The sequence below is a fragment of the Leptospira abararensis genome (genome assembly GCF_016918735.1).
Classification (GTDB): Bacteria; Spirochaetota; Leptospiria; order Leptospirales; family Leptospiraceae; genus Leptospira_A; species Leptospira_A abararensis.
In genome coordinates this window covers 1-57671 of record NZ_JAFFPR010000027.1, presented here as the reverse complement: position 1 = coordinate 57671, position 57671 = coordinate 1, and the positions used below count along the sequence as shown (strand labels likewise).

General features: G+C 36.7%; 53 protein-coding genes and 2 tRNA genes (1 of these 55 running past the window's edge). 6 read left to right on the top strand and 49 right to left on the bottom strand.

Annotated features, from left to right (window positions below; all coding sequences use genetic code 11):
• From rpoC to JWG40_RS08405, 10 genes are all read right to left on the bottom strand, one after another.
• On the bottom strand, positions 1–1788 hold the beginning of the coding sequence (rpoC, locus tag JWG40_RS08450; protein WP_205285392.1) for a DNA-directed RNA polymerase subunit beta'. The gene continues 2511 nt to the left of window position 1, outside the view; the window shows 1788 of its 4299 coding nt (coding positions 1–1788); its start codon is at positions 1786–1788; its stop codon lies beyond the left edge, outside the window.
• 14 nt (positions 1789–1802) lie between these two features.
• On the bottom strand, positions 1803–5489 hold the full coding sequence (rpoB, locus tag JWG40_RS08445; RefSeq protein ID WP_205285391.1) for a DNA-directed RNA polymerase subunit beta: 3687 nt from the start codon (positions 5487–5489) through the stop codon (positions 1803–1805).
• Between the two features lie 125 nt (positions 5490–5614).
• Complete coding sequence (gene rplL / locus JWG40_RS08440) at positions 5615–5995, bottom strand: 50S ribosomal protein L7/L12 (RefSeq protein WP_135580122.1); 381 nt, start codon at positions 5993–5995, stop codon at positions 5615–5617.
• A gap of 35 nt (positions 5996–6030) precedes the next feature.
• Positions 6031–6564, bottom strand: a complete 534-nt coding sequence (gene rplJ, locus JWG40_RS08435; RefSeq protein ID WP_015679895.1) for a 50S ribosomal protein L10 — start codon at positions 6562–6564, stop codon at positions 6031–6033.
• Positions 6565–6576: 12 nt separating this feature from the next.
• Complete coding sequence (rplA, locus tag JWG40_RS08430; protein ID WP_002974044.1) at positions 6577–7269, bottom strand: 50S ribosomal protein L1; 693 nt, start codon at positions 7267–7269, stop codon at positions 6577–6579.
• A 24-nt stretch (positions 7270–7293) separates the two neighbouring features.
• Positions 7294–7719: a 50S ribosomal protein L11 gene (gene rplK / locus JWG40_RS08425; protein WP_002983315.1), complete on the bottom strand. Its 426-nt coding sequence runs from the start codon at positions 7717–7719 to the stop codon at positions 7294–7296.
• 39 nt (positions 7720–7758) lie between these two features.
• Positions 7759–8313 carry a transcription termination/antitermination protein NusG gene (gene nusG, locus JWG40_RS08420; protein ID WP_002973653.1) on the bottom strand — a complete coding sequence of 185 codons (555 nt, stop codon included), beginning with the start codon at positions 8311–8313 and terminating at the stop codon, positions 7759–7761.
• 8 nt (positions 8314–8321) lie between these two features.
• Positions 8322–8510 carry a preprotein translocase subunit SecE gene (secE, locus tag JWG40_RS08415; protein ID WP_002973751.1) on the bottom strand — a complete coding sequence of 63 codons (189 nt, stop codon included), beginning with the start codon at positions 8508–8510 and terminating at the stop codon, positions 8322–8324.
• Between the two features lie 43 nt (positions 8511–8553).
• Positions 8554–8627, bottom strand: a tRNA-Trp gene (locus JWG40_RS08410).
• Positions 8628–8632: 5 nt separating this feature from the next.
• Positions 8633–8704 (bottom strand) — tRNA-Thr (locus JWG40_RS08405).
• A gap of 214 nt (positions 8705–8918) precedes the next feature.
• Between JWG40_RS08405 and JWG40_RS08400 the strand changes: the two genes are divergently transcribed.
• The 3 genes from JWG40_RS08400 (at position 8919) to JWG40_RS08390 (ending at position 10881) form a co-directional block, all read left to right on the top strand.
• Entirely contained in the window at positions 8919–9611 is a 693-nt protein-coding gene (locus tag JWG40_RS08400; RefSeq protein ID WP_205285390.1) for a histidine kinase, read from the top strand.
• 58 nt (positions 9612–9669) lie between these two features.
• Positions 9670–10437 carry an SDR family NAD(P)-dependent oxidoreductase gene (locus JWG40_RS08395; RefSeq protein WP_205285389.1) on the top strand — a complete coding sequence of 256 codons (768 nt, stop codon included), beginning with the start codon at positions 9670–9672 and terminating at the stop codon, positions 10435–10437.
• Between the two features lie 144 nt (positions 10438–10581).
• Positions 10582–10881, top strand: coding sequence for an ArsR/SmtB family transcription factor (locus JWG40_RS08390; RefSeq protein WP_135569095.1), 300 nt, complete (start codon positions 10582–10584; stop codon positions 10879–10881).
• Positions 10882–10884: 3 nt separating this feature from the next.
• Here the strand turns inward: JWG40_RS08390 and rfaD are convergent, their stop codons facing one another.
• Both rfaD and JWG40_RS08380 read right to left on the bottom strand, forming a co-directional pair.
• Positions 10885–11856, bottom strand: a complete 972-nt coding sequence (gene rfaD / locus JWG40_RS08385; protein ID WP_205285388.1) for an ADP-glyceromanno-heptose 6-epimerase — start codon at positions 11854–11856, stop codon at positions 10885–10887.
• 111 nt (positions 11857–11967) lie between these two features.
• On the bottom strand, positions 11968–13740 hold the full coding sequence (locus tag JWG40_RS08380; protein WP_205285387.1) for a UbiD family decarboxylase: 1773 nt from the start codon (positions 13738–13740) through the stop codon (positions 11968–11970).
• A 53-nt stretch (positions 13741–13793) separates the two neighbouring features.
• On the opposite strand from JWG40_RS08380, the gene JWG40_RS08375 reads away from it, so the two are divergent.
• Positions 13794–15335, top strand: coding sequence for a phosphatase domain-containing protein (locus tag JWG40_RS08375; RefSeq protein ID WP_205285386.1), 1542 nt, complete (start codon positions 13794–13796; stop codon positions 15333–15335).
• A gap of 34 nt (positions 15336–15369) precedes the next feature.
• Here the strand turns inward: JWG40_RS08375 and JWG40_RS08370 are convergent, their stop codons facing one another.
• A complete protein-coding gene (locus JWG40_RS08370) occupies positions 15370–16839 on the bottom strand; it encodes an acyltransferase family protein (protein ID WP_205285385.1) in 1470 nt (489 codons plus the stop codon).
• Positions 16840–16950: 111 nt separating this feature from the next.
• On the opposite strand from JWG40_RS08370, the gene JWG40_RS08365 reads away from it, so the two are divergent.
• Both JWG40_RS08365 and JWG40_RS08360 read left to right on the top strand, forming a co-directional pair.
• Positions 16951–18528 (top strand): LA_3751/LA_3752 family putative glycosyltransferase, encoded by a 1578-nt coding sequence (locus tag JWG40_RS08365; protein ID WP_205285384.1) that lies wholly within the window; start codon positions 16951–16953, stop codon positions 18526–18528.
• Between the two features lie 11 nt (positions 18529–18539).
• The gene (locus JWG40_RS08360; protein WP_205285383.1) at positions 18540–20039 is read left to right on the top strand and encodes an LA_3751/LA_3752 family putative glycosyltransferase; all 1500 of its coding nucleotides are present in this window, start codon (positions 18540–18542) and stop codon (positions 20037–20039) included.
• On the opposite strand, the gene JWG40_RS08355 is transcribed toward JWG40_RS08360, so the two are convergent.
• The 36 genes from JWG40_RS08355 to JWG40_RS08180 all read right to left on the bottom strand — a co-directional run.
• Entirely contained in the window at positions 20036–21049 is a 1014-nt protein-coding gene (locus JWG40_RS08355) for a glycosyltransferase family 2 protein (RefSeq protein ID WP_205285382.1), read from the bottom strand. The genes JWG40_RS08360 and JWG40_RS08355 overlap by 4 nt on opposite strands.
• A 112-nt stretch (positions 21050–21161) precedes the next feature.
• Entirely contained in the window at positions 21162–22361 is a 1200-nt protein-coding gene (locus JWG40_RS08350; protein ID WP_205285381.1) for an acyltransferase family protein, read from the bottom strand.
• Positions 22358–23764 (bottom strand): glycosyltransferase family 39 protein, encoded by a 1407-nt coding sequence (locus tag JWG40_RS08345; protein WP_332470436.1) that lies wholly within the window; start codon positions 23762–23764, stop codon positions 22358–22360. Before JWG40_RS08345 ends, JWG40_RS08350 begins: the two co-directional genes overlap by 4 nt.
• Positions 23761–25377, bottom strand: coding sequence for an LA_3751/LA_3752 family putative glycosyltransferase (locus JWG40_RS08340; protein ID WP_232369268.1), 1617 nt, complete (start codon positions 25375–25377; stop codon positions 23761–23763). The genes JWG40_RS08345 and JWG40_RS08340 overlap by 4 nt, the downstream gene beginning before the upstream one ends.
• A complete protein-coding gene (locus tag JWG40_RS08335; protein ID WP_205285379.1) occupies positions 25374–26906 on the bottom strand; it encodes an LA_3751/LA_3752 family putative glycosyltransferase in 1533 nt (510 codons plus the stop codon). The genes JWG40_RS08340 and JWG40_RS08335 overlap by 4 nt, the downstream gene beginning before the upstream one ends.
• Before the next feature lies 1 nt (position 26907).
• Positions 26908–28047, bottom strand: a complete 1140-nt coding sequence (locus JWG40_RS08330; protein WP_205285378.1) for a glycosyltransferase family 2 protein — start codon at positions 28045–28047, stop codon at positions 26908–26910.
• Positions 28044–29978 carry an O-antigen ligase family protein gene (locus JWG40_RS08325; RefSeq protein ID WP_205285377.1) on the bottom strand — a complete coding sequence of 645 codons (1935 nt, stop codon included), beginning with the start codon at positions 29976–29978 and terminating at the stop codon, positions 28044–28046. Before JWG40_RS08325 ends, JWG40_RS08330 begins: the two co-directional genes overlap by 4 nt.
• 4 nt (positions 29979–29982) lie before the next feature.
• The gene (locus JWG40_RS08320; protein ID WP_205285376.1) at positions 29983–30777 is read right to left on the bottom strand and encodes a glycosyltransferase family 2 protein; all 795 of its coding nucleotides are present in this window, start codon (positions 30775–30777) and stop codon (positions 29983–29985) included.
• A 74-nt stretch (positions 30778–30851) separates the two neighbouring features.
• On the bottom strand, positions 30852–31613 hold the full coding sequence (locus tag JWG40_RS08315) for a glycosyltransferase family 2 protein (RefSeq protein WP_205285375.1): 762 nt from the start codon (positions 31611–31613) through the stop codon (positions 30852–30854).
• 55 nt (positions 31614–31668) lie between these two features.
• A complete protein-coding gene (glf, locus tag JWG40_RS08310) occupies positions 31669–32793 on the bottom strand; it encodes a UDP-galactopyranose mutase (protein ID WP_205285374.1) in 1125 nt (374 codons plus the stop codon).
• The gene (locus JWG40_RS08305) at positions 32790–33719 is read right to left on the bottom strand and encodes a glycosyltransferase family 2 protein (protein WP_205285373.1); all 930 of its coding nucleotides are present in this window, start codon (positions 33717–33719) and stop codon (positions 32790–32792) included. The genes glf and JWG40_RS08305 overlap by 4 nt, the downstream gene beginning before the upstream one ends.
• Positions 33716–34918 carry a glycosyltransferase family 4 protein gene (locus JWG40_RS08300; protein ID WP_205285372.1) on the bottom strand — a complete coding sequence of 401 codons (1203 nt, stop codon included), beginning with the start codon at positions 34916–34918 and terminating at the stop codon, positions 33716–33718. The genes JWG40_RS08305 and JWG40_RS08300 overlap by 4 nt, the downstream gene beginning before the upstream one ends.
• Positions 34919–34922: 4 nt before the next feature.
• Positions 34923–36251, bottom strand: coding sequence for a glycosyltransferase family 4 protein (locus JWG40_RS08295; protein WP_332470431.1), 1329 nt, complete (start codon positions 36249–36251; stop codon positions 34923–34925).
• A 174-nt stretch (positions 36252–36425) separates the two neighbouring features.
• Positions 36426–37340, bottom strand: coding sequence for a glycosyltransferase family 2 protein (locus JWG40_RS08290; RefSeq protein WP_205285371.1), 915 nt, complete (start codon positions 37338–37340; stop codon positions 36426–36428).
• 12 nt (positions 37341–37352) lie between these two features.
• Positions 37353–38573 (bottom strand): hypothetical protein, encoded by a 1221-nt coding sequence (locus JWG40_RS08285; protein ID WP_232369267.1) that lies wholly within the window; start codon positions 38571–38573, stop codon positions 37353–37355.
• A gap of 159 nt (positions 38574–38732) precedes the next feature.
• The gene (locus tag JWG40_RS08280) at positions 38733–39773 is read right to left on the bottom strand and encodes an alginate O-acetyltransferase AlgX-related protein (protein WP_205285369.1); all 1041 of its coding nucleotides are present in this window, start codon (positions 39771–39773) and stop codon (positions 38733–38735) included.
• A complete protein-coding gene (locus JWG40_RS08275) occupies positions 39773–41128 on the bottom strand; it encodes an MBOAT family O-acyltransferase (RefSeq protein WP_205285368.1) in 1356 nt (451 codons plus the stop codon). Before JWG40_RS08275 ends, JWG40_RS08280 begins: the two co-directional genes overlap by 1 nt.
• Before the next feature lie 17 nt (positions 41129–41145).
• Entirely contained in the window at positions 41146–42618 is a 1473-nt protein-coding gene (locus JWG40_RS08270) for a glycosyltransferase (RefSeq protein ID WP_205285367.1), read from the bottom strand.
• A 12-nt stretch (positions 42619–42630) separates the two neighbouring features.
• A complete protein-coding gene (locus JWG40_RS08265; RefSeq protein WP_205285366.1) occupies positions 42631–42858 on the bottom strand; it encodes a hypothetical protein in 228 nt (75 codons plus the stop codon).
• 57 nt (positions 42859–42915) lie between these two features.
• A complete protein-coding gene (locus tag JWG40_RS08260) occupies positions 42916–43458 on the bottom strand; it encodes a class I SAM-dependent methyltransferase (protein ID WP_205285365.1) in 543 nt (180 codons plus the stop codon).
• 21 nt (positions 43459–43479) lie between these two features.
• The gene (locus JWG40_RS08255) at positions 43480–44232 is read right to left on the bottom strand and encodes a glycosyltransferase family protein (RefSeq protein ID WP_205285364.1); all 753 of its coding nucleotides are present in this window, start codon (positions 44230–44232) and stop codon (positions 43480–43482) included.
• Positions 44233–44599: 367 nt separating this feature from the next.
• The gene (locus JWG40_RS08250; RefSeq protein ID WP_205285363.1) at positions 44600–45358 is read right to left on the bottom strand and encodes a class I SAM-dependent DNA methyltransferase; all 759 of its coding nucleotides are present in this window, start codon (positions 45356–45358) and stop codon (positions 44600–44602) included.
• Complete coding sequence (locus JWG40_RS08245; protein WP_205285362.1) at positions 45355–46485, bottom strand: DegT/DnrJ/EryC1/StrS family aminotransferase; 1131 nt, start codon at positions 46483–46485, stop codon at positions 45355–45357. Before JWG40_RS08245 ends, JWG40_RS08250 begins: the two co-directional genes overlap by 4 nt.
• The gene (locus JWG40_RS08240) at positions 46485–46910 is read right to left on the bottom strand and encodes a cupin domain-containing protein (protein ID WP_205285361.1); all 426 of its coding nucleotides are present in this window, start codon (positions 46908–46910) and stop codon (positions 46485–46487) included. The genes JWG40_RS08245 and JWG40_RS08240 overlap by 1 nt, the downstream gene beginning before the upstream one ends.
• A 4-nt stretch (positions 46911–46914) precedes the next feature.
• Positions 46915–47949, bottom strand: a complete 1035-nt coding sequence (locus tag JWG40_RS08235; RefSeq protein ID WP_205285360.1) for a glycosyltransferase family 2 protein — start codon at positions 47947–47949, stop codon at positions 46915–46917.
• A 2-nt stretch (positions 47950–47951) separates the two neighbouring features.
• Positions 47952–48818 carry an SDR family oxidoreductase gene (locus JWG40_RS08230; protein WP_205285359.1) on the bottom strand — a complete coding sequence of 289 codons (867 nt, stop codon included), beginning with the start codon at positions 48816–48818 and terminating at the stop codon, positions 47952–47954.
• A 47-nt stretch (positions 48819–48865) separates the two neighbouring features.
• On the bottom strand, positions 48866–50740 hold the full coding sequence (locus JWG40_RS08225) for a hypothetical protein (protein ID WP_205285358.1): 1875 nt from the start codon (positions 50738–50740) through the stop codon (positions 48866–48868).
• A 55-nt stretch (positions 50741–50795) separates the two neighbouring features.
• Positions 50796–51635, bottom strand: a complete 840-nt coding sequence (locus JWG40_RS08220) for a 6-hydroxymethylpterin diphosphokinase MptE-like protein (RefSeq protein ID WP_205285357.1) — start codon at positions 51633–51635, stop codon at positions 50796–50798.
• Positions 51632–52396 carry an HpcH/HpaI aldolase family protein gene (locus JWG40_RS08215; RefSeq protein ID WP_205285356.1) on the bottom strand — a complete coding sequence of 255 codons (765 nt, stop codon included), beginning with the start codon at positions 52394–52396 and terminating at the stop codon, positions 51632–51634. Before JWG40_RS08215 ends, JWG40_RS08220 begins: the two co-directional genes overlap by 4 nt.
• Before the next feature lies 1 nt (position 52397).
• Positions 52398–53162: a 3-deoxy-manno-octulosonate cytidylyltransferase gene (locus tag JWG40_RS08210; RefSeq protein ID WP_205285355.1), complete on the bottom strand. Its 765-nt coding sequence runs from the start codon at positions 53160–53162 to the stop codon at positions 52398–52400.
• Between the two features lie 6 nt (positions 53163–53168).
• Entirely contained in the window at positions 53169–53984 is an 816-nt protein-coding gene (locus JWG40_RS08205; RefSeq protein ID WP_205285354.1) for a hypothetical protein, read from the bottom strand.
• A gap of 4 nt (positions 53985–53988) precedes the next feature.
• Positions 53989–54747 (bottom strand): HAD family hydrolase, encoded by a 759-nt coding sequence (locus JWG40_RS08200; protein ID WP_205285353.1) that lies wholly within the window; start codon positions 54745–54747, stop codon positions 53989–53991.
• Positions 54737–55507: a fumarylacetoacetate hydrolase family protein gene (locus JWG40_RS08195; RefSeq protein ID WP_205285352.1), complete on the bottom strand. Its 771-nt coding sequence runs from the start codon at positions 55505–55507 to the stop codon at positions 54737–54739. Before JWG40_RS08195 ends, JWG40_RS08200 begins: the two co-directional genes overlap by 11 nt.
• Positions 55507–56379 carry an NAD-dependent epimerase/dehydratase family protein gene (locus JWG40_RS08190; RefSeq protein WP_205285351.1) on the bottom strand — a complete coding sequence of 291 codons (873 nt, stop codon included), beginning with the start codon at positions 56377–56379 and terminating at the stop codon, positions 55507–55509. The genes JWG40_RS08195 and JWG40_RS08190 overlap by 1 nt, the downstream gene beginning before the upstream one ends.
• A gap of 1 nt (position 56380) precedes the next feature.
• Complete coding sequence (pgl, locus tag JWG40_RS08185; RefSeq protein WP_205285350.1) at positions 56381–57091, bottom strand: 6-phosphogluconolactonase; 711 nt, start codon at positions 57089–57091, stop codon at positions 56381–56383.
• Between the two features lie 33 nt (positions 57092–57124).
• Positions 57125–57671, bottom strand: a 547-nt coding sequence (locus tag JWG40_RS08180) for an SDR family oxidoreductase (RefSeq protein ID WP_205285349.1), incomplete at its 5' end; no start/stop codon positions are given.

The following is a 57671-nucleotide window of genomic DNA, read 5'->3' as shown; positions in this document are numbered from 1 at the left end:
ATCAAGCATCACAACTGTGATTCCTGGCCCAAACTTCTCGTATACGTCGGCAATGATTTTGTTTGTTTCTTTGTCACCGAGGGTTCTGTTGATATACACATACCCTTTTGGCATCACTTGGTTGAAAATTAATCTTCCTGGTGTGGTTTCGATGATCTTTCCTTCATGGAGAACAGAGATTTTGGAGCGAATTTCAACGGTTTTCGTTTCAATTGCATACATCACTTCTTCGAGTCCGGTAAAGAATTTTCCTTCACCCTTTCCGTCTTTCACTTCAGATGTGAGGTAATAAATACCAAGAACGATATCTTGTGTTGGTCCGCAGATCGGTTGTCCATTGGCAGGGTTCAAAATGTTATGTGGTGATAACATGAGCATCCAAGTTTCCAACTGTGCTTTTGGAGCTAGTGGAACGTGGATTGCCATTTGGTCCCCGTCGAAGTCGGCGTTAAACGCATGACATACGAGTGGGTGGAGTTTGATTGCTTTTCCTTCTACAAGGACTGGTAAAAATGCTTGGATTCCGAGTCTGTGAAGAGTCGGAGCTCGGTTGAGTAGTACAGGGTGTTCTTTAACAACTGTTTCCAATACATCAAAAACTTCTTTGTCTTCCGCTTCGATTTTTTTCTTCGCCGATTTGATGTTTGGTGCTAGTTCCAAATCCACAAGGCGTTTCATAATAAATGGTTTGAATAGTTCCAAAGCCATTTTTTTAGGAAGACCCATTTGGTGGTATTTGAGTTCAGGACCGACTACAATTACGGAACGACCAGAATAATCCACCCGTTTACCGAGTAGGTTTTGGCGGAACCGGCCTTGTTTTCCTTTGAGCATATCGGAAATCGATTTTAGTGGTCTATTTCCTTTTCCTTTTACAGTTCGTTTGCGACGGCTGTTATCGAAAAGTGCATCTACTGCTTCCTGTAACATACGTTTTTCGTTACGTACGATAATCTCAGGAGCTTTTAATGCAAGAAGGCGTTTTAATCGATTGTTTCTGTTGATCACACGACGATACAAATCGTTCAGGTCGGAAGTGGCAAAACGTCCCCCCTCGAGTTGGACCATCGGACGTAGTTCTGGTGGAATCACAGGAACTACATCAAGCACCATCCATTCTGGACGGTTTCCGGAATCCCGGAACGCTTCCAAAACTTCTAGGCGTTTAAAAATACGTTTGTCGGAGATTTTATTTTTATCTTGGATTTTTTGGCGAATCACCCGAGCTTCTGCATCTACATCAATGCGTGCGAGAAGTTCTTTGATGGCGTCCCCACCGATCCCTGCGATAAACTTATCCCCATATTCATCTAAATAATTATGGTATTCATCTTCATCGATAAGCTCCCCTCTGTTCCTTCCGGAATCAGCAGGATCAATGATCACATACTTCTCAAAGTAAAGAACACTTTTGAGTTGGTTGATGGTCATATCCAAAAGAAGTCCCATACGTGACGGAACCGAACGGTAGTACCAAATGTGAGATACTGGGGCCGCAAGTTCAATATGGCCCATTCTTTCCCGACGCACTTTGGAGTGAGTTACCTCAACCCCACATTTGTCGCAAACCACTCCCTTATAACGGATGGATTTGAATTTACCGCAGTAACATTCCCAATCCTTAGTGGTTCCGAAGATTTTTTCGCAGAAAAGACCATCTCGTTCCGGCTTTAGGGTACGGTAGTTGATCGTTTCCGGTTTTTTAACTTCCCCAAAAGACCACTCTTTGATCCGTTCGGGTGATGCCAAACGGATCGTAATCGATTCAAAACTATTGTAATTTCTCATACTTTTTCCCTTCCCTAAACGTTTTCAATGGTCTCGAACTTGATTTTCTTTTTGTTCTTCGAGAATTCATCTTCGTAATCAGAGATATCCACTTCCAATCCTTCGGAGTCTTTGATGATGATGTCGAGCGCGAGTCCACGGAGTTCTTGCACAAGAACGTTGAAGGATTCTGGAATTCCCGGTTTGATCGAGTGGATTCCTTTGACAATCGCTTCGTAAATTCTTGCTCGTCCGAGCATGTCGTCTGACTTAATGGTAAGTAACTCTTGTAAGGTGTGTGAGGCACCATATGCTTCCAGAGCCCAAACTTCCATCTCACCGAGCCTTTGTCCCCCGAACTGCGCTTTACCACCAAGTGGTTGTTGCGTCACGAGTGAGTAAGGTCCGGTAGACCTTGCGTGGATTTTGTCATCCACTAAGTGAGCCAGTTTCAACATGTAGATATAACCGCAGAATACTTGGTTGATGAATTTTTCGCCCGTTCTTCCGTCGTATAACTGAAATTTGCTGTTAGCCGGTAATCCCGCTTTTTTACAGAAATCATTTACGTCACCTTCGGTCGCTCCGTCGAAAACTGGTGTTTCAAAGTTGATTCCCAGTTTTTTTGCAGCGAAACCAAGTTGGGTTTCAAAGATCTGACCGAGGTTCATCCGTGAAGGAACGCCCAAAGGGTTAAGTACGATATCTACAGGGGAGCCGTCTTCCATGTATGGCATATCTTCTTGTGCCATCACTCGAGCCACTACCCCTTTGTTTCCATGTCGTCCCGCCATCTTATCACCCACGAGGAGTTTACGTTTACGAGCCACATAGACTTTCACCATTTCTTCCACGCCAGCAGCGAGTTCGTCGCCAGTTTCACGGGAATAACGTTTGATATCGATAACAGTTCCTTCGAAACCGTTTGGCATACGAAGTGAGGAATCCCTAACTTCTTTCGCCTTCTCTCCAAAAATGGAGTGTAATAGTTTGTATTCGGGAGTGAGGTCGGTTTCACCTTTCGGTGTTACCATTCCCACAAGGATATCTCCTGGTTTTACTTCCGCACCCACACGGATCACACCGGACTCATCCAAATCACGGAACGCTTTGTCCGAAAGATTGGGAATGTCGCGAGTGATTTGTTCTTGACCTAGTTTGGTTTCCCGAGCCTGGATTTCGAACTCTTCAATGTGGATCGAAGAAAAAACATCGTCCTTGATGATTCGTTCGGAGATAAGAATCGCATCCTCAAAGTTGTAACCTTCCCAAGGCATAAAGGCAACGAGTACGTTTCGACCGAGAGCCAAATAACCTGCGTCAGTGGATGGACCATTCGCAAGGACCGTTCCTTTTTGCAAGATCTGACCAAAGTCACCGTATTTTTCCCCTTTGATGATTTGTCCGGCAACGGGAGCTCCAATTCCTAAGTCTTGGCCTTCTTTCACAACGGCCACGAACTGAACTTCTTCCGAATGGAAAAGTTCATGGATTTCTTTTTCTCCGTTGGGAGAAGTGAGTTCCACTCGTTCCTTGGATACTTTACTTACCTTTCCACCTGTGGTTGTATGCAACATAGCCACGTTTGGTTTTTGGTTAAAACAAGTTCCTTGGTTGGTTTTTTTGAATTTAATGAGTGGGTAATGAACAATCTCTTTGGATTGGTCTTCTTTGATCCAAACACCTGTAGCATCTACTTTAGAAACCACACCGTCTTTTTTGGCTACGATACAAACTCCTGCGTCATACGCCGCACGAGCTTCCATTCCAGTTCCGACAAATGGAGCTTCTTCCGTAAGGAGTGGCACTGCTTGGCGTTGCATGTTAGAACCCATAAGGGCGCGGTTCGCATCATCATGTTCTAAGAACGGAATGAGTGCTGTGGATACGGACACAACTTGGAGTGGAGCCAAATCCATATATTGGATCTCAGCCGGGCTACGGAAAGGAAAATCCCCTCTATGGCGAGTGGAGATGAGTTTGGAAGTGAATTCTCCCTTCTCATCCACAGTCGAATTGGACTGCGCCATATAGTGATATTCTTCTTTATCTGCAGTGAGATACTCGACTTGTTTTTGAACTTTTCCGTTTTTTACCAAACGGTAAGGAGTTTCAATAAACCCATAATCGTTCACACGTGCGAAACTAGACATGGAAAGAATGAGACCAATGTTTGGACCTTCCGGTGTTTCAATCGGGCACATACGACCATAGTGAGAATAATGAACGTCACGAACCTCAAATCCGGCTCTGTCACGTGAAAGTCCCCCAGGCCCAAGTGCATTTAACCTACGTTTGTGGGTAAGTTCTGCGAGTGGGTTTGTTTGGTCCATAAACTGAGAAAGTTGTGAGGAACCAAAAAACTCATTGATGACTGCCGTGATAGGCTTGATAGAAATGAGAAGCTGCGGAGTTTGTTGTTCCGGCTCTTGTACTGTCATTCTTTCTTTGATCACTCGTTCCACGCGAGAGAATCCGAGTTTCAATTGGTTTGCAATTAGCTCACCAACAGAACGAATCCTTCTGTTTCCTAAGTGGTCAATATCATCCGGATAGTAGTTTTCCGCTTCTGACATGAGCATGACGAGGTAACGTACAGTTTCAATGATATCGTGTTTTCGAAGGACACGATCTTCCGCTTTTGAAAAGTCTTTTGGATTATTGAATTCGAATTTACTATTGATTTTATAACGACCTACAATTCCTAAATCAAAAGTTTTAGGAGAGAAAAAGAGGCGTTTGAGTTCCCCTTCTGCGTTTTCAATCGTAGACGGTTCGCCCGGTCTCATAATGGTGTGGAATTTTTTAACTGCGTCTTCGTAATCGTTGACACCGTCTTTTTCCAAACAATTGATAAGAACTGGGTTATCTTTTCCTTTCGGAAATTCAATGACATCCACATCTTTTACCTTCATTTCCCGAAGGATGGAGATATTATCTTCATTGATTTTGGAACCAGCATCGAGCATGACTTCTCCGGTTTCCATGTTGATGATATCAGCAATGGTACGGCGGCCAATCAAACGTTTGAGGTCTTTGGGATTGGCACCTGCAATCTTCATTTTAGAAGATCCATAGAACAAACGAAGTACTTCTTCGTTTGTTCCCATACCCATAGCTTTTACAAGAAGAGTTGCTGGAAATTTTTTCTTACGGTCGATTTTGGCAACAAGAATCCCTTTGTTGTCCATCTCGAATTCCAACCAAGAACCTCGGTAGGGAATCACTCGAGCGGAGAAAGTATCGCGTGCTTGGTCATAAGAAAAGAAAATACCAGGAGATCTGTGAAGTTGGCTCACCACCACTCTTTCCGCACCATTGATGATGAAAGTTCCGTGGTCTGTCATTACAGGAAGGTCTCCCATATAGACAACTTGTTCCCGAATCTCTCCGGTGTCTTTGATGATAAGACGGATGACTGCTTTGAGTGGAACAGCAAAAGATGAATCGGTGTCTTTGCACTCTTGTGGATCGCGTTTCGGCTCTCCCAAGACATAATGGCCATATTCCATGACCATATCGTTGTTTGGCGATTCGATAGGGAAGGATTCGCGGAAAACCGCTTCCAACCCTTGGTTCAAACGTTTCGTCGGATCTTTCACTTCCGACTGGAGAAACCAATCAAAGGATTTTTTCTGTACGTAGATAAGATTAGGAAGTAAATTGAGGTCGGTAATTTTACCGAAATTTACCCGGTTTCTAATTTGCATTCGGGTATGCATGGAATACTCTCCCTAGAGACGTCAAAATAATAGATGGTATGATAAACGAAAAAATAGAGGTGGGGACGCCTACGGCCTCCCTGCCTCTAAGTTTTTGAAGACTGGGTTTAAAAATTGGCAACCGATTAACCGGCAGCAGCAACTTCTACTTGAGCCCCAACACCTTCGAGTTTTTTCTTAATATCAGCAGCTTCGTCTTTAGAAACGCCTTCTTTCACTGATTTTCCACCAGCTTCTACAAGCGTTTTCGCATCTGCCAATCCAAGACCAGTGATTTCGCGAACGAGTTTAATAACGTCGATCTTTTTGTCACCGTGTGCTTTCAAGATGATATTGAAAGTAGCAGGCTCTTCAGCAGCAGCTGGACCACCTGCACCCGCAACCGCCGCTACCGCAACTGGTGCAGCAGCAGAAATCCCGAATTTGTCCTCCATCTTTTTCACTAGATCAGCTGCCTGAACCAGTGTAAGACTTCCAATTTGTTCTAATAGCGCGTCAACAGACATCTATATTCTCCTTATCCTACTAATCACTATGATTACTAATTGCCGTTTTTCTCGGCTACAGCATTGATGGCGCGTGCCAATGATGCCATGATTTGATTGATTCCAGAAGCAATTTGTGTTGCAGGAGCGTTGACCCCGCGAGCAATTTGCGCAAGAAGTTCTTGTTTGGACGGAAGTCCAGCAATCGCCTCTACTCCGGATTTACCCAAAACTTCCCCGTCCATATAGCCGGTTCGAATTTCGAGTTCCTTCTTATCTTTTGCAAAGTCCTTACAAACCTTCGCTACTGCTGGAAGTGCATCCAGAGAGAAAATAGCTGCAAGAGGGCCTTTGTAAACATCCCCAAAATCAATGGAGTTGTTTTTATGTTCAGAAGACTCTTTTAAAGCACGGAGAAAAAGGTTGTTTTTGATTACCTTCATTTCCGATCCTTCTTTGCGAAGTTTCGCACGAAGGTTAGACATATCTTCAACAGTTAAACCGCTGTAAGACGCTAAAATAAAGTTTGGTCGTTTTTCTAAACGACTCTTAAGTTCAGATACTGCTTCAATTTTAGATGGATTTGCCATTTTTCTTACTCGTTATATGTTCGCGTTTACTAGTTCTTTCACATCGACTTTCACGCCGATTCCCATAGTTGCCGCAACTGAGAAAGACTTCAAATAATCTCCCTTCGCATCAGAAGGTTTGTCTTTCATAAGTGCTGCCACTACTGCATTGATGTTATCAGAAAGTTTGTCGTCAGAGAAGGAACATTTTCCCACACCTAAGTGAACCACTCCCCCTTTGTCAGGGCGGTATTCAATTCGGCCGGCTTTTAGTTCTTTTACTGCTTTGGAAACATCAGTGGTCACTGTTCCTGCTTTTGGTTTCGGCATAAGGCCTTTACGACCTAAAACCGGACCAAGTTTTCCTACTTCCTTCATCATATCAGGAGTAGCAACGCAAGCGTCAAAATCAGTCCAACCACCAGCCACTTTTTCAATGAGATCCATATCTCCCACAAAGTCAGCTCCCGCTTCTTTTGCTTCGTTTTGTTTGTCTCCTTTGCAGAAAACCAAAACTTTGATTGTTTTACCAGTTCCGTGGGGAAGAGAGATTGTCCCTCTTACGTTTTGGAGAGATTTATAATTGATTTTAGTCGAAATCTCTAATGTTCCATCAAATTTGGAAAAACTAGTAGCTTTTGCCAAACCGACTGCATCGCCAAGGGTATAAGCCTTTGTGCGATCGACTTTCTCTTTGAGTTGGATATACTTTTTGCCGCGTTTCATGACTTCAGTTCCCGTTTCCTATGATTACTCGACGTTTACACCCATGGAACGACAAGTCCCAGCAATAATGTTGATTGCTGCATCCATATCGTTCGCATTGAGATCTTCCATCTTCGTTTTTGCAATTTCTTCTAGTTGAGCTCGTTTGATTGTTCCCACTTTTACAGTGTGTGGTGTGGCAGATCCACCCTGAAGTCCTAGCGCCTTCATTACAAGAAGGGCCGCTGGAGGAGATTTAGTGACGAATGTAAAACTTCTGTCGGAATAAACAGTGATGACCACTGGAAGTTTGAGTCCCATTTGAGTTTTTGATCTCTCATTGAACTGTTTACAAAATTCCATGATATTGAGTCCGGCTTGACCAAGAGCGGGACCTACTGGAGGAGCCGGGTTTGCTTTCCCTGCTTCCACTTGGAGTTTAATTTGTTTTACTACTTTCTTTGCAGCCATCTCGTTTCAAGTTCCTTACTAAAAGTCAATCTATCAGTTCTATTGTTCCGATTTTACTTGGAGGTAATCCAACTCTACAGGAGTGGATCTTCCGAAAATTTCTACACGAACGCGGAGCCTTCCCTTATCAGGGAAAATTTCATCCACAAGTCCTGTGAAATTAGCAAACGGACCATCTATAATTTTCAATGTTTCACCCACTTTAAATAGGAAACGTGGTCTCGAAACTTCTTCCGATTCCACACTTCCCACATCGCTGAAGAGGTTTTTAATCTCATCCAGGGATAGTGGCTCCGGACCTTTTCCTTTTCCGCCTACAAATGTAGACACAGAAGGCAAGTTCTGGATTTTAAATCGAAGGTCATCGGTCATATTCATCTCAACGAGAACATAACCCGGCATGAGTTTTTTCTTTGTGACCTTCTTCTTGCCGTTTTTCATTTCGGCAACTTCCATTGAAGGAATTTTTACCGCAAAAATTTGGTCTTCCAGCTTTTGTTGTTGGACCATCTTTTCAATGTTTGTCTTCACCTTATTCTCGTGACCGGAATAAGTCTGAAGCACATACCATTTTTTATCTAAAGAATCGCCCACGTCCCTACCTATGTTCCTAATGCCCAGAACCACTTTAAAAGCTTAAGGAAAACAAAATCCGAAGCTGATAAAAATAGGGAAAAAATAAATACTGTAACTAGGACGACAACGGTAGAACTCACTACCTCTTGGCGCGTAGGCCAATGTACTTTTTCAAGTTCTGCTTTACATTCCTGAATGAAACTCGTAGCTTTCATTGATCCTTGTCCTGTTCTCTAATTCTATATATTCTGCAGTATCTGGCAGGGCTGGAGAGAATCGAACTCCCACCAAGGACTTTGGAGATCCTAGTTCTACCATTAAACTACAGCCCTAAACAAGCCCTCTACCAGGCTTGAACTGGTGACCCCTTCCTTACCATGGAAGTGCTCTACCACTGAGCTAAGAGGGCAAACGTTTCCCACCCAAGCGCGGGTTTCCAAGCGAGGCTAGGTTTTTTACACTATTTTAAATGAGGCTCTTTGGTCAATGGAAAATGAGTTTATTTCATAGAAATGGTGAAAAAACAAGAAAAACCATGAATTTCCCTTGAGATTTTAGTTGTGGATTTCCCCGCTCGATAATAGAACCATGTGGGAAGAAGTCCCCGCTTTAAGGAATGATTCGTGGCGAAACCCTTTTTAGAATTAGAAACACAAATCCCCGATTTGGTAAAGGCAAAATCCAAAATTGTAGTACGTTCGTCGAGGATGAATCGCCAATTGGAACAGTATGTCTTAGGTCTCATCACCCACATCCTCGCTGAAGTGAACCAAACCCACTTTGTGGAAATGTTGTATACCATCGCAAAGGAACTCACCATCAACGGAATCAAAGCCAACCAAAAACGAGTTTTCTTTGAAGACGAGGGTCTTGATATCACCGATGAAAACGACTACTTCCAGGGAATCAAAGATTACTCCAAAAAGTTTTCAGAGAAGATGGCGGACGAATATGGAAAACGATGTCTCGCTCGCGGTGTCTATGTCCAAATCAAATTCCACTACTGCTTGGATGGTCTTCTTGTAGAAGTCACAAACAACACCCCCGTGATCAAAACCGAAGAAGCACGGATGCGGGAAAAAATGAAAAAGTCCATGAACTATAACGACATCGCCGAGTTCTATATGGACAATATGGACAACACGGAAGGGGCTGGTCTTGGGATTGCCCTCATTATGATTTTACTCAAAAATGAAGGGGTTGACCCTAACCTATTCCGCATCATCACACATGCAGATAGAACGGTAGCTAGAGTAGAAATTCCATTTAACGACAATTATGTGTCGTTTCGCAGTGCGGAACTTGCAGAAATCTAAGAAAATCAACCTTCTATTTGGATAGACCTCATGTTCGCCATTTTCGAAACTGGCGGACATGGAATTAAAAGGTGCAAACATTCTCGTCACCGGATCTGCCGGTGGACTCGGAAAGGCAATGGCCTACCGCTTAGGTAAGTCTGGAGCCAATATCATTCTCTCTGACATTCAAAAAGACAAATTGGACGAAACCGTCGCCCTCTTCCAAAAAGAAGGAATCAAAACCATCGGGGTTGTTGCCAATGTCGCCAAAGAAGAAGACAGCATTCGTCTTATGGACGAAGCGGCCGCTTTCCAAGGAAGTCTCGATGTTGCCATTTTGAATGCGGGAATTTTACGAGACGGCTTACTCATTCGTGTGGACAAAGAAACCGGAAAAGTAAAAGGAAAGATGGGAATTGACCAATGGCAATCAGTCATTGATGTCAATTTGACAGGAGTGTTTTTAACTGCGAGAGAAGCGGCTACGAAGATGGTAGAACAAAAAAAAGGGGTCATCATCCCCATTGCCTCCATCGCCATGCACGGAAACTCAGGCCAAACCAATTACAGTGCTGCCAAAGCTGGTGTTGCGGCCATGACTGTAACTTGGTCCAAAGAACTTGCGAAATTTGGAATCAGAGTGGCAGGGATTGCTCCCGGCTTTATAGGAACGGAAATGGTTCTAAAGGATATGAACCCAGAAGCTTTAGAAAAATGGAAGTCCATCATACCTGTGGGAAGACTTGGAGAACCAGATGAAATTGCATCCACTGCTGAGTTTATCATCTCCAATGATTTAGTCACCGGTGTTGTTTTAGAAATTTCTGGTGGGGTCCGAATCTAACTTTGATTAACGATCGTCCTCGGTTCGCACCGAGGGCATTCACAATTTATTTCAATTCCATTGTCATTTTTTTTACAAAGGAAAAAAATTTCGTAGGTAAATTCAGTATACATTCGTCATAAGGATATAACGGAATCCTTACCGATGAAAATAAAAACAGAACTATCTAAACAACAATTGGAACAAGCCATTAAAGGGATACAAGGTATCGCGCACCCTATTCGTTTATTGATTTTATACACCCTAGCAAAAGAAGAAAAAACTGTCGGCCAACTCGTAGAATTACTTGGTACTAGCCAATCAGCAGCTTCCCAACACTTAAGTAAGATGAAAAACAATGGAATCTTAGAATCACGTAAGTCTTCGAACCAAGTATTTTACAGTTTGAAAGACCCAAAGTTTAAAGAACTCATCCAAACTATCGTCAAAGTGTATAAAAAGTAAACACTAGTTCTCTTCTTCTAATAAGAAACGAACATACTCTGCAACAGCGTCCCGGAGGTTAGAATAACCAAAGGGATAACCCGTTTGGTTTATCTTATCCATCTCTGCACAAGTGTAGTATTGGTATTTCCCTTTTAACGATTCCGGCATCTCAACATATTCGATATTGACCGTTTTGTTCATCGCCATGAACAAAGCGTTCGCAAGTTCATTCCAAGTTTCAGCAACTCCCCTGCCCACATTGTACAATCCGTATTTTCGTTCACTGCAAAGATAAATACTGATTTTACTGGCATCCTTTACGTAGAGAAAATCTCTTTTTTGTTCTCCATCTTTGTATTCAGGTTTATAGGATTTGAATAATTTTAATTTCCCTGTGTCACGAATTTGTTCATACCCTTTTAGGACAAGGCTACGCATCTCTCCCTTATGCGCTTCCCCATAACCAAAGACATTGAAGTATTTAAGTCCGATGAGTTTATCTGCGATCCCCATTCTTTTTGCATACAAATCAAAAAGTTGTTTGGAATATCCATACATATTGAGTGGTTTTAGATTTTCGATAGGAGATTTGTCATTGTATCCAAATTCTCCTTCCCCGTATGTCGCAGCACTGGAGGCATAAAGAAAGGGAATATTTTTTGACACAGCAAACTCAGCTAGTTTTTTCGTATAATGAAAGTTATTCTGCATCAGATAGGTGGCATCTTTTTCGGTTGTGGCAGAACAAGCACCCAAATGGTAAATTTCAGAAATTTCATTTAAGACGGAATTTCCTGAATCCAATATGGATTCAAATTGGTCTTTCTCGTAATAATCTTGGAAAAAGTTTCGTTGCAAATTTTTCCATTTTTCCGTGGTTCCTAGATGATCCACGACCAAGATATCGGTATTTCCATTATGATTGAGGTCTTCTATGATTTGCGAACCAATGAGGCCTGCTCCGCCAGTGACTAAAGTAAGTTTTTTTGCCATGTATTCGTTTTAGTTTTTTCTATCTAAGGTTTCTTTCTATAAACTTTTTCTACAAAGAAAAAAATCTGACCTGAACTCTCTGAGATTCGGCCTTGATTCATTCAAGGCAAATCAAATTAAGTCGATCATCTTTCCGAAATTTTCATCCACTTGTTTTACCGTTTCGGGAAGTGGAACAAGAACTTCCGGAATCCAAGGTTTCATCCGGCAATCAAACACAATCGGAACTTCGTAGGAGATATGGTTGTGTTTTGTTTCTGTTCTTGCATAAACATCGGAAGCCGGTTCCATCCGTGTAAACATAGTCCAAATAAAATCAGAATCAGTTCTAACGGCATCTTCTGCGTCATCCACAAGAAATACATAATGGAAACGTCCGAGATTTTCCTTAAGTAATCGTTCGGCAAGCCCATCGTCTTTGGCATAGGCCGATCCTTTCACCACAAGGACTCCCGGCAAAAACACTTTCGGATTTTGGAACCGATTGTCTTTAAAATTTTCAGAAAATTCCTTTGGCAGGTTTGGATATTTCAATGGTGCATTGGATTCTGTAATTCCCATCCATAACATCTTACTTCCTTTGTTCACCGTGCCACTGGTATAATCCAAAGTATCTTGGCTAATATGACTAAAGATAAAAAAATCAGTTCTTGGATCACATCTTTCGGTAATGACTCGGAAAGTTTCCGAAAAGTTTTTGAGATTCACCGTTTCATTTGTCACAAGTAAACACTTGGTTAGAGACAACTGCCCTTCTCCGAGAATGCGAAGGGCACCCATAAAGGCTTCACGGAAATACCGTTCTTTTACGATAGCGGCTGCCAGAGAATGGACACCTGATTCTTCATAGGCCCATACACCAAGAACCTGTGGCATCACGAGCGGAAACATAGGAGATAATAAATCTTGTAAAAACTCAGCGATATAGTGGTCTTCTTGGGGAGGCCTTCCCACTACAGTCGCCGCCCAAATCGCATCCTTTCTGTGTCGGATATGGGTTAAATCCAAATAAGGATAGTCGTGTAACAAGGAATAGTATCCGTAATGGTCTCCAAAAGGACCTTCTGGTTTTCTTGAGTAAGGAGGAATGGTTCCGATGAGAGCAAAGTCAGCATCGGCCACGATGGGGTATGGCGAAACAGCTTTGTCTTTTGTCATCCGAAGTTTTTCTCCCATTAAAAAGGAGGCAAATACAAGTTCGGGAATTTCTTCTGGAAGAGGAGCAACCGCAGCAATGGTGAGAGCGGGAGGGCCACCGATGTAAACATGAGCTGGAAGTGCCTGGCCTTTTTTTTCCGCCTCATAATAATGGAATCCTCCTCCTCTATGGATTTGGATGTGCATGCCTACGGTTTTGTCGCCAAAAAGTTGCACCCGGTACATTCCTAGATTTCCATTACCCGATTCGAGATGTTGGGTATAAACTAAAGGAAGAGTCACAAAGGCTCCTCCATCTTTCGGCCAAGAAACCACCTGCGGTAAGTCATTTGTAGATAAAACACTACCAGAGAGAACAGGAGCCCTTCTCACCTGTTTTAAACCCACTTGGAAGGGCAAAAGTCCAAGGGAACGTTCCTTCCAAAGTTTGGAAAACCTTGGAGGGAAAATTTCCTTAGCTAGTTTGGCAAGACGCTGGATGGTCGCCATGGGTTTTGGTCCGAAAGCTAGATGGATTCTTTTTTCAGATCCATAAAGATTCGTGGCCACCGGAAACTTGGTTCCTTTGACATTGGTAAACAAAAGGGCCGGGCCTTTTTTAGCAACCACACGCCTTTGGATCTCTGCCAGTTCCAAATACGGATCCACAGGTTCGGAAACTACATGCAGTTCCCCTTCCTTTTGCAAAAGTCGGACAAAATCATTGGTGGATCGTAGTGAAACCATAAAAAGGAATAGACGGCTCCTTGTTTTCTTAGACGCTATAGGGCATAAAATCTATGTCCCAAGAACCAAATACCACACAACCAATCATTACCGATATAAAAAGAATTGCAGTCTGCGGAGGATCTTTAGGGAGAGAAAGGCGCTCTTATGTCCGAGGACAAGTAGTAGATGTGGGAATTACAGACCTGATGAAGGCAGAAGGTTTATGGGATTTAGTGACAGGACTTTTTATTGGGGAAGAAACAAAAATCACTCCCTTTCTCGATTTTTCTCTGGCTCCGGTTAGAAAGCCTGTTCTGAAATTGGAAGTGTATGATGCCAGTGGAAATAAAATCTACACTTCAGGAAAAATCAAAGCTGATGAAGATGGATTTTTTTCCTGCGAAATTCGCGACAAACTACCCGTTGGATCCCATGATTTCCAAGTGATCTTAGAAGGATTGGATAGTTTTCGCCAATATTCCAAAGACTTGGCACATTTGAATACCACAGAAGATTCGATTTTAGGAAAAACAACTATTGTAGGTAAGGGAAAACTTAGAATCCTTGCAGAAGATTACAAAGGAATGGTTGTCACCTCCGACATTGACCAAACCTATTTGGCTACAGACATTCATTCGGGAAAAGGAAAGTTCACTGCAGTCTTCGAAACACCTAACCAAAAACAGGCGCTTCCAGGGATGCCTGAATTATACCGGGAACTTAGGACTTCTTTATCCAATGCACCCTTAGCTTTTATTTCCGCAAGTCCCCACTTCTTTCGCCGCACCATGCTTGCCACGATTGCGAAGGACAATATCCAAATTGAATCCTTACATTTAAAGTATTTAGAAGGTACGATTAAAGGAGTCTTCGATAAAGTCATCGGAACTATTTTTAACCCTATCGAATTTTTACAGAATGGATTCAAACCGGCTTGGTCGCGGACAAAAAAATTCCTAGGAGCCTCTTACCAAAGTCTTTTTGATCAAATGTCTTATAAACTTTCGATTCTTCTCTATGATAGAGTGTATCTTCCCACAGAATCCAAAGAAATCCTTCTTGGTGACAATACGGAATCAGATTATATGATTTTTACTCTCTACCAAATTATCTGTATGGGAAAACTCACTGGGGACGAGTTAGAAGAGTATTTATACAAATTGAATTTTCTTGGTCGAGATGCGATTACAAGGGATTCTGCCAAAAAAATCCGACTCCTTGGGGAAGAAATTCATAGAATTCACGGAACCGTAAATCCAGTAACACTCAGCATCATCAATAGAACTGGCCACGGACCAAGTGAATTGGATATGCGAGAAAAAGTAAAAGATGCGTTACCGGCTGGGATGTATGATTCTCTATTTGCAACCAAACAGGCATTTTATGGAACGGAAGGTGCGATGGGTATGGCTTTGCTTTTAGAAGCGGAAGGATATTTTACGATCGAGCAGACTTTAGCGGTAGTGGCGGGAATGATCGGGAAGGTCTTAGAGGGGAAATTGGTAGATGAAGTTTTTTTATTAAAACTGATTGATGACCTAACCCTGCCAAAATCGGCAGAATTAGGTAGGCAAAAATTAAAAGAAGGACTTGCCGCTGCCTTTGGGTCGTAAATCCGATCTATCGAAAGAATGATCTTTCCAATATTTACTCTTGGAAGCGACTTAAATAGTAATAGAAGAATAGTTTTCTATTGATAAATAAACTGACTGCATTGATTAAAATAGGGAGTGCCAAACAAATCCAAACAACAAGGGTAGCTACGTTACCCTCTGGGATAAAATCTACAACTATCATTTGTTTAATAATTATATACGGAAAAAAAGAAACAATTGTTAAAAGCAGAGAGACCAAAACCCTCTCGCCTGCATTACCTTTTACATAATAAAAAGTATTTGTGGAAATATCAAACCGAGCTTGCGACCATTCTCGAATCTTTAAAAAAGGTTTCTCAATAATCCAATAACTCAAAAGGGCAATGATAACAGAAACGAATAAACTGATAAAAGATGCTTTAAACAATCGATTTACATCATTGTTCTCGATGATTTTATGATCTAATACCATCAACAGAACCGTTGTATTCACTAACATGTGAACCAAATAAATTCCATAACTCAATTTCCCAATGAATACCAAGATTGGGTTTGCCAAAAACCAAGAAATTTTAGAAAAAAATCCGCCGATCGCCCCAAATACAATAACAAAGGCAAAAAAGGAATAAAAACTAATCCGATATACAATAAAAAAAAGCTTAGCATTTGAAAATTCCAATGAAGCTACATAAAAAAACATAAGTATCGAAACAATGAAAACTATGTAGAAAATCGTCTTTTCCCCGGAATTTTTACATGAGATTTTATTAGCCTTCCAAAGTTCCATTAGCAAAATGCCATAAACAAAAGGTTCAAAGTGTGTGTGAATGGGATGAAATACTTTTTGAACGTAGACATCAAAAATATCCATCGGACTATTGAAATAATAATAGTAGCGGATGAGTATCGGTAAACCCAAAAGGAAAATTAAAAAGCTAATTTTTTGATTCCGATTTTTCAGAACTCTTGTATAAAATAAAAAAACAATCGGCATAGCTAAATAAAACTGCTCCTCCATAGAAAGAGACCAGCCATGTACCAAAATACGTTTCGGAAAATAATTGGAGAGATAAGAAAAATCAGTCCACCAATATGATAACTTTAGTTTTAAATCAAGAAGCCCATAGGTAAATGCATTAGCTTCCCCTAAACCTTGACTTTTCTTTAAAATTCCCGCCATGATGAGAATCGTAATAGATAAAAGCACATAAAAAGCAGGGAAAATACGTAGAGACCTTTTAACTACAAAACTTTTCCAACTTTCAAAAAAACTAGATTTCTCTAACTCCTTCGTAAATGAAGTGGACAATAAAAATGCACTGATCACAAAAAAGAGACACATTAAAAATTCCAAGTTTTGTATGTTATGAAGATAGCCAGCGTATCCCTTTGGAAGGAAATCGATAGAAAATACGAAACAATGAAACAGGATTACTAGATAACAGCCGATAGCCCGTATTCCATAAAGATTGTTAATTTCCTTTGAATTTTTCTTAAAGATCTCTAAAAAATATTCTTTCATATTAGTGCGATATTGGCATATTGTTATGAGAAATCCTTAGAAGGCAACCGATATTTACTATCGATGGTTCACATTTGTAGAGATGACTCTCACTAGGGAATACTGTAATTAATGAAACACCAAAACAGAAAAAGCAACATAGGAAAATTAACCTTATTCTTCCTTTCTTTTATTGCTATCATTTATTCGATTGAATACACTCAGCCACAATTCTCTCTTTTTCAAGATAGCCACGATAAAGCAGTACAAACTTTTTCTCTATGGGAAAATCGCTTTCAAACAGATAATCTCTATTATCCGGCAAAAAATTTTGATCCAAAGTTAGAATTCTTTCATTTACCAACAAACTTACATGTTATTCATGACGGTAAACTACTTAGTGCTTTTCCCGTTCAATTTGCACTGCTCATGGCACCACTCTTAAGTTTGATTCCCTTACACTTTCTCCCCTACACTTCTATATTCTTTTTATTCTTAGGTCTTTGGATTCTTAGAAAATTTTACGGTTTTTCAATGTTCTTACTTTGGGTATCGTATTTCACAACATTTCTTTGGCCCCTTAGTTGGGAGTATTCAGAGCTTCCAGCTGTCTTCGCACTTACTACATTTGGACTTCTACCCTTCCTAAGAGAGAATCGAGTAAAACTGATGGAAGCCTTATCTGGAATATCACTAGGTTGGGTTATGATTGTACGTTTAGAAACCATTGTTTTCTTTGGAATATTCTTTATATTCCATTTCTATTATTTTTCGAAATCCAAAAGACAATTTGCTCTAGTTTCATACTTAAAAACTTACAAATTATTCTTAACTGCATTTATTCTCTTTATAGTTACCAATCTTTATCTCAACTACGTTACGAGTGGCCATATATTAGGAACTAGATTCTTAGCTAATTCCAATGGCTTTTCTGCTGGATTTGAACAGAGACTACAATGGCTAAAAAGCCTACTTTTCTTTTCTGATCAAAAAATTGGGTTTTTTGGATACATTCCATTGGCACTGCTACTCTTCACAGTCTATTGGATTCGTTTCAATAAGATCTCAAATAGGAAAAAAGCTTTGCTCTTTGCTTCCTCAGGAATGTTAATAATAATACCTTGGATTGCACCTAATGACGGATTCAATAACTGGGGTCCTCGCTTTTATACAATTGTTATCACAGCATATTTAATATTACTCAAACCATACTTTTCCTATTTCTACCATAAGAAGAAAAAGTTTTTTTTTCTCTTTCTATTTACTTTTGGAATCTTTAGTTTTTCCCTCGGAGTTATCGGTGCCAAAATCCAAAAATCAAAGACAAACCTATCAAAAAAATCCGCTACAATTCTTGCGGAAATTCAACCCGATATTTTAGTTTACCAAGATTATTTAAACCTTTACACCTGTGGCACTTTTTACTTTAACCATACGGTTGTTATTGCAAATAACATGGATTCGATAACAAGACTATTAGAGAATGCATCTCATACCAATACGCACAAGAGCATAGCTTTTATCACTTGGAACCCCATTCTAATATCCAAAGAATTAAAAGAAGCCATTAATGAAAACAAACGTAAGAGTGGTTATCCACTTGCGGACTGGGATGAAGCTTTATTAGAATCAAATATGAAAAAGTATGTAACCGAGTTCCAAATACTTGATAAACAGAATTATCGAATTTGGACTGGAAAATTCAAATAAAAAGGATTACTATGAACTCAACAAAACAGACACTCTTAATTATTGCGGCGGCAAGTTTGTTCCTTCTTGCGCAAACTTATGCCTCTGTCTCTTCAGGATCTGTTTCGGATTCACTTACGAAAGCGATCCAAATCGAATCCGCTAAGTCAGAAAATTCGAAATGGATTTATCCTGCAGAAAATTTGGATCCAGAAAAAAAGTTTAACCCAACTTTATTCGTTATCAAAAACAAAAGAGGTGAATTTCAATCTGTCTTTTCTGAAACTTTCGCAAAAATTTACTCAACCCTATTTTATCTTGTCCCAATTGAATTTGTTCCTTATTTCAATATCGTATTCCTTATTCTAGGAATGTTATCATTAACCTTTATTGGGCAAATACCGATTCTTGTATGTATACTTATAACCTATGGAAGTGTTTTATTCTCCCAAAGTTTAGATTTATCTGAAGTGCCTTTGTTGTTTTTTTTGATCTCAATTAGTTATTCTATTTGGGCTATCGGTATAAAAAAGAATCATCCAAATAAAATATACCTAGGACTTTTACTGCTTTTATTCGGATGTTTCCTACGACTAGAAATCATTCTACTAGGAGGACTTATTTTCGTATATAGTGCTTTCTATTTTTACCAACAGAAATCAATCAAAGGGGAACTCTACCTAGTTGCAAGCTTCTGCGCATCAATTTTTATCTTCTTTTCTATTAATTACATTAATGAAGGTCATATTTTTGGATTACGTTATCTTTACAACTTTGATCCCGACAACCAGTTAACTTTCGTAATGCGACTAAAGAACATGTTAAACATCTCTTTTACATCGATTCATGCACTTGATATAAAAATAGGATTTTTCCTATATTCGCCTTTCTTTCTTTATCTAATCTACTTCGGATTCAAAAGCCGATCCTTCGAAACCTCGAATCCATCGTTTGCCCATTTATTCATATTAATTGTATACCCAATTTTAGTTGGTATAACAGCACCAAATGACGGGATTACAATTACCGGAAGGTATGCGTTAGCCGCTATTTTTCCAGGAATGTTTTTGCTTTCAGATCATTGGAATCAAATCAGAGGAAAAAAAATATTCTGGTTACTAGTGTTTGCCTCATTAACCTTGAGTTTTTTTGTATTAAAGGTATTAAAACAAAGCAATAAAATGATTCGCAAAACAAACTCAATACTTGAACCTTTAAAAACCGATTTGTGGATCTTTTACGATCAAAATATTAGCGGAGTTGCTGGTCTTCATTTATTAAAACAACCTAGCTTAGCTGTTACAGAGATCAATTGGAGGAAGGATTTACATACTTTGACTTCACGTATTAAGGCTGAGAAAATCCGTAACATTGTGGTTTTTGATTTTTCAGAATCTAGTATAGTCAAATACAAGAGACCTCTGGAACTCCAGTCTGATGATTTTCAAAAACTTTGGAAAAACGAAGATTTCCTTTGCAGCGAAACAATAAATGTTGATTTCATTTCTTACAGAAAATGTAACTTGCTTTAACTTTTCTTAGATCTTAATTCTGATTTTGAAAGAACATCTTTGCCTTTGACAAACTCTACAACATATAAGGGTCGTCCTTTTGACTCTTCAAAGATACGCGCGATGTATTCTCCCAAAATCCCAATAGAAATCAATATAGATCCACCTATTAAACAAATAAGCGTAACGATCGTGGCCCATCCTGGATTGTACACAATTGGCATTTGCAGGATAAAGTGTTGGAAAGCGCGAAAGAGCGCATAGACTCCGACCGCAAATCCAATGATAGCAACAATGATTCCAAGAGCCAAACTAAACCTTAATGGCAATGGAGAAAATGAAACAGCGGCATTCATTGCCAATTTTAACATCTTTCTTAATGGATACTTAGTTTCTCCTGCCACTCGAGGATCACGATTGTAATATACGGGAGTTTGGGGAAAACCAATCCAAGCATTCATTCCTCTAAGAAATCTGTGATTTTCACGCAAACCATTTAAGGCATTCAAACATCGTCTAGAGATTAGACGAAAATCTCCTGAATCTAAAGGAAGATCCTTATGAACTAAGATTTTCATAATACGATAGAAAGCCCATGCCGTTATTTTTTTGAAAAAAGATTCACCAGATCGAACAAGCCTTTGCCCATAAACTACATCGTAACCATCTCTATACTTTGTAAGCATTTCTAAAATTACTTCAGGAGGATCCTGTAAATCTGCATCCATGATTACAACTGCATCCCCTTTTGCATAATCCATACCTGCAGTAACAGCAATCTGATGACCAAAATTACGAGAGAGGCTTACTACTCGAATTCGTGAATCTTCTTTCGACCAGGACACTAATTGAAATATTGTTTCATCAGTACTACCATCATTCACAAAAACAATTTCCGTTTTTATGGCTAGCTTATCTAAAAGCTCAATTAACCTTTCTTTCAAAAATGGTAGAGCAGATTCTTCATTATAACATGGAATGACAATAGATAATAAATTAGGGTTTTTTCTTTTTTCTAAATAGTATTTCATAAAACTTCCAGTTTATTTAACTCACAATTAGTATAATACGATTCCCATAAACGAAAACGAGACCATTGGATTAAACCATCCAAAAAGAAAGGATAAGCTAAAAAAGCAATTATCACTGAACTTTAACAGGAACCACTAACCTTTCTTTCCATTTTAAAAATGGCAATTCAATCAGCAAATACGCAATCCATGAAATTAAAAAGGTACTAAAAATAACCCATAATATGGCAATGAATGCAGAATACAGATTAGGCTCGCGAATTACCAATGGAGTTACTTTTTTGGCAACTAGAGGAATAACAATAATATGCCAAAGATATGCAGTATAACCTAATCTTGCAAAAGGACGAAATAAGGAGAGGCTAAAAAATCTACGAACGAATCTGTTAAAGAAAGAGATATACATCAAAATTCCAAATCCAATAGAGACCAGTGTCGGACGAAATACAATAGCAAAGGCACTTCCTGAATCAATTTGGTGCATCCAAATAATCAAAATCCCAGAAATAATCAAAAGGAACCAAAACAAGATTTGTTTTCCTGGGATTTTTATCTGGTTCCATGGAAATCTATGATAAAATTCATAAACTAACATACCGAAAAGTATTGAGTCAAACCGACAATATAACATGTAAACTGCGTCCATATTTGGAGCAGGAAATGAGACAGAAAAACGAATCAACAAAGCCAGACAAAACCCAAAGATATAAAAACAAAGTCTCTTAGAAAAATCGATCTTGAAAAAGAAGAAAATGCAAAAAAAAGGTAAGAGCATATAAAAATGCTCCTCAATTGAAAGAGACCATCCACCATTATAGACAACTGGTACGTGCAACAGGTCAGTCAAATAAAGCGCATCCACCCATACATTTGATAACCCGACTTTAATCTCTTCAAACATGGCAATCGCATTAGGATCTTGAATCAATAGCGGATTAAATTTAGCTAATTGGTAACTTTTAAAAATATATAAAATGATTAATGCAAAATAGAATGCAGGAAAAATACGAAGACTACGTTTTATAAAAAAATTTGAAATACTAACGGATCCCTTAGCCTCATATTCTCTTCTGAGTCCTCCATAAATTAAAAAGCCGCTCAACAAAAAGAAAAAGTCCACTCCAGATGAAAGAGAACCAAGGAATAAATTTATCCATTCAGGTGAATTTTGAACTATCGGTTTTACAGTCACCCAAACATGAAAAGTAACGACAGATAAAATGGAAATAGCTCTAATCCCATTTAAGTTTTCAAACTCAAAATCTTTCTTAACAAAAATAGAACTTATATACTTTAATGCTGTTTGTATCACTTTGTTTTACTGTACTCCTCTACCGTGAATCCATAAAATACGGACTCCCGAACCTTCTTTAGACCAGAATTTGACGGAATTCCGATCCCACTATCATCCAAGAATCGTCTTACAAAGCATACTTTCTGTTGGGTAATCTCTAAACTAGGTTTTAACATTACAGGCTGAAATTCAAGATGATGATTCCATCCTAAATATAAACCAAGAAACTCTGGATAAGCATTTAGCAAAACCAGTCCAGGCTCGCAATTTTTACTAACGAATTCAGCTGTTCCTCTCCAATCTTCTTTAAAAACAAAATAAAAATTCTTTTTAAAATCCACCAAAGAAAAGGCCGTCAAAAGAATTAAACACCCAATGGAAAACCATCTTCTTAAAGAGAACTTCAAATGATCTGCAGCAAAATAATACACAAGAGGAAGAGTAATGATCCAATTCCGATTCGTAACGATTGGTTTGTATAACGAAAACAAACTCGTTGAAAGGAGAATAAAAATAGCGACCAATATCATGGTTCCAGAAGACGAAAATGACCCTCTCACTACATCTTTGTTTGAATTTCGGAACTCTCTAAAAATCCAAATCAAAAAAACAATAATGGGAATGATAACGGTCAAAAATAAAAACTTTTTGGATGTATAAAAAAAGAGAGAATAGTAAGCAAGATACAAAACAAGACCAGGTGGGTCAATCCAACTAGCAGTTGCTATTTTAGTCCCTTTTGACAGTTGGTATACAAAAGGAAGAAATGCTAAAAGACTAATCAAACCGAGAAAAAAAACAGAGAAAACCTCTTTTTCATTTTTTACAAGAAAACGCAGCCAAAAAATAAAATATAAGCTCCCTACAAAAATAAAGCCAAACAAATGAACATAAGAAATTAAAACAGAGGTGATAAGTAAACTAATCCAACGAAAACTTTTATAATTTTCCTTTTCTAAATTAACGAACAAAACGAGGATGATGGAAGACAAACACAATAAAAGGGAGTAAGATCTAACTTCTTGTGCATAGTAAATGGCTCCTGGAGAGAGCGAAATAAAAAATAAAAAGAGAAAACGTTTTGATTTTTCCCAAGATTTTGTTAAAAACCAAAGGATACATAAATTAGAAACAGAAATGAATACCGGGAATAACCTTACTGAAAATTCAGAAAATTTCGGCAAAATCCGAATCCAATAGGTAAGTAAAATTTGAAACAAAGGAGGATGTGGGTCTTCTTCAAGATAAGACCAAAAATCAGACCAGTTAGAAAGAGAAGACGCGTATACTGAATATAATTCATCACTCCATAGGCTTTGACGATCCAATTGATAAAACCGAAGGAAAACTCCGATACACAAAGAAACTAAAATTCCTATCTCGTAACGATACTCACCTAATCTAAAAAAACGTTCTTTCACTTTCTCTCCCAAACCATAAACCGAAATCCCGCTATTTCCTCGTCCGATTTCTTTTTATAAAACTTTGATTCTATTTCATATTTAGTATCAACCCATTCGTTATAAAAAACCTCTGTTACGTTTGCATCCTTAGGTGGCTTAAAATCATAGACAAATACCTGAAACACATCGACTCCTGAATTGAAAAACTTGGATTCCAGGTCATTGAATTCAGATTGTTTGTTTACGATCCAATGTGGTTTTTTCAGAAATGAATCAGAAATTAATAATAAATCAAATGTGCTTAGGTGAACCACTGGTGCATTCGGTTGGTTTTCTAACTTTTCCTGGAATATATCGTGGTATCTTTTAACAAAATCCAAGGTTTTAAAATTCTTTCTAACATGATAAAATCCGAACCCAAGTTGCAAAAATACCATGAAAAGGATGATTTGAAATTGTTTTTTGTTTGTGACGGTCTTAAGTAATGAAATTGCAAAAATACAAAATAGAAGATAGGAAAATTCTGTAAAACGCATACCTAAGTACAATCCTCCCGAAGAATAGGGACTAAGAAGAACAACACCGAAAAAAGAGGATAAAGCAACACTAATCAATAGTTTTTGTAGTTGGTTGAGTTTAATCTTAAAAATTACGTAACCAAAGAGAAGTATAATGGGAGTACAATAAAACAAAAAACCAACACGATTGGTATCTCCTAGAAAAAATTCAGAAATCAAATGAATTCGATCTGGTATTTGCAATCTAGAAAAATCATTAAAACTAACCTTACTCCTTACACCCAAAACTTCTTGGAATTCATGATAATTATAATAGCCGAGTAACACTAAAGCAAGAGCGAAGCCACATACAAAAGGTAGATATCTTTTTACAAAAGATACAAAATGCTTTCGGTTAAAATAAATGACTGCCAAACCGAGAAAACCAATGTAAATCACGGCTTCTGAACGTAAGAAAATAGAAACACCACCAAAAAAACCGCAAGTGAATGTTGACCAAAAAGAAAGTGGTGGTTTGTCACTTTCCAAACGAAAAACTGCGTAAAAAAAGAAAAGAAGTAGGATTTGCGATGGGATACTTTCGGAAAACTCAATAGCACTGGAGATTCCATATCCGACCAAATACAAAATACCAGCCAAGGCCAAATATTCAAATTTTTCTATATCAAAAATAGATCGTATAAATAGAACGACCGCATAACTTAAGAGTAAATAAAGAATAAGAATGATCCCATTGTAAAAACGATAAGGAATCGGAAGTAAAGAAAAACCTTGTGCAAAAAAACTAGGATACTGAAATACGCAGGTTTTTTCCCCACTCATCGTCGTTGTAAAATAAGTCCAGGGGTAACGAAACGGATAAAATCGGTATCCTTCGTCAAAATCTTTGTACTTAGAGTAACATTGGTGAGAATGAATTCCTCTTTCTTTGTATTCTATTGTTTGGTAGAGTTTAATTTGAGAGTCGGATTGTATCAGTGGACTGAGACCACTATCCCAACCTATTCTCTTGTAAAATAAATAACCTATACATAACAGTAATGCAAGAAGGATGATCTTTCTACTTGTCATCGATGATTGTATTTTTGAGATCCAATGCGGGTTAGTCTTCATCGTTTCTTTTCCAAAAGAAAACCCTTAAAGTGAGCCAAAGAATGCTCTGACTGAATTTTGAAATTCTCTGGTTTTAAAGTAAAATTGATATCAAACTTTTCTTTCCAAATTCTTTCGGGAAATTCTTCGTTTACCAACTGGTTTCCTTCCCATTGCAAAAACAGAACTCTCTTTTTCTCTTCCCCTAAAACTTTTTCCACTTTTATCCAATCCTCGTTTGAATAAACAGCTACTTGGGGATATTGAATATAACTATAACCAACAAGATAAGATAAAGAAAGACCTCTTTGGACAATTAAATCTGGCTGTAGGGCATTTATTTCGTTCATCACCTGGTGGTATAACTTGGCAGAGGATGACCATTGTTTGATAGCTCTTGAATCTGATTTGTATGAAAAATAAAGAAATGGAAGTAAAATAATTAAAAAAGAAATTGCTGAAACTTTTTTTCCCAGAGAAAGAAAACTACCGGCCATTAAAAGGTACACTCCACTCTCATAGTATCGCATTCCAAATATATCGACACCCGCTCGGTAAGGAGACAAAATTGGTAAAATTAAAACAAAAAGTAATCCAGAAAGTAAGAGAGGAAATAACTGGGATTTCCTTTCCCACCAAACAGCAATTAGGCCTAAAAATAAAATGGGATACCCTTTGAAAATCCCAATCTTAAATTCATTTCCCCAAAGATCGGCGACCCATTCCTGAAAAAGATGTCTCGGGATTCCTCCTGATTCCATGTCGTTCACCGTGTTCAATCCTCTCATTCCAAGAAAATGTCCATAAACCTGATGGTTCCACAGAAAAAAGACGGCTTGTAATCCGAAGGAAAGAATAATATAAGGAAGAAGATTTTTTGTCAGTTTCCACTGGTCCTTTCCTAAAACGAAAGCCAGAGCGAGGAAAAAAATCAGGGCAATGTTAGACTCAGGTCGCAATTGAAAATTAAAAACAATGGCTACCGCAAGAAGAATTCCATACCTAAATTGTTTTTCTCTTTGGAATTCAAGAAAAGATAAGATGGCGGAAAGAAAAAAGAAATTAGTTAAGGTAAGTTCAGAATAATCTAAAGATGATAGAAATACGGGAGTTAAACATTGGATAAAAATAACAGAGATAAGAAGAAATATCCCCCTCTTTTCATATTTACTTAATATCCTATCTAGAAGAATGAAATTCAAAAAGAAAAATAAGATTGGAATGTAAGTAATCCACCTCTTAGAGGAGATGGTAACAAAGAGCTTTTGAATCCAGGTAAAAAGCACTGGGTATTGGAATACACAATTTCCGTTCTTTAAAAAAAATGCCCAAGGGTACCCAAAAGGAACCATCGAAATCTCAAATCCCAATTCTTTCGCTGGGAAATAACATTCTTCAGCACTTCCACCATCTAAGCTATGAATTACCTGGTAGTATTTGATCTCTGGATCACTAGATACAAATACGGTATTCTCATTCCACTTCCACCTATAAAAGGTCGGAATCAAAAGAACGAGAATATAGATACCAAGCCTTTTCGAAAAACCCATTTTAATCCCGCTTAATGATATGTGCAGTAACTGCTTGGAGACCAAAAATAAGCAATGTCAAACTCAAGTTAGTTGCGGCAATAAATTCACGTTCGAAATTAATAAACACAAACCCAGATTTTTGCCATTGGATAAAAATCCATACAAACGCTAAAATGATGATTCCCAAACCACTCAAAAGAACAAAAAACAAACGATCCTCTTCCATAGCCAGAATCGATTGATAAATACGACTGATTCGGGGTTGTTTCGTTGCAATAAGAAGTCCTGTCCCCCAAAGGCTTAAACCGAGAATTGACAGGAAGGAAAAAAACACCATGGAGTGGATTCCATAAAGATTCATACCTCCAATGGCGATTACCTTCCCAACAAAAAGGCCAATCATCGATTGTATCCAAAAGAATAAAAACAAAGTAAGTCCCACTCTTTCAAATAAATGGGGACCATAAAATAAAATACGAAGTAAATGCCGCATTCCATCACGCCATGTTTTTAGATGAGGAATTCTGCCTTCCTTGTCTGGATACAAAGAGACAGGAACATGTTCCATTTTTGATTCATGAATCAAGGCCTTGATCAATAATTCAGACGCAAACTCCATTCCCTTACTTTTGATATCCCACGACAAATATTTGTCCTTACGGAAACATCGAAATCCAGAGTTACTGTCGCGAATCTTAAACTTTTTTGAATATAGCAAATTAATAATCCAATTAATTACAGGTGTTCCCAAGTAACGGTGCAAAAAAGGCATCGCTCCTTTATGAATTTCACCATCTAACCGGGAACCGATTACCATATCAAAATCGCCCGCGACCAATTTGCGAATTAAAGCTGGTGATTCTAAAAAATCATAGGTATCATCGGCATCTGCGAAAACGATAATTTCTCCTTTGGCGTTTCTGATTCCCGAATCAAGAGCAGCTCCATAACCACGCTCCTTCGCAGGCATCACTCTCACGCCAAACTTCTTTGCAATCGCAATAGAACGATCCGTACTACCATTATCGGAAACTAAAATCTCAATTTCCATTTCTTTGGAATGATCTTTTTTTACTTTCACCAACTTTTCTAAAACGTAAGGGAGAGTCTTTTCTTCATTCAAACATGGAATTACAAAACTAACAGAAGGTTTTTTCATAAAGACTCTCGTTTATAAATTTCAAATGGATCATATAATGACATAAAATAGATAAATAGGTTTTTGTATTCTGGTAAAAGATTCTGGGAACTTTGAAACTGAATTAGTTTTGAATAACAAATGGCAGGCAAAACTTCTTCCCCAAAACAATTTGTAATCAGCTTAGCTTGTGTATCAACCGACCGATCCGCTGCTAAATTCAGAAAGAAGTATTTACTTCCCAGAAAACGATATTCCAAAGACGAACGCCTTTGCATAGGTTCTTCAGGATTTTTTACAAGAGACTCTTTTGGTAAATAGAACTCAAAACTATGTGGGGTTACATATTTATTATACTTTAGAGTGAAGTGATCTACCAATGAAAACCGAAAACAAACAATCGCTAAAAAACAAACTAAAAAAACGAATATTGTCTGTTTCCCTATCACAGAGAAACCTTCGATTCTCTTTTCAGAAGGCCATTTGAAAAGGCCCAAAATTCCAACGAGCAGAAATAGATTGGAAATTTCTAAACTATTAAAATCATAAAGTTCATGGATTCCCCAAACAAACAATAAACAACTTAATGCTAAATTGGCCTTCAATACGGGAATGATAGATTTTCGATTTTTTAGAATTAGGTTTCCAATCCAAATAAGGATCAGAAGGGAACCGAAAACCCCGAAGGATCCAAAAGCTTGGACATAAAGGTTATGAGCCAAAGGGAAACTATTGAAGTTGATGATATAATCTCTGATATAAAAAGCGCTGCTAGAATCAGGAATTTCAGAGAAACTAAAAGGAATCTTATTTTCGGGAAACATTCCAAAGCCAAAAAGCGGATGAGCTTGGATCGTTGACAGAATGTAAAAACTCCAAATCGAGATGCGAACAGCGCTCGATCCCAAACTAAATATAGATTTCTCAGACTTAATTAGGAAATAAACACCAACAAGAAGGAGAACAATTAAAATGAAAGTGGCGTAATATTTATTCTTTGGTGATTGGATGAAAAGAAATAATAAAACTGCAAAAACCAAAAATGACAAAATTGAATTTCTGGAAATCGTGATCCCAAGAAACATTAATGAAGAGACAATAGCCACAATGATAAGTAACTTTTGCCATTGTGATTGTTTAGGTTCGAACCAGAATACTACAGCTAAACCAGCAATCAATAGTGCATTCGATGCGAGTAAACTAACAGGGATTAGAAACACATCCTCATGGTATGATGTTATATGAAAGTTTGGATCATCTGCAATTTTCCAAAGGATAAAAATTGAATTTAGAACAAAAAATAAGATACAGGTCTTTAGAAAAAATAGTAACTTTTGTCTGTCCCAAATACTAATCAAATGATAAAACAAAAAGGCCTCTAGAATAAGGACTCCTCTTTGTAATGCAAAATCATCCCACCAGTCGCGACCTACGAGCAAAAGAATCGCAATTAATGGAATATAGAATGTGGAAATTTTTGGTTTTGATGAAAACTGAAGGTTACGAGCTCCCATTGCTAGTGCAATGGCAATCGGAACAGAAGGATAAGCCATAAAATTGATAAAAGAAATGGCAGGAACGATCGCAAGAAATGGACCGATAATAGAAAAATTATTTTCTGAAAGTTTGCGAAAGGATAAAACGATGAATAGAAGCCAAACTATTGATACTAGTTTGATTCCTAACTTTTGTGGTAGGACTTGGATAGGATCATATTCTGCTATTTTTATAAAAACAAAACATGTTAGTAGAGTGGTGAGAAATAAAGACCAATATTGGCGCTTTTCTTTTAAAAAGGATCGCCAATGAAAGGCAGAATAGATAATAAAAACAAATAAACCTAAACCAATTAAATCAATTCGAAAGTTCTTTTGGTTAGTATGAGATTGTAGTAAAAAACCCAATCCCAGTACAAGAAACAAATCCAATAGAATTGGTAAAAACCTGAACATAGGTTTATAGCCAGTTAGCAGTTTTAGGAATGTACTTTTCCGGGAGTGATTTTGTAAAAAAGTCCCGTTTGTTTGCGATCAAATTGAAGTAAATGATGTGTCTAAGTGCTGCCACCCCATCCTTCCAAGTAATCTTTTTTCCTTCTAGATAATTTCTAGGATAATAGGAAATTGGGAATTCTTGTACACGCACTTTAAGACGAGCGACTTTTGCTGTAATTTCTGGTTCAAATCCAAATCGTTTAGATTCTAAAGAAATATTTTTTACAATTTCGGCACGAAATACTTTGTAACAAGTTTCCATATCGGTTAAGTACAATCCACTTAAAAAATTAGAAAGGATAGTAAGTATCCGATTGATGAGATAATGGAAAGTTCGATGCACTTGCCTTCCATCTTTTTTAAACCGAGAACCAAAAACGACATCTGCCTTCCCATTCGCAATGGGTTCAATGAGCATAAAAATCTCATCCATGTCATACTCAAAATCCGCATCCTGAACAAGGATAATATCCCCCGTGGCTTCCGCAATGCCACGATGAAGAGCGGCTCCCTTGCCTTGGTTTTTTTCCTGAGCAAGAATTTTATGCTCAGAACGAAAACGGTAGTTTCGTAAAATTTCTAGTGATTTGTCTCTTGAGGCATCGTCAATGAAAACGAGCTCTTTTCGAGTGGGTAATTGGAGGGCATCGACCTTCTCTAAAAACTCCCCTAAATGGGAAGATTCGTTATAGATAGGGATGATAAGGGAGGTTTTGTTTGCCTTCCCGGAACTTCCGAGGTTACGTCTAGCGACCATAGTTTATATCTAGGAATACTAGGAGTAAAGGGAAGTCAAGCGGCAAAAAAAGAGTTGGGTGTGTGGTTCTTGAATTATTTATTTCTGTACTTACGTAGCCCCATAATTCCATGAATTATGGTCAGGGCAAAGGCATAAAGAAAGGAAAGTTTTTCTCGATTTTTTAACATTCTAAAATGAGCCAACATCACTTTTTTCTTGTTAGATGTTGCGGCCCCTCTCCTCACTCGGTAACGAGCTAAAATCTCGGAATTGGCAAAAGCAATCTTTCCTTCCCTCAGAATATCGAGCCATAAAGCATAATCATCCCGTAGACTTTTTAACGAAGGATCGAAGTATTTTTTTCCGACACTGGGGATATGGTAAATCGCAGTCAGTAGACCAACGCGGTTATAATGTAACAAATCACGATAGGAGTATTCCTTCGATTTTACAAGAAATGGGGCACAAAATTCAAATCCATTTTCATCAATAATTCGATAAGAAGCGAAGGAAAAAGGCGATTTAGTTTTTTCCATAAAGGGAATCATTTTTTCTAAAAAATCAGATTCCCAAAGGTCATCTGCATCTAAAAAAGCAATATATTCCCCTTTTGCTAATTGGATCCCCGTATTACGGGTATCAGCTGAACCAGAGTTTTTTTCTTTTTGAATGAACTGAATTCTTTTGTCGCCTGCAGCAATTTTTTTGGCAAGGGATGCTGTTTCATCCTTCGAACAATCATCAACAAGTAACAACTCCCAATCTTTGAAATTTTGGTTTAGCAAAGATTGAACAGATTCCTCCAAATAGGAAACTGCATTATAGGCAGGCATGATTACAGAAACTTTAGGCATTAAGACAACTTCAAAATCCAGAATTCCATATCTAAGGGAAAAAGGAAAGCCGGAATTAGCCCCTTACTTGTTCGCTAATAAATTTTTCTGCACAATCAAGAGCTTCCTCTATAATATGGTGCATGTCCAAATATCGGTAAGTTGCCAATCGCCCAAGAAATGTAACATTAGATAAGCGAGAGACTTCTACCTCATATGCCTGTAACATTTTCATATCTCCATCCAATCGTTTTGGATAATAGGGAATATCGTCTTCTTCGGTTTCTTTACTATACTCTTCAAAATAAATAGTTTGGGGATGAGATTCCCAAGGAGTAAAGTGTTTGTGTTCATGGACACGTGTGTAAGGAGTTGATTCATCAGCGTAATTGATTACAGGATTTCCTTGGTAGTCACCTTCTGTTCGGTATTCTTTAAAGAAAACAGTTCGATACCCTAATCTGCCATGACGAAAAGAAAAATAAGCATCAATGGGACCTGTATAAAAAATATGATCAAAACCTGAAACAGAATCTGCCTCACCGAGAAAACGTTTTCCCAAATGAATTTGGATATTCGGATGATCGAACATCTTTTGAATTACAGCAGAATAACCATCTTCTGGAATTCCCTGATAGTTATCATTGTAATAGTTGTCATCGTAACTGAAGCGAACTGGAAGGCGTTTCAAGATTGAAGCAGGCAAATTCTTTGGCTCTGTTCCCCATTGTTTTTTTGTGTATCCGTAAAAAAAAGCCTGGTATAATTCTTCACCTACAAATTTTTTTGCTTGGTCTTCAAAACTTTTTGGATCCTCGATAGAAGAATCTCCTTTAGACTGGATCCACTCCCTTGCTTCTTTGGGCGAAAATGCTTTATCAAAAAATTGATTGATCGTATGTAGATTGATAGGCATGGAATATACCTTTCCCTTATAAACTGATTTCACTCGGTTTACAAACGGACGAAATGTCCCAAAAGAATTGATGTAGCTCCAAACCTTTTCGTTACTTGTGTGAAATATATGAGGGCCGTATTTATGAACCATTACATTGGTTTTTAGATCACGTTCGGTATGACAATTGCCTCCGATATGCTTTCTCTCATCCATCACTTCGATTAAGTAATTCCCAGTTTTTGCTAGAGTATTGGCAACGACGGCACCTGAAAAACCTGCGCCTACAATCAGTATTTTTTTCATAAAACTCGATTTGGTAATATTTTTAAAATTTGAAAAACAGCTTTTCTGAGAATAGAACGAACTAAATTACGCGTTAAATGGAGAAGCTTGAAAAAATGCGGTGTTTCTTCCCAACTATACTTTGTCCCAAAATACAAAACTAATTGTAATAACTGCGACTCAGTCCATCTAAAGGAAATTAGTCTATCCATAAAGGATTTTGAAGGAATTTTACCCTCATGAAATACAAATCGGCACTCCCTAGCAAATTCGATATCCGAGTTGAGAAACTTTGCCATAATTTTTTCCAACTCGCTTACTCCGCGACTTACATTCTTAGTGGAAATACCACCTAACGAATAGTGTACGATAGGTTCAGAAACCACTCCTCCCCTATACCCAGATTTGATTACCCGAAACATAAAATCTACATCTGCCGAATATTTATACTGCAAATCAAAACCACCTAAGCGAAGATAGGCAGATTTTTTACAAAGATAGGCTTGGTGGTTGGAAGGATTTCCGACAAAAAAATCGAAATCCGTTAAGGTTTTTGGTCTCCAAACTTTTAGTCCAAAGAACATACTTGCAAAACCACAAACATAATCATAGTTCCCTTGTCTGGCTAAGTTTACTAATTTTTCTAAAGCGTGATCATTTAAAAAATAGTCGTCGGCATTGAGAAAAAGTATCCATTTCCCCTTTGCTAATTTTAAAGACCGATTCATCGCATCATAAACACCAGAATCTTTACCCGAAAAAAATCTGATTTCATTCTCTAGGTTTTTTAATTTTTCTACAGTTCTATCTGTACTCAACCCATCCCAGACAAGAACTTCAAAATCTACATTCTTTTGAATTAAAGCAGAATTTATTGTCCTTAGGATTGTCTCTTCTGCATTGCGAACCACTGTAATGATTGATACTAAAGGCTGATTTTGTTTCATTGCTGATGACTCAGTGATTGGTAAATCTGAATATGTTCATCAGTACACTGATTCCATGAGAACTTTTTTTTACGAATATATCCATTTTCTATGAGTTCTTTTCTTTTTGTATCGGAATTGAGTAACGCTAAAAGTTTTGTTTGTAAATCAAAATGATCCTTTGGATCAAAATACATGGCCGCATTTCCTGCCACTTCGCGGAAAACTTCAATTGAACTACAAAGGACAGGACAACCAACAGACATTGCCTCAAGGAGAGGAATTCCGAAACCTTCATACAAAGAAGGATAGACAAAAACCTTTGCTTTTCGATAAAAATTTGCTAAAATACTTTCAGACTCAAAATTTACCTGATGAACCACGGCTTCTAATCCAAGTCTTGAGATCCATTGTTTTTCTCTTCTTCGAAACTTTCCACCACCCGCGCAAACCAATTGTAAATCTTTCTTTTGTGCAATGAGAGCGAATGCATCCAAAAGAACCTTGAAATTCTTATAGTCGGAACGATTTCCAACAAACAAAATATAATTGGCAAAGGGAACGGAAGTTTCCGGCTCGGCACTCAAATCCCCTGCTAAATAGATTATCGAAATCTTATCTTTAGAAATCGCCGGATACAGTTTGATTAAATCTTTTTTTGTAGTTTCAGAAATACAAATGATATGGTCTGCCGCTTCGCATAAACTCTTTCGGTTCTTTAAAATGAAATTATTCAATCCATAATATTCCGGGAAAAGTTCATGCACACAATCATAGACAGTAATCACCATTTTTGTTTTACTTTTTCTCAAATGCGAAAGGTAATAATTCTGGAAGTAAGTGGGATGAAATACCGTAAAATCGTGATTGGATAAAGCATTATTTACTTTTGCATTGAATTTTAAAATACTTCGATTTAAGCTTTTTTTTAAAATCCCACTTTCTCGTTTTATAAGAAACTCCGGATTCGATAATCGCAAGAACTTGAAAGTGGATAGAATCCAAAAATAGAGAGTTGCCAAAGAGAAAAAAGGAGGTCTGTTCACTCGTAATTTAGTTTCAGGATCAAGAAGGATACCCTTCGTATATTCCTCTATGGACACTGATGTATCAAATTCGATTTTTTTCTCTTTTAATCTTCGGATTACTTCAGAAAAAATTTTCGAAATCCCGCCATATCGATTTTGAAAGAAAATTTGATGATCAATTAAAACTTTCATAGGGCTATATTAAATAAGCTTCTTTGGTAAACTTCGCTGTTTTTTCCCATGTAAATGATTCGGACCTTTTAAGCGCAGACGATGATAAAGACTTTCTAAGTTCTGCTTCATTTAGGAGCTTCTCCATTCCTGTTTTGATAGAGTTTAAATCATAAGGATCCACATACAAACCGGCATCACCTACAACCTCAGGTAAAGAGGAAGCGTTGGAAACTAAAACAGGGACTCCGCAGCACATGGCTTCTAAAGGTGGCAATCCAAACCCTTCATAAAAAGAAAGGTAAACAAAAAATTTGGCTCCTGAATAAAGGGAAGCCAAACTTTCATCGGAAACAAAGCCAAGAAAGACTATTTTCTCTTTCAATAAATCAGAATATCCAGATAAAATCTCTTCAAGATTTTCTCCCCAACCTCTCCCACCTAATAACACTAATTTAAGATTTGGGTTTGATTCCAAATTACTTAGCTGAAGAAAGGCATGGATCGTAGCCTTTAGATTTTTTCTCGGTTCCAGGGTCGCCACACTGAGGATATATTCACCAGGCTTTAGATCAAATAATCGCAAATCGGTATCCAACTTTTGTTTAGAACTAACTTGATAAAAATGTTTGGCTGGGGCTAAGGGGGTAACAAACACTTGGTGCTCGGATAAACCAATGCCTGCTTCAAGAAGGTCTCTTTTGCTATGTTCGGATATAGTGATGACTTTTGTGTCAGGATTGAGATCCCGAACCAATTTCCAAACCACATGATCTTGATTACCAATAAAAAACTTAGGGTGAAGGATAGAGATTAAATCGTAAATGGTAATGACTTTTCGAATTTTCGAGTTTTGTATAAATTCTGGAATTGGTAGAAACGTACTATGAAAGATAAAAGAATCAGTTAAATATTTACGTGGAACTGGATAAAAATAGGAAGTTAAACCAAATATAGAAAGAATTCGTTTAACAAAGATACTATGAAAGAATAGGAGAATCTTCGAGAGTCGCGGATAGCCTTTTATATCAAAAAGTCCGTAGGTCCAAAGATAAATCTGAAACAACTTATCCTTAAATTTTGATGGATTTTGGGGAACTAAAAGGCGATCCTCTGAAATTTCAATATTTTCTTTTTTTAGGTAAACGTTTAGATCTTTAATGTTTCCATGGATGGATGTCAGATATAAATTAATTTCAGGATCTTTAAGAAACTGAAAAAACAAATTTTCGATGACTCGAAAGATTCCTGTTTTTGCCTTATTACTTCGGATCGACCACGCAAGGACTGAAATATCAAAGATAAGATTCAAAAGCTTTATACTCTCTCTCATCTGATGGGATATCGAATTCACTTACCGAATACTCGATTCCCAATAAATCTACTAGAAGAAAACTTTTCTGAATATGTTCATTAAAACAAATTGCAGTTTTCACAATACCCTTCTCTAAAGAAAAAATTTGGATCATTTTTTCACCATAGGGTAGCCAAACATTTTTTTTGATATAGTCTATGTTTTTCATAATCACTAACGATAAATAATCCAAAGAATCAGAGAATGAATGCGGATCATTAACTTCAAAAGAAGGCTCCCCTTCCACCTGGGAAACAAATCAGACAATCGATAATATGAATAATGGTAGAGCCAATGTCTTGATGTTTTTCCTATAACTCGTTTCTGCATCTTAACAATCTCTCGATGCACTTTTAGGTTTTGGCTTGTTTTTGTGTTTTCGTGAATTCTAGTACAAGCGAGGATCTCCCTTAAAAATTGAAACGGAAAATTCTTTGCAATTCGCAACCAATATTCATAGTCCATACAATAACCAAGACTTTCATTTAAGAAACCTACCGAGGTTAATACCTCTTTCTTCAGAAAAACTGTTGGTTGGCAGATAATACAGTAATCAATCAAACGATCCATAGAATATGGTTCGATGGGATAAAATTCAATCAAACGATCTTCTTTGTCTATATGTAAGCCAATTCCATAAAGCCCCATTAGATCGGACTCAGACAATACCTTATAAGCTTTTTCTAAAGCTTTGGGTAAATATACGTCATCGGAATTGAGCCAAGCAATCACAGAACCTACGGCCAGCTTCCAACCTTTATTAATGGCATGTGTTTGCCCATTGTCCTTTTCTGACACCCAACGAAAACTAATCCCAAGACAGTTCGTAGAATGTTTATTTCCTGGTGGAATTTTTTTATATACCAGGTCATCGTTTCTATAAACTTCTTCAGCTTCAGAAATCAATAGATCGTATTTTTGGATTACCTGCAAAGTATTATCTCGAGAGCCGCCATCAGTAATGATGTAATCGAGCAAAAAATCACCTTCTTGAGTAATAACAGAATTGATAGTTCTTTCGATAAACTCTCCCTGCTGAAAAGAAGGTGTTACTATTGAAATAATCTTAATGTTGTCCGTCTGATTCATAACCTGGATCCGTTAATCAAAAGGATAAAACTGAGGCCGATTCCAATCCCAGACTCGTTCAGGCGTATCATTTACGTCAGTACCACGAATATTCCAAAGCTGTGTGTTTTTCGAAAATACAGCAGAAGATTGAACTATCAATGAAACAGTAACTAAAAGGAGGAAAAAACCCAAAAACAAATTATTGGAACTATACCTCTTGTAAACAACGCAAATAATTATCGCGAAAAACGGCATTACATCAGTCATAAATCGAGGTCCAACTGAATGACCTCCCCACCAATGCGGAAAAGTTGAAATTGCAATTATGTGCAAAAAAATAATCAGTTGAGTTAAAACAAACAGGGAACGGTCTTTATTAAGCACAAAAATAATCAAAATAGAAAATAACAAAAAGGGAGACCAAATAATCAAACCCCTATTAGGGCTGAAAATATTTCCTATAAACGCAGTTTTAAACAATTCCCAATCAAAGCTTAATCTATTTGAGCGGTAATAAGGAGGTAAAATATCATTAAATATTAAAATATTTAAAAAAACAAAAAGCGACATCGTAAATATTATAGATATAACAAACTTCCACCTTTGATTTGGAAACTTAAACCATACAAAGCACGATAACAAAGCAAATGGAATTATGTTAGTAGGCCTAATCATATATGAAAAACATAATAAAAAACCAAGCAAAGGGATAAATCGAGGTTTTTCTTTAATGGAATAGAGCAAAATGAACAAAGACAAGGATAATATCAGCACACTACCTGAATGTTGCCATAATGCCCTGCTCCCCGTCGTAAATAGCGGAGTGCACAACCCCATAACAACCATTAAGAAAGCCGATTGTTTTTTAGACAAATAATAGCAAAACAACTTATACAGAAAAAAAAGACTCAAAATTACAAGCACAGAAGCATAAAGTTTTTCGAAATGTCGATGATAGTGAAAAATGAAAGAATCATCCACCGCGAGTTTGGAAATCCCAACAAATGGAATTACTAAAAAGCTCATTCCATAGGGAAAAAAATTAAAGTAATGGCCATTAATTTGAATGGCCGAATAAGAATCTACTAAGCCATACGCCTTGTATTCATCTAGATCCATATTAAAATCATCAAGGATGCTCAAACTAGTCGGAACCACCCAATATGAATCCAAAGTTCCCATTGGCCGTGATAAAAAATAAACCAGGGCTACAAAAAGAATACCGAGGGTAAAAGCAGAATGTTTTTTCATTAATTCGTACATAAGAATAACCAAATATATAAAATCTTAAAATAATAACCGCGATGCGGAAAAGATAAAATAATATCTTACTTAAAAATCAGAAAAAACACTTTTAGCATATCAAAAAGATACCTTTTCTTCGGTAACTAAACCAGATTCATCACTAATTTATAGATGACCATGCACCCTTTGATCATAATTACCAATATGTCTTTCAAGGGTTATAAATAACAAGATGTCTGGTTTTGCTTTCATTAATTTATCAAATTTAACCGGGCCCTCATTTTGAACAAAATTCAAAGTATCCACCTGGTGAAATTGATACTTAAAATATTCGATCATCGGATAAAAGTATGAGTCATGAATGATCATAATCTTTAATCCATTTTTTTGCATCAGAAAATTTTGCTTAGGAATATAAAGGTATTCATCGTCTTTAAAATAGCGAGAAAGAGAAAGAAACTCAGAAATATCGCGACCGCTTGTACCAACCTTAAGCAATGTAAATTGCGTCTCATCCAGAGAACGAACTCTAGGATTGTCCAAAGCCATCCTAGTTAAAATTTTATTAGCTGCAATAAAGGCCGCTAAATTATTCCAATGAGTATCAGTTTTATAATAAACGTTATGAGTTTTTTTTCTAGCGACTAATTCTTCATGAAAAAACAAAGTATCGCTCGAAGATTTACTAAACTCATTAAAAATCCTAAAGTATTTGTCTCTATTGATAGTTGAGTTATCTGCTTCAAACAGATACTCAGGATAAATATTAAATTTTTCTGGAACAATCGCAGAGTAGAATTTTATATTATTTTCATTACATAAGTTATGAATTTTTTCTAATCCATTTTTATATTGTAAAAACTCGTTTTTATCAAATGAGTAATCTCTCCCGCTTGCACCTTTCCCGAGAAATATAAAAAGCCACTCATCTTTACCCTGTACTACACCACGTTTCGGCGTTGAATGAAGAAAAAACCACAAAAAGTAATTATACTTTTCAATAATCCAATTTCGGGCAGGGAATTTCTTCTCGAAAGATTCTTCGATTAATCCAAATTTCTCTTTTAAATCCGCATTTAGTATTTGATCGAAAGAAATCTCATTTCTTTTCTCTGAAGACGGGATATCTCCTATAAGTTTAAGGAATAAGTTTAAACTTGGAATCAGGAGTAACAAGAGGATAAGATTAATTATCGATTTCTTCATCAAAACCTAAAGTAGATAAAAGGATTATAATTATTTGCTATAAGAAAAATTATAGAAATTAAAAAAACAGAAACTGCAAAAAGACGAGAGGTCACAATATTTTCAGAAAGTTTTTTCAAAAAAGACCATTCAAAACCAAATAATATTGCTAATAGTATCCCAAGCGTCCATCGAATATCAAATATTGAGATGGCTTCGGACATACCAAAGCCATTTTTTCCGAACATAGCAGCTAAGCAGTTGAAAGAATCATTAATGTCTTCGATCCGAAAGAAAACCCAGCCGATATTAATAATGGTAAAATTTAATAGAAACCTAAGAAAATTTGGTAAAATTGTAACAACATCCTGATACTTCGTCCTTTCCAGGACTAGGAAAAAACCATGATATAATCCCCAAATTAAAAAATTCCAACTGGCTCCATGCCAAAAGCCACAACAAATAAATACTACTATCAAATTTAGATTCTGCCTAGTAAAACCCACTCGATTTCCACCAAGCGGAATATACAGATAGTCCCGAAACCAGGCGGAAAGAGAAATATGCCATCTTCGCCAAAAATCTTGAACACTAAGGGAGGAGTAAGGGAAATTAAAATTTTTAGGAAAAGTTAATCCAAAAATTCGACCTAGTCCAATCGCCATATCTGAATAACCCGAAAAATCAAAATATATTTGAAAAGAATATGATAAGATCGCAAACCAAGTGACAATAGATCCAAATGAATTCGTGTGACCTGATAGAACTTCATCAACATAAATCCCAAGGGTGTTAGCAATGATTACTTTTTTTGCAAGACCAATTGAAAACAATTGTAAGCCTGAAATTGTTTCTTCGTAACTACTCCGTAACCGAGATAATGAATGCAGAACCTCACTGTAACGTACAATTGGCCCAGCAATAAGTTGAGGGAAAAATGAAATATAGAAAGAGAACCTCAGGAAATTGCGGTCAGCGTAAATATCCTTTCTATAGATATCAACCAAATACGAAATTCCCTGAAAGGTAAAAAAGGAAATTCCCAAAGGTAAATGTATTCCGGGAAAACTTCTATTTAAAAAATTTGATACAAAGAAATTTGAATATTTGAAATAAATAATAAGTAAAAGGTTTGCGATAATTCCAAGACCTAGGACAAATTTTTTTCTTTTGGAAAATTCAACTAGTAACCCAAATGCAAAGTTTAAAGCTATTGAAGCAATAATAACAAATACAAAGATTTGTTCGCCCCAATAATAAAAAAAGATGCTCGCTAAAAGCAACAATGAAAGTTTATATTCCTGCTTTACAATTGAAAACAAGATAAAAACGATCGGAAAAAAAATAAAAATAAAGAAAACTGTACTAAATATCATTTTAACTCAAGAATAACCTAACTAAGTCTAAAAAATAGATGAAATCTTTTGTTTAAAAAAAAGAATGTTTTGGCGAGGAAATCATTTTTAAGCAAAAGATTAAGCAATCTTCTTCGATATGTAAAACTATCGATATACTTTTTGTAAACAAGATTAAATTTCAACTTCAAATCCCTTTGTCTTTTCTTTAGCTGTTCTTTTGCATTTGTATCCAAAATTCGATTATTACTCTTTAACAAAACCATCTCAAAAAAATCTCGATATAAATTTGCTTGTTTCTTCATTGAAAAACTAGATCTTGCGAATTCTGATGCTACCGCACCGACATTCATTAATAGAAGATTGTTTTGCCATAAAAATAATATCTGCTTAGCTAAATCTTCAGCAGAAATAGATTCAGTTAAAAAGCCATTCTTGTTATGAGTTATCATTTCAGTCAGGCCACCAACAGGAAAACCTAGAACTGGAGTCCCCGAAGCCATTGATTCCAATAGGGTATTAGGTAAATTATCTTCAAGAGATGGAATCAAAAACAGATCTAACATCTTATATATAGATATTAATGTTTGATCATCAGAAAATGAACCAATATGTTGCGCATAATTATCCAATTCAGCATCTCGATGACTATAGTTTCCAAAAAAAAGGACAGCTATTTTCTTCGATTTGTAGGCATCGTTCCATTCTCTATTTTTCGAAAGAATTTTTAACGCTTCTAAGAGGTATACAAATCCTTTTCTTTTTTCACCAATAGAATCAGCACCAAAACCAATCAGAAAACAATCCTCTGGATAGCCAAATTGAGCTCTTGCTTCCGATCGATTGTTATTAGTAAACCAATCAGACTCAATTGAATTTGGGATAACTCGAAAGGTCGTTCCCTTAAAAAAAGAACTTTGCGAAGCTTTTTCTGCTAACCAACGACTGGGAGAAACTAAGCTTATTTCCGAAGAAAAATTGAGAGTTTTTTCCGAATGGATTAGCTCTGGCAGTGCAGCTATATTTGAATTTACTTGCGGACAAAATTTACAATCATTTAGGTAGCCATCACAACCGGAAGTATAATGACATCCTCCCGTGTAAGCCCATTCGTCGTGTAAAGTCCATACGATTTTTTTGCCTAATTTTAATAGTTTTCCAATATCTTTTATTGAAACAAAGTAACTTACCCAATGAAGGTTTACAATATCGGCATCCTGAATGAAAGGATGATTAACCAAATTACTGATACTATCAGTATAGGAAAAGAGAGTATTCGATAAAGGCGTTCTATTTTCGTTAATCAAGTCTTGTAAGAATGGATAACTTTTTCTTGAAAAAAAATTGTTCTTAAATTTAGATATCTCACCCTTCGGTGAACTATAATTAGATTTGTTTAAACATAATATTCGCGACTGAATCCCTATAGCTAACAGCGCCTGATGTAAACGATACATAGCTCTAGCTGCGCCACCAGCTTTATCGTTCGTTCCAACTAAAGTAACCTTCATAATTCGGAATGTTTACTTACCTTTTATAGCTTCAATAAATAAAGAATCGGGTTTTCTTGTTTTACCAAACTCATCAATATCAAATAAATAAGAATTGAATTGCGGAATTGAAGATTTATCGGCTCTGCATATCTTAACATTTGCAAGCCTGTGTTTTTCAAGAAGAGCGGTTAACGAAACAGAGTCATACATCCAATAGTGAACTTCACCGCCTAAACGAAACTTATTAATTTCAGCCATTTCTAGTGAATATCCAAGTAACCTGAATATAAAATCTATAATAATTCATTGAATTGATCAGATTAAAGTCTTCAAACGGATCAGTGGCGTAACTACTGGATTCGTTTGTGTTCTGGACTTTAGATAGTTCTGAAATTCATCCCCTAACCTCTGGTAAATAAAATCTGATTCAGGAATAGGTTCTTTGTCCCACCATTTAATCGTTTCACCTCCAGATGCATTACGTTGCACCTGATCCAACATTTCGAAAACCATCCAATTTTCTCTGATGGCATGAGAAGAATGACCACTTTTAACATTGTCTAATTCGGCGAGATAAACCTTCACTATTTGTTCCAAATCTGGCACAACCAAGCGTATGTACCGCCAACTTCCAGGACTCGGTTGATTTCTTCTAAAAATCTGGACACTCCCGCCCGGAGTAAAATGTTCGAGTACATGCGATGAATATACAACAGAAGCCTCTTCATCCGTGATTGGAATACCTTCTCTAAGATTGGCGGCAACTACTTCCTTACACCCGGAATTAAAGTCGATATTCATCCAATCCTTATGAAATCGCGACCCACATCCCAAGTTTAATAGTTTTTTATTACCCATATCTTTATTTAACTTCGAAATTCACAACTCACAATATGTAGAAAGAAATTGATCGTAACTTCTCTCAAATTCATTTTTAATATAAAAATTATGGCATAAACCTATCATAGATCTATCTCCAATATTCTTCAAAAGAATAGGAAGTTCATTTGGCTCCTTTAAAAGAAATCCATTTTTATGTTCTTTAACAAATGTCCTGGCCCCCGGAAGCTCATTGATAAGAACAGGTATACCCGCCTTTGCTGAATCATATAGTTTTCCTGCAGAATACAGGGCGTATTTCAAATTTAAATCGTCAGGTCTAAAATTGACAAAACAAAGATCAACAGATGAGAATATATCAAATTTATCTTTATTATCTACTAATTCATGACTCAAAAATAGTTTATCGGGATATTTCTTTTGTGTTTCTTCCACTTTTTCTCTTGTTGCGGAAGTAGGAATCCAACCATGAATGACTGCAACCCAATTCTCTGGAAGAAACGGGATTAAGTCTAAAAAGGAATCCGAACCCATAAATGATTCAATCGTTCCAGTCATTAGCAGTATTTTAGAATTAGCAGGAATATTTAAAGCCTTGTGAAAAAAATTCTTTCGAATACTTATCACCTGACCGGATGTTGAATTTGGAATAAAACTAACTACTTTTTTATATTTCAAAATAGCTCTTAAAATTTTTCCGCGACCCCTATCTTGCGAAAGGACAATGTCTGTAAATGGGACAATTGACTTTTCTAGAAGGAATGATTTATTTTTATGGTCGGAAATTTCCAAGGAATGATAGATTCGATTCTTACGATTTCCAAATAATAACCATGCAAAACTTAAATACAATCCACCTGGATCAAAGGAGATCGAAAGATCGTATTTAGAAACTAAGGATTTATATTTCCAATAAAAAACAAAGCTAAACAGTATCTTCTTTATATTACTTAATAGAGTTTTTGTATCACCAAGAGAAATAAATTTATAATTATCGTCAGAAATATCTAAACTCTTATGACCATGACGATCTACACCTGGATGGATGATTCCAAAGTGAATTACCTTCCATTTTTTCCGTAGAAAATAATTAACAGTTTCAATAAGAGGGGTAGAAATGTTGAGCCAGGGATATGCTGTAAAAATTATTATCTTCATTTTATCTTTTACGAGTAATACAAGTTACTCCCCACGTATTTTCCGTTGGCTCTCCTCCCGTAATCCATTCTTCAAATTTAGTTTCCCGAGTGTCAAAACCAGATATTTCTAAAAAATACATCAACTCTGGAAGAAAAAAATATCGCATTGGGTGGTTCTCATATATCCTCGTTTCTGTTTTTTGGAGAATATCCTGGATAATTACCTCGTAATTTACCGTCACAAGATTTTTTTGATAATTTTGAACTGGTTCTGCAATTCGTGTAACAGAATGCTTATCGTTTTTCATGCGCTTAATTTTTGTAGAAGGTTTTATATTCAAAACCGCTGGTCCGTACCAAAAATCAAACAAGAAAGTGGAACCTGATTTTAGATGTCTGTGTGCTGTCTGTAAAAAATTGACAAAGTCTTCATTTACTACCTGATAGCTTGCAACATGAAATAATGATACAACCGCATCAAAAACTTGGCTTGCACTATAAGTGCGTACATCACCAACTTCAAAAGTTACGTTTGGATTAATTAAACGTAACTTTCCTTGATTAACCATCTCTTCCGACATATCAACGCCCGTATAACGATCAATTTTTTTAATGAAAAATTCCGCATGTTTACCAGTTCCTGAGCCTAATTCTAATAAGGATGAAATCCGAGTAGGTTCTTTTGATAACGCATTTAATACATAATCGCTTTCTGTTTTGTAATCTTTATCTTTATATAATAAATCGTAATACGCTGAATAATCAGAAAATAAACTCATAACCGTTTCGCTCCATAAATAACTTCACATATTCTCCTAATCTGACTCTTTCTTAAAGTGCTTGAGGAAGGAAGATAGAGACCATTTTTACTTAAATCTTCTGTTACAGAATACTCTCCTTCCAATGCACATCCGAAGTCTTTTAAAGACTTTTGGGTATGCATACCATTAAAAAGTTTTCTGGAATCAATCCCCTCTTTCCTTAAAATACCCATTAATTCATCACGATTTCTACCATATACCTCAGGATCAATTTTGATCGCATTCATCCAATGTACATGTTTATAGATGGATTCATCCCAAACCTGAGTTGATATACCTTGAATGTCCCCTAACATTTCCTGATAAATTCTGAAGTTATTAATTCGCATTTCAGTGTATTGTTCAGCTTTTTCTAATTGAGCGAGTCCAACTGCCGCATGCAAATTAGATATTCTATAATTAAATCCAATATCAGCATGATTGTATTCTCTAGCACCTTCCAAAGGGAAACAAAGATTCTTGAAATACCTAGACTTAGTAGCTAACTCAGAATCGTTAGTTACTACCATCCCTCCTTCTCCAGTAGTTAGGTTTTTATTTGCAAAAAAACTAAAGGTGGCAAGATGACTTAAGGAACCTGATTTTTTACCCTTATATTCAGCTCCATGCGCTTCGGCAGCATCTTCAATGACATATAAATTATATTTTTTTGCAATTGCCGATATAGGATCCATATCACAAATTAAACCCATTATATGCACAGGAATGATTGCTTTTGTTTTGGTGGTAATCTTTTCCTCGATCTTTTCTACAGAAATATTCCAAGACTTTGGATCTGCTTCTACGAAAACAGGTGTTGCACCAGTATAACAAACTGCAAATGCGGTAGCTATCATGGTAAAGTTAGGTATAATGACTTCGTCACCTTTACCTATCCCTAGGGCAACTAAAGCAAGATGGATCGCAACCGTTCCATTACAGACACCAATACCGTGTTCTACTCCGCAATATTGCGCAAACTGAGTTTCAAATTCAGACACATATTTTCCTGCAGAGGAAATCCAGCCAGATTCCACTGCATCGAGAAGATACTTTTTTTCATTTCCCAGAAGCGCTGGTTCACAAACAGGAATAAAATTTTCCACTATTTTACGCTCGGAATAAATGGTTTTGCGTTAAATCTTGTTTTGTCACCTTCACCTGCATATGGGCCTTGTTTTACTTCAATCATCTCAGTATCCTCCAACATACAAAATCCATGACCACCATAAGCAAGTAAAACAACGTCGCCTTGTTCAAGAATACGACTTTCAACATATACTTGTTCGTCTGTAAAAAAATCAATCCTCACCCTACCAGACTTAATAAACAAAACTTCCTTTGTGTATTCGACGCTTCTTGTCACTGGGTTATGTACATGTGGCTGAATTAGGTAATCTTTTGGTCGATTCATATAAGCTAGCTGTTGCGAAAATTCAGGTGGCGTAAAAAACTCAATACCATCTTTTTTATAATTGGTGCGAAGTATCATCGCAAGAAGTTTGCCGTCGTGGTGAAGTTGTTCTAACATGTTGTTATACCATCAAAAAGAATTTATCAAAAAAACGAATTGGATTTGGATCAGGCACTTGTTTGCCGATAAAATCATCTTCTAAAACCCAAGCTCTTACCTTTATATCATCCCGAAACGATCTCTGATGAAAAAGAAATCCTTTCAGTTTTGCCTGTTCAGAGATTAAATCAATGGAGAGATCCCCTCCGAAAAATTTCTTCTTTAAAATTCGAAGCGAAATAAAAATCAATTTTAAATAGGATTTCTGTAAGGATCTTACTTTTTTGCTTTTCCGCAAAGATGTGAAAGAATCAGAGATACCTTGGAAAAAAAGGCGTTTTTGCACATATTTTATATCAAAACGATCAGCCTGGATCTCATGTAAAATTTTCAAACCTGGATGGTAAACGGCGGAAATATTTTTTTCAGCCGCCTTCCAAGAGAGCCCAGATTCGCCGTCTCCCTGGAAGGCTTTCCATTTAGGAGGAGATAAATCAGGATGAAAACCACCTAACTCAAACAGTAAATTCTTTCTTATGGCAAAATTTAATGCCCAGGCATAACCTGGATCAATGTTTAAAGTATTGTCACCCAAATTGATTAAACTAAACCACCCATTAATTCTGGAGCCTGGAATATTCGGATCTGTGGACCACATCTTCTCATACCAAGAAGGAAAATCTTTAGATAAATAATCTGGTTCACATGGACCAGTTGCCATTTTATTTTCCTGATTCGAAAAAATATCTTTGATAGATTTTACATGTGTATCTGAGACTTGAACATCATCTTCAATATAAACTAAAATTTCGCCTTGGGCTTCTTTAGCACCTGTATGGCGAGAGGGCATAACGCCAGGAGAAAAATCGGTAAACAAACGAACCTTCGGATTCGTCTTTGACACCTCTCCTACAAGATCTCTTGTATTATCTTTGGAACCACCATCAACCACGATAATTTCAACTGCATCAGAAGGCGAAATTTGGTTCAAAATAGAATGAATTGTTTTTAAAACCTTTTCCCCTCGATTAAAAGTAGTAATGATATAACTGATCATATTTAAACCTTTGACTTTTTTACGAGAAGGTCTAAACCTTCTTCCAAACTGTGGGTATAAATGCTCAATTCCTGATTTAGTTTATCAGGACATAAGGATAAGTCCGGTAAAAATGCTAAGCCAGATTGCGCGATACTAACAGGCTTCAATTTCGGCTTAAAAATACCCAATGATGCTGCAATTTTCTCAATCATTTGGTACCGTGAAACCTTGTCTTTTCCAACAATATGGATAACTCCATTAAAATTTAAATCCAAAAGTTTTATAGTAATCTCATACAAATCATCCAAAAGAGTTGGAGTAAAAAATGAATCGGTCAAAGCTTCAATTTCAATACCTTCTTTTAAAGAGGTAACAGCCCATTGGTAAAATTTTCCGTTCTGACCATACAATGCACCGGAACGAATGATTATATGTTCAATTCCTGAAGACTGAATCATTGTTTCAGACTCAAGTTTCATCTTTCCGTATTCAGAAGAGGGAAATGTTTGATCATCTTCTTTGTAATTACCGCGGTGACCGTCGAAAACATAATCCGTAGAAAGATAAACAAATTTAGTATCGTATTGTTTGCATAAACTTACCAAAAAAGAAGTTGCGAGAACATTAATCTTTCTTGCTTCGTCAGGTGACTTCTCACAAAAATTTACGTCCTTATTCCCTGCAATATGGATTAAGATTTTGGGTCTATATTGCGAAAAAAAAAGTTTTAATTCTTCTAATTTTGTCAGATCAATCGGATAAATCTGATTAGTTTTTGTTCTAGAAGTAAATACAGCATTCTGGCTTTCTAATTTATTTCTAAAAAAAGAACCAACAAACCCCGTAGCGCCCGTTAGCATATACTTTACCCTTTGCAAATTATCCAATTAGTAACTCACTTATAAAATTAATTTAGAAACAAAAAAATGCAAATCTACCGAAAAAAATAAGCTTTCATACGAAAATAGATTCTTGAACATAATTTTACAAAAAAAGGAACAGCTATTTCTTCTTGCATTGAATCCATGCTATAAAGTTGCTTTCGGATAAAGGAAAAAAAGGAAGTATCCCAGTCTTTATCAGTCCATGCAAATTTCCTTAAGAGGGACTTACGTATTTCTTGGATTTCCGAAGAACTCCACCATTGCAAAATATCTTCTTTCGATAACCTTAGTTTACTCTCAAAACGAAGTGCCTCTATATTATACATTCCAACTTCGATTAATGAATTCACAATTTCTAACCAATCTTTATTATAGTTTTCAATTTCGAAAAAATCATTAAAAATTAAAATCGGCTTATTAACTATCAATCTTTCAAAAAAAGACGTACCAAATGAATTCGAAATAATTAAATCACTATTAAACAGTAATTTTTCTCCAGCCATTCCTTCGAACTTTATATCAGTAGAGGAAACTATATCCCGATCAAGCTGGTATTTTAGATTATATCCTTGTTCATAGGAATATTCTGATACAACGATCTCTTTTCTAGTGAGAGAATTGGTAAGCTTTAGAATTCTATTTAATAGATCTAAATTATCCTTTAAAAAAAATGGCATTGCCACTCGTAAAAACCTTCCAACACGATTATAAGTTGTATTGAAGATGATGCCAATTTGCATAGGCTCATTATTGCCATTTTTTATGCTACCTTCCCGATCAAGTAACGATGACAAATGTGGACTCGGTAGAGGGATTGTCGGAAGGGAAGAATCAGTATCAGTCCAACCCCAGGTCAGAAAACCATCGCTAGCATTCCGTTCCGTCCATTCCTGAGTACCTGCTGTATACATTCCATAGGCAGTTCCATGTTGAATCCCAAAACTAAGACCTCCATTTTCGCGACTTTCTGCATCCATGATTGTAGCGCCTGGTAAACCAATATTTAACACTCGAATATTACTTTTTGCAGGCAGTCTCATATCAAAAAACTGCAAAGGCAAAAAAGTTTCTATGTTTGTATTAAAAAATATCTCAAAGGAATTAGAGTAATTCAAAGCGAATTTTGCTTTGAAGGCTGATAACAATCTTTTCTTTTTGGAATTACAAAAAAGAGGCCTTCCCGCATAGTAAGCTGCAAATTTTTGCAAATCTGAATTTAAATCATTTTCGATTGTTTTACTTTTAATTCCGGTTCCAAAAAAGGCTGAAACAGAATTTGTTTGGAAAGAAACATAATAAGGAAATATATTTCCTCGATTCATCTCTAATCGTTTTTTTTCCATTCCAGTGACAAGTTGATAATAGTCTTTGTCATTTTTGAAGTTCGGTAACTGTATATCATGAATAAAAATGCAGTTAGCCTCAACCTTCTTCCTTAAATCGGAATGAAGAAGTATGAATGATGATAATGCCCAATCAACGGTAGGTATAAAATTTACATTTAGGTTTAATAACCTGCTTGAGTGAAACGTAAGAAACTGCTTACAATTTTCAATTAATTCAACTTTCACCTTACCTTCAATTGAACTTAGCTGTAAATATCTCGCATAAACCAACTCCAACACATCTCTAATATCAGGTAAAAGTAATGTTTGCCAAAACTTTTTAGTTTTTTTAATGGAATAGTATTCATCAAAGAGATCTGCAAGCAAATCAACAATTGTATATGTCAGCTGATTTAAATATTGAAATTCTTTATTGAACTCCTCAACCGTGAGCTTAAAGTTTAAGAAAGAAGAGTCAGGCAAGTCTCTAAATTTGCAATCCTCCCTATCTAAAAATGCGGATGGGAATAAGTATAGATTATTTGGGTTATCTGTTTCAACCTTTTCGTATTGTTTCGGATTTAGAAATAGAGTTTTCATAAAGAATACGGACTAACGAAATAGAACTTAAAATCTCAAGTTATTATGCAGAAAATTAACGAAAATTAGCCTTCGTTTGCATATCTTCTATGGAAACTCTCGGGAAAACTTCTAACTTTCCACCTCTCGTCGCATTGATGACTTCAATTCCAAGATTGTCCAGGATTCCTTTTGCAAAATGCAGAATTCTAACCATATAATCGAAATGCTGTTTGGTCACTAAATACTGTTTCTCACCTTTTTGAAAATAATTAGGAACAAAATGTGGAGAATCTCCTTTTAAAACAGAAAAACCCTCTTTATCTGGATCAGCTTCATCGAAATTCCAACTAAAATCTATACCTAATAGATATATTCTTTTAAAACCCATAAACGCCGCTAGTTGAAGACAAATATAAAGTACAGTTTGTCCGCAAAACAAATACGGAACTGGCTCAAGAAAAAAATCCATACCGGTAAATTCTGTGGCGATTCTATTTATATAAATAGTTTTGTCGTCTTTTTTAATCCCAGGTATATTCATGAGAAATTTTATCAGATCTTTTTGTTCATTAACCGTATCAAGGATTGTCTCTAGAACCGGGATATCCTCGCATACATAAAAATCCGGACGCCAATCCGTTTGTGGGTAGATTAGATGAATCTTATTGACGCCAAAGGAAATAATTTTTTGTTCCTTAAGCCAAGTTAGATCGTTAGCAATAAGACTAGGTCCATTTCCAACAATAAAACAATCTAACCCCTTATACTTATCTTTAAACCGATAGTATTTATTATCATTAGCGATATAGGAAAGCTGATAATTGGCCAGAATTTTTCTGATAAGAAATAAAAACTGCAAAAAGGCATTACTAATCGTTCGAAAAGCATAACGGAAAATGCCAAATAAATTCATTTTGACTGAAATGCTAAAACTGATTCTTTATAAAATGAACTTAGCGCAAAACTATCAGCAACAAATGCAATAAAATTAAAGCCCATTTCCTTGTACAACTTTGCAGTTTGAATATCTCTTACAAATGTTCCTGCTGTTTTGCCTGAATTTAAAATCACTTTCAAACAACTTTCAAGCTGTTTAATGACATCTGGATGCTCTAATTGACCGGGTAAACCTACTGACTGTGAAATATCATACATCCCGAGGTAAACACAATCAATTCCTTCCACTTTAACAATCTCGGTTAAATTATTAATGCCTTCCTGCCCTTCTACCAAAATTCCAACAAAAGTAGATTCTCCATGCTTTTTCATCGAGGCAGCTAATCCAACGTGAGTGTATTCATGGCAACGCGTGTACGGACTAAGTCCTCTTTTCCCATAAGGAAAATATCTCGCTGCATCAACAATCGCTCGAGCCTTCTCAACTTTTGATACATGGGGAACAAGTATTCCTTCGCATCCAGTTTCAAGAGCATGCAAAATTGTATTCTCTTGATCATCACCGACCCTTACTATGGGATGACAATTGTGAAGGATTGCAGTTTTTACCATTTCTTCGCATGTTTCCAATGAAATTGATCCATGTTCGAGGTCGATGACAATAAAATCTAAACCCGTTCGAGCAATTACATCCACCGTAAAAGAAGAGGGAAGCATACACCATGTACCAAATACTTCTTTACCTAGTTTTAATTTTTCTAAAATATTAAAGCTCATATTATTGACCTGAATATAGGGGGAAAATGGGATCAGACTTCATCAACTCTTCTACTTTCAATCTATCTTCGTTTGTATCAACTGATTTAGATATAAAGTGAGAGGGAACCATTCTAACTTTATATCCGTGCTGTATTGCACGATTCATCTCAATTGATTCCTGCAGTTCCAGAGGAGTGGGCTTTAGTGTATGATTGAAAGATTTCATAAAGTGCCATTTAAATGGCATGATACAAACTTGTTTCCACCAATCAGCGCGAACTTCTTCGTGATCAATTGATGGAATTGGTGCTCTAGACATATAAAGAGCGTTCATTGACAAATCTGTAACCACTTTAATCTCTGCTGGATCCAGCCACTCATCTTTATTTATCTTTGCACATAAATTAGAAACAAAAATATCCTTTTCTTCAATTAGAGGCCTAATGGCAAGGTCAATCATATCTGGATGTACCAAAGGTTCATCTCCTTGTACGACAACCACAATATCTTCATCTTCTAGGCCCAATTCTTCAGCAGCTGTCGCAACACGGAGGCCCGGTCTCTGGATATTTCTGTCAGTCATAATGACTCGACCATTAAAACGATTCACCTCTTTCTCTATTTCTTCATCGCAAGCCGCAACGAAAAGTTCCGTTGCATACTTACTTAAAGAACACCTACGATAACAATGTTCTAACATTGTTTTTCCAAGAATATTCGACAAAGGTTTTCCAGGAAAACGAGAAGAACCCATACGGGCTGGGATACCAACGACAATTCTCATTCGAAACTACCTATTCACTCGCCAAGCATCAAACCTATGCTCGAGGTTGTGTTTTTCTTCTAAACCTAACTTATTCATAGCTACTCTATCAAATTCAAAATAATCAAAAAAAACATCAGAATTATATGTCTGCTTATAGCTATCTTCAATTTTCGAAACTTTTTCGAAATTGTTTTTTAGGTAGTTTTCTGTTTCAAGATAAAAAGGTAAACACTTGTTATCTGTAGGTTCTGTAATAGGCGATAGCCCCATTTTTTTTCTTAGCATATTTACAAAGGAATAATTATAACTTCGTTTGTCATAATAAGCGTCATCTAAAGCAACGAAGAACTCAGTATTGGCAACCGATACGAATGCCTGAATTTCTCCATAGAGATGATCCCATGTATGCCAACTATCGAAAAAACCAAAATCCGCCTTCAGACCTAATTCTTGCAAACATTCAATGCCTACATTTTTATCTGTACTGTTAAACGGAATAAATGTCCAAACTTTATGAATATCAATACCTAACGGTTTACAAATTGCATCAGAAATAATACTTCGCAAATATGCACCTTTACTTCCATTCGTATCCCAACTAAACAAACGGGCATCGTTTAACGCGCAGTATATAAAGAAAACCAATGATGATGCACCAGAACCAGTCTCTACGAGTACTTTCGGTTTAGTTTTTGCTTCTGTCAGAATTTTCCAGATTGCTAAACATTCGCTATCGGGAGTTCCATTTAACCATCTTGGCAACAATCGTTTGCAAAATAGTATAAAATTCTCCGGATTTTTTAATATTTCCTCTTTTGATCCATAGTAAAAATCGTACATTTTTTTATCCTTTATTTATAATTAAATTCAACTGTTCAAAATTTCTAACAATAGGTATTCTCGCAATCTTGGCTTGCTCCAAATATTCGGGAATTGGATTCGACCAAGCAGTCAGGTACACTTCGAATCCATTCGAAAATGATTCAAAAAGATGGGTAACATTATCGTCAAAGAAGATTAACTTCTCTTTTGTCGTATCAGAGAGCAAAAGAATTTTCTCTAAAGCATCTAATTTACTTACAATTTTGGCTTCATCTACAATTTTAGAATCTTCAACATTAACCGAATAGTAATCTAAAATCATTCGAATGGAAAGAAAATCTTTTAAAGTGGCAATATACAATCTATTTTGTAAATTTAAGTCCCTTAGCAGATTTATCACTTCTGGATAGACTGAGTGTAGGAGAACCCAATCCGTTGGATGTGCAGCTCTAAAAATTTGCCTTTCAGACAAAAAAAGAATTTTGAATTTTTGAATATTCTCTCGATTGTTAGCCAACAAAAGTTCATAATCATTCTGATTAGCGATTGTAATTTTCTCATCGAGTATTTTATTTAGAATGAAATATTCACCAGCTCCCCTGACTCTTGGCCGTAACTTTCTGAAATTCAAAATTTCTTCTTCGGTAAAATCAACTACTTGCCTTCTCTGCAAATTTCGACCATTCCATTTTTGCCAGGTGTTCCAAGAAGTAATCATACATTCATCTGTACTGTCGCAAACCACTCCATCAAAATCAAAAACAAAAATCTTATCCTTCATTTCGATTCTTAAAAGAAATTTTTAATTCCCCTAGTCCATCAATGCTACTCACAAAAATATCATTTTCTTCTAGATAAATTCGACTCCGAACTCGGTTTGGTGCTCCAGTGAGTATTACATCACCAGGTTCTAGTGTCATCCAAGATGTCAACCAAACCAGTAGTTCCTTCTCCAACCATAAACGATCCGATAAACGGCCTTCACGCAACAAAATACTATTATGAAATCCTTTGATTTGTTGTTCTTTAGGTTCAAAATCGGTATCAATATAAGGACCCAATGCGCAAAAGCTATCAGCTGCTTTCGATTTCGCTAAGTGGTGGTCACGGCCATCCAGATTTTCGGCGGTGATATCGTTACCTATTGTGTAACCAAAAATATGGTCACTCGCATTATCGGGTGTAAGCTGACTGGATTCGGCTCCGATGACAATAGCCAACTCACACTCTCCCCAAACGTTAGTTTTCGAATATGGATTTAAGACAGTACCATTATGACCAACAATTTTCGAAGTAGACTTAAGAAAAACAAGAGGTTCTGAATTCTCTTCCCCTTTGGCAACACCTGGATAATTCAAAGCAACCCCGATGATTTTATTAGGCGAACAAGGATTCAAAATTTGAACCGTGTGATCATATTTTATTTTATGTAGATCAGAATATGTAGCAAGCCAAGGTGCCTTATCAATTATGACAATTTCATCATCTTCCAATCGGCCGTAACATATCTTTTGATTGTGAAGAAATCGAATGTATTTCATTATCTCTGTTTCTTACCCTTCACATCTTCGATCAACTGCAACAGCCCCTGCCCCAAGTCAACATGCATGGGTGGAATGTATTTTCTACCCAACTTAGGTTGATACGCATAAGGAGTCCGAACATAATGTCCCACCTGATCACCTTCTAAAAATTCAACAGAATCTGGACGCCCCAAAATTTCCGCCAACATTTTCAGTAACTCAATGACCTTCATAGGCTCTTGTCCCGTTAAAACTACACTTTGGTTCCTGAATTCATCCCCCATAGCAACAGCACTTGCCTTTGCTGCATCTTCAACGTGAATGTATTCCCTTTGGCTATCAGCGCTACCTTCGTAACTAATCTTCCCTGTTTCTAGCGCGGATTTTACGATTCGATACAAACCATTCGATTCATCAGACCTTGGACCGTAGAGTGATCCGTATCGCAATATCGTATAATCAAGATTAAATGACTTTTGATATTCTTCTATATAACTTTCTGATGCCTGTTTACTACATCGATAAAAGCCGCCTTCACGACTAAAAACATAAACAGTACTTGCATATATAAATCTTTTTACTTTATGCCTTCGACAGGCTTCCAAAATATAGGAATTCCCCAAGACATTGATCCTAATGGAATCGACTGGTTTATCCAAGGCTTGGTTTAAATCCGCTAGGGCTGCAAAATTATAAACTACGTCAAAACCTTCCACCGCAGCCGTAACAAATTTTTCATCCAATAGATCGCCTATAACCATTGTTTGGTCAGGTCGCAACCATAAGGACGAATTTCTATCAAATATAGTAACTTCATGTCCTGCATCACTCAAAGCATCAGCAACATGAGAACCTAGAAAACCTGAACCGCCAAATACTAATACTTTCATCTTATTCCATACAAAAAAATATTTGAGAACTTTTTCTTCCTTTCACTTTTGTTGCCGGGAGATTTTTGCCTTCCATTACCTGATCGGCAATTTTCTTTTTCGTCGGTCCGGTCACAAGAAAAATCACATGTTCGGATCGATTGATACACTGCAATGATAGGCTCACTCGATTTGCAGGAGGTTTAGGCGAATTATAAACAGGAAGAATATTTGGTGAAGAATCACTTTCCCCAATATCGAATCCAGGAAATAAACTAGCTATATGCCCATCCTCACCTATTCCTAAAAAGGAAATTGTATAATTCGAAATACTCTTTACTTTATCTTCAAAATAATTTGCAACATAGGTTGGATCACCCTCTGGTAGAGAATGAAAGATTGCACTTTTGAGAATAGAGTCTCCCAAGGCCTTTTTAATCTCTGTTTCGGAACGAGCTGGATCATTCTTCGAAACACAACGTTCATCAGCTAACCAAAAGTGCATTCGCTGCCAAGGCAGTTCCAATGTAGAAAATCTACGGTATATGGGTAGTGGAGTATTTCCGCCAGAAAGAATTATGTGAAAAGGAGAGTCTGAAGGGAGTGAAATCTTCTCTTGAATCATTTTAGAGAAAAATTGAAGTGTTTCGGAAATCCATTCTTCCTTAGTTTCGAAAGAATAAAAAGAAATCTTATTTTCGGAACGATTACTATCTGGATTATTTTCAATCATGTAAGGATTGTAAAGTTTATTGATAACAAACCTCTACCACACACTTCGGCCACCGTCAGCAGAAACGATAGATCCATTCATGTAACTTGCACTATCACTTAACAAAAATAAAACTAATCCCTTATATTCATCTTTCTTTGCCATACGTCCTAATGGAATCCGAGAAGTAACTTCTTTCAAGAATTCTGGATTTTGATTATTCTCTACCCCGCCTGGGCAAATGGCATTGCAACGAACGTTTTTGTCAGCCCAATAGGTTGCAAGATACCGAGTCAAACCGATGAGTCCCGCTTTAACCACTGAGTAGGTTACAGGTTTTACTGGTTGTAACTCTTCGGGAAGCCCTGCTTTTCTGTAGAGCCTTTGGTCAGGTGCAATCAAACCAAGATCAGAAGATATATTTAATATAGTCCCACCCGCTGGATTTTGAGAGATTAAGAAACCATAATGTTTTGCGCAAAGAAAAGAACCCGATAATCCTACAGCAAGATCTGAATTCCAAACAGCGGTTGGAAAATTTTCTAAACGAGAGAACGCTTTCTCCGAAGAATCCTCTACCTTAGGATTATTTGCAGCATTG

Coding starts and splice junctions, on each gene's coding strand:
- rpoB (WP_205285391.1), bottom strand. CDS start 5,489: ATGCATACCCGAATGCAAATTAGAAACCGGGTAAATTTCGGTAAAATT.
- rfaD (WP_205285388.1), bottom strand. CDS start 11,856: ATGGCAAAAAAACTTACTTTAGTCACTGGCGGAGCAGGCCTCATTGGT.
- JWG40_RS08380 (WP_205285387.1), bottom strand. CDS start 13,740: ATGGTTTCACTACGATCCACCAATGATTTTGTCCGACTTTTGCAAAAG.
- JWG40_RS08220 (WP_205285357.1), bottom strand. CDS start 51,635: ATGAATTTATTTGGCATTTTCCGTTATGCTTTTCGAACGATTAGTAAT.
- JWG40_RS08235 (WP_205285360.1), bottom strand. CDS start 47,949: ATGATCAGTTATATCATTACTACTTTTAATCGAGGGGAAAAGGTTTTA.
- glf (WP_205285374.1), bottom strand. CDS start 32,793: ATGAAAAAAATACTGATTGTAGGCGCAGGTTTTTCAGGTGCCGTCGTT.
- JWG40_RS08270 (WP_205285367.1), bottom strand. CDS start 42,618: ATGAAGGTTACTTTAGTTGGAACGAACGATAAAGCTGGTGGCGCAGCT.
- JWG40_RS08370 (WP_205285385.1), bottom strand. CDS start 16,839: ATGAAAGAATATTTTTTAGAGATCTTTAAGAAAAATTCAAAGGAAATT.
- JWG40_RS08215 (WP_205285356.1), bottom strand. CDS start 52,396: ATGAGCTTTAATATTTTAGAAAAATTAAAACTAGGTAAAGAAGTATTT.
- JWG40_RS08330 (WP_205285378.1), bottom strand. CDS start 28,047: ATGAAAAAACCTTCTGTTAGTTTTGTAATTCCATGTTTGAATGAAGAA.
- JWG40_RS08365 (WP_205285384.1), top strand. CDS start 16,951: ATGAAACACCAAAACAGAAAAAGCAACATAGGAAAATTAACCTTATTC.
- JWG40_RS08375 (WP_205285386.1), top strand. CDS start 13,794: ATGTCCCAAGAACCAAATACCACACAACCAATCATTACCGATATAAAA.
- rplL (WP_135580122.1), bottom strand. CDS start 5,995: ATGTCTGTTGACGCGCTATTAGAACAAATTGGAAGTCTTACACTGGTT.
- rplK (WP_002983315.1), bottom strand. CDS start 7,719: ATGGCTGCAAAGAAAGTAGTAAAACAAATTAAACTCCAAGTGGAAGCA.
- JWG40_RS08265 (WP_205285366.1), bottom strand. CDS start 42,858: ATGGCTGAAATTAATAAGTTTCGTTTAGGCGGTGAAGTTCACTATTGG.
- JWG40_RS08200 (WP_205285353.1), bottom strand. CDS start 54,747: ATGAAGGATAAGATTTTTGTTTTTGATTTTGATGGAGTGGTTTGCGAC.
- JWG40_RS08300 (WP_205285372.1), bottom strand. CDS start 34,918: ATGAAAGTTTTAATTGATCATCAAATTTTCTTTCAAAATCGATATGGC.
- JWG40_RS08335 (WP_205285379.1), bottom strand. CDS start 26,906: ATGGGTTTTTCGAAAAGGCTTGGTATCTATATTCTCGTTCTTTTGATT.
- pgl (WP_205285350.1), bottom strand. CDS start 57,091: ATGATTGAAAATAATCCAGATAGTAATCGTTCCGAAAATAAGATTTCT.
- JWG40_RS08240 (WP_205285361.1), bottom strand. CDS start 46,910: ATGTTAGAACAACTTCACCACGACGGCAAACTTCTTGCGATGATACTT.
- JWG40_RS08250 (WP_205285363.1), bottom strand. CDS start 45,358: ATGAGTTTATTTTCTGATTATTCAGCGTATTACGATTTATTATATAAA.
- JWG40_RS08315 (WP_205285375.1), bottom strand. CDS start 31,613: ATGCCTAAAGTTTCTGTAATCATGCCTGCCTATAATGCAGTTTCCTAT.
- JWG40_RS08275 (WP_205285368.1), bottom strand. CDS start 41,128: ATGATATTTAGTACAGTTTTCTTTATTTTTATTTTTTTTCCGATCGTT.
- JWG40_RS08280 (WP_205285369.1), bottom strand. CDS start 39,773: ATGAAGAAATCGATAATTAATCTTATCCTCTTGTTACTCCTGATTCCA.
- JWG40_RS08320 (WP_205285376.1), bottom strand. CDS start 30,777: ATGGTCGCTAGACGTAACCTCGGAAGTTCCGGGAAGGCAAACAAAACC.
- JWG40_RS08190 (WP_205285351.1), bottom strand. CDS start 56,379: ATGAAAGTATTAGTATTTGGCGGTTCAGGTTTTCTAGGTTCTCATGTT.
- JWG40_RS08195 (WP_205285352.1), bottom strand. CDS start 55,507: ATGAAATACATTCGATTTCTTCACAATCAAAAGATATGTTACGGCCGA.
- JWG40_RS08340 (WP_232369268.1), bottom strand. CDS start 25,377: ATGAAGACTAACCCGCATTGGATCTCAAAAATACAATCATCGATGACA.
- JWG40_RS08390 (WP_135569095.1), top strand. CDS start 10,582: ATGAAAATAAAAACAGAACTATCTAAACAACAATTGGAACAAGCCATT.
- JWG40_RS08285 (WP_232369267.1), bottom strand. CDS start 38,573: ATGAAAAAACATTCTGCTTTTACCCTCGGTATTCTTTTTGTAGCCCTG.
- JWG40_RS08260 (WP_205285365.1), bottom strand. CDS start 43,458: ATGGGTAATAAAAAACTATTAAACTTGGGATGTGGGTCGCGATTTCAT.
- JWG40_RS08290 (WP_205285371.1), bottom strand. CDS start 37,340: ATGAATCAGACGGACAACATTAAGATTATTTCAATAGTAACACCTTCT.
- JWG40_RS08360 (WP_205285383.1), top strand. CDS start 18,540: ATGAACTCAACAAAACAGACACTCTTAATTATTGCGGCGGCAAGTTTG.
- JWG40_RS08355 (WP_205285382.1), bottom strand. CDS start 21,049: ATGAAATACTATTTAGAAAAAAGAAAAAACCCTAATTTATTATCTATT.
- JWG40_RS08205 (WP_205285354.1), bottom strand. CDS start 53,984: ATGTACGATTTTTACTATGGATCAAAAGAGGAAATATTAAAAAATCCG.
- rplA (WP_002974044.1), bottom strand. CDS start 7,269: ATGAAACGCGGCAAAAAGTATATCCAACTCAAAGAGAAAGTCGATCGC.
- rplJ (WP_015679895.1), bottom strand. CDS start 6,564: ATGGCAAATCCATCTAAAATTGAAGCAGTATCTGAACTTAAGAGTCGT.
- JWG40_RS08305 (WP_205285373.1), bottom strand. CDS start 33,719: ATGAAACAAAATCAGCCTTTAGTATCAATCATTACAGTGGTTCGCAAT.
- JWG40_RS08325 (WP_205285377.1), bottom strand. CDS start 29,978: ATGTTCAGGTTTTTACCAATTCTATTGGATTTGTTTCTTGTACTGGGA.
- JWG40_RS08395 (WP_205285389.1), top strand. CDS start 9,670: ATGGAATTAAAAGGTGCAAACATTCTCGTCACCGGATCTGCCGGTGGA.
- JWG40_RS08210 (WP_205285355.1), bottom strand. CDS start 53,162: ATGAGAATTGTCGTTGGTATCCCAGCCCGTATGGGTTCTTCTCGTTTT.
- JWG40_RS08225 (WP_205285358.1), bottom strand. CDS start 50,740: ATGAAAACTCTATTTCTAAATCCGAAACAATACGAAAAGGTTGAAACA.
- secE (WP_002973751.1), bottom strand. CDS start 8,510: ATGAAAGCTACGAGTTTCATTCAGGAATGTAAAGCAGAACTTGAAAAA.